The 55149-nt window shown below is 62.9% G+C and carries 56 protein-coding genes and 1 tRNA gene (1 of these 57 only partly in view); 36 read left to right on the top strand and 21 right to left on the bottom strand.

Annotated elements, in window-relative coordinates; genetic code table 11:
* The 7 genes from NFX52_RS02995 to NFX52_RS03025 form a co-directional block, all read right to left on the bottom strand.
* Nucleotides 1–437: Arm DNA-binding domain-containing protein (locus NFX52_RS02995; RefSeq protein ID WP_252635378.1), on the bottom strand; the 437-nt coding region annotated here is incomplete at its 3' end.
* Between the two features lie 156 nt (nucleotides 438–593).
* Nucleotides 594–3488, bottom strand: a complete 2895-nt coding sequence (locus NFX52_RS03000) for an ATP-binding protein (RefSeq protein WP_055394127.1) — start codon at nucleotides 3486–3488, stop codon at nucleotides 594–596.
* Complete coding sequence (locus tag NFX52_RS03005; protein WP_055394125.1) at nucleotides 3475–4167, bottom strand: DUF4194 domain-containing protein; 693 nt, start codon at nucleotides 4165–4167, stop codon at nucleotides 3475–3477. The genes NFX52_RS03000 and NFX52_RS03005 overlap by 14 nt, the downstream gene beginning before the upstream one ends.
* Nucleotides 4164–5630, bottom strand: coding sequence for a Wadjet anti-phage system protein JetA family protein (locus tag NFX52_RS03010; RefSeq protein WP_156358576.1), 1467 nt, complete (start codon nucleotides 5628–5630; stop codon nucleotides 4164–4166). Before NFX52_RS03010 ends, NFX52_RS03005 begins: the two co-directional genes overlap by 4 nt.
* Nucleotides 5612–6469, bottom strand: a complete 858-nt coding sequence (locus NFX52_RS03015; RefSeq protein ID WP_082437265.1) for a WYL domain-containing protein — start codon at nucleotides 6467–6469, stop codon at nucleotides 5612–5614. The genes NFX52_RS03010 and NFX52_RS03015 overlap by 19 nt, the downstream gene beginning before the upstream one ends.
* A gap of 488 nt (nucleotides 6470–6957) precedes the next feature.
* A complete protein-coding gene (locus NFX52_RS03020) occupies nucleotides 6958–7770 on the bottom strand; it encodes a GSU2403 family nucleotidyltransferase fold protein (RefSeq protein WP_055394119.1) in 813 nt (270 codons plus the stop codon).
* 5 nt (nucleotides 7771–7775) lie between these two features.
* A complete protein-coding gene (locus NFX52_RS03025) occupies nucleotides 7776–8882 on the bottom strand; it encodes a hypothetical protein (RefSeq protein ID WP_055394117.1) in 1107 nt (368 codons plus the stop codon).
* Between the two features lie 211 nt (nucleotides 8883–9093).
* Here NFX52_RS03025 and NFX52_RS03030 point away from each other — a divergent pair, with 211 nt between their 5' ends.
* From NFX52_RS03030 to NFX52_RS03155, 27 genes are all read left to right on the top strand, one after another.
* Complete coding sequence (locus NFX52_RS03030) at nucleotides 9094–9333, top strand: hypothetical protein (RefSeq protein ID WP_055394114.1); 240 nt, start codon at nucleotides 9094–9096, stop codon at nucleotides 9331–9333.
* Nucleotides 9334–9667: 334 nt separating this feature from the next.
* Nucleotides 9668–9919 carry a helix-turn-helix transcriptional regulator gene (locus tag NFX52_RS31055; protein WP_082437272.1) on the top strand — a complete coding sequence of 84 codons (252 nt, stop codon included), beginning with the start codon at nucleotides 9668–9670 and terminating at the stop codon, nucleotides 9917–9919.
* A gap of 1346 nt (nucleotides 9920–11265) precedes the next feature.
* Complete coding sequence (locus tag NFX52_RS03035; protein ID WP_082437264.1) at nucleotides 11266–11526, top strand: hypothetical protein; 261 nt, start codon at nucleotides 11266–11268, stop codon at nucleotides 11524–11526.
* Between the two features lie 149 nt (nucleotides 11527–11675).
* The gene (locus NFX52_RS03040; RefSeq protein ID WP_055394110.1) at nucleotides 11676–11987 is read left to right on the top strand and encodes a hypothetical protein; all 312 of its coding nucleotides are present in this window, start codon (nucleotides 11676–11678) and stop codon (nucleotides 11985–11987) included.
* A 165-nt stretch (nucleotides 11988–12152) separates the two neighbouring features.
* Nucleotides 12153–12356, top strand: coding sequence for a hypothetical protein (locus tag NFX52_RS03045; protein WP_055394108.1), 204 nt, complete (start codon nucleotides 12153–12155; stop codon nucleotides 12354–12356).
* A 40-nt stretch (nucleotides 12357–12396) separates the two neighbouring features.
* Nucleotides 12397–12672 carry a hypothetical protein gene (locus NFX52_RS03050; RefSeq protein ID WP_055394106.1) on the top strand — a complete coding sequence of 92 codons (276 nt, stop codon included), beginning with the start codon at nucleotides 12397–12399 and terminating at the stop codon, nucleotides 12670–12672.
* A gap of 159 nt (nucleotides 12673–12831) precedes the next feature.
* Nucleotides 12832–13299: a Spy/CpxP family protein refolding chaperone gene (locus tag NFX52_RS03055; RefSeq protein ID WP_055394104.1), complete on the top strand. Its 468-nt coding sequence runs from the start codon at nucleotides 12832–12834 to the stop codon at nucleotides 13297–13299.
* Between the two features lie 17 nt (nucleotides 13300–13316).
* A complete protein-coding gene (locus NFX52_RS03060; protein WP_055394234.1) occupies nucleotides 13317–13643 on the top strand; it encodes a hypothetical protein in 327 nt (108 codons plus the stop codon).
* 17 nt (nucleotides 13644–13660) lie between these two features.
* Nucleotides 13661–14389: a response regulator transcription factor gene (locus tag NFX52_RS03065; RefSeq protein WP_055394102.1), complete on the top strand. Its 729-nt coding sequence runs from the start codon at nucleotides 13661–13663 to the stop codon at nucleotides 14387–14389.
* A complete protein-coding gene (locus tag NFX52_RS03070) occupies nucleotides 14386–15798 on the top strand; it encodes a HAMP domain-containing sensor histidine kinase (protein ID WP_055394100.1) in 1413 nt (470 codons plus the stop codon). The genes NFX52_RS03065 and NFX52_RS03070 overlap by 4 nt, the downstream gene beginning before the upstream one ends.
* Nucleotides 15799–16193: 395 nt before the next feature.
* Entirely contained in the window at nucleotides 16194–17159 is a 966-nt protein-coding gene (locus NFX52_RS03075; RefSeq protein WP_055394098.1) for an ABC transporter substrate-binding protein, read from the top strand.
* Between the two features lie 22 nt (nucleotides 17160–17181).
* Entirely contained in the window at nucleotides 17182–18018 is an 837-nt protein-coding gene (locus NFX52_RS03080; RefSeq protein WP_055394096.1) for an ABC transporter permease, read from the top strand.
* Entirely contained in the window at nucleotides 18015–18794 is a 780-nt protein-coding gene (locus NFX52_RS03085; protein ID WP_055394094.1) for an ABC transporter ATP-binding protein, read from the top strand. Before NFX52_RS03080 ends, NFX52_RS03085 begins: the two co-directional genes overlap by 4 nt.
* A 22-nt stretch (nucleotides 18795–18816) precedes the next feature.
* On the top strand, nucleotides 18817–19629 hold the full coding sequence (gene hutC, locus NFX52_RS03090; RefSeq protein ID WP_207401889.1) for a histidine utilization transcriptional repressor HutC: 813 nt from the start codon (nucleotides 18817–18819) through the stop codon (nucleotides 19627–19629).
* Between the two features lie 67 nt (nucleotides 19630–19696).
* Complete coding sequence (gene hutH, locus NFX52_RS03095) at nucleotides 19697–21238, top strand: histidine ammonia-lyase (protein ID WP_252635379.1); 1542 nt, start codon at nucleotides 19697–19699, stop codon at nucleotides 21236–21238.
* A gap of 39 nt (nucleotides 21239–21277) precedes the next feature.
* Nucleotides 21278–23002 carry a urocanate hydratase gene (hutU, locus tag NFX52_RS03100; RefSeq protein ID WP_055394089.1) on the top strand — a complete coding sequence of 575 codons (1725 nt, stop codon included), beginning with the start codon at nucleotides 21278–21280 and terminating at the stop codon, nucleotides 23000–23002.
* A 75-nt stretch (nucleotides 23003–23077) separates the two neighbouring features.
* Nucleotides 23078–23854, top strand: a complete 777-nt coding sequence (locus tag NFX52_RS03105) for an IclR family transcriptional regulator (protein WP_055394087.1) — start codon at nucleotides 23078–23080, stop codon at nucleotides 23852–23854.
* Nucleotides 23855–23886: 32 nt separating this feature from the next.
* A complete protein-coding gene (locus NFX52_RS03110) occupies nucleotides 23887–24636 on the top strand; it encodes a glutamine ABC transporter substrate-binding protein (RefSeq protein WP_055394085.1) in 750 nt (249 codons plus the stop codon).
* A 29-nt stretch (nucleotides 24637–24665) separates the two neighbouring features.
* Nucleotides 24666–25334 (top strand): amino acid ABC transporter permease, encoded by a 669-nt coding sequence (locus NFX52_RS03115; RefSeq protein ID WP_010465675.1) that lies wholly within the window; start codon nucleotides 24666–24668, stop codon nucleotides 25332–25334.
* Complete coding sequence (locus tag NFX52_RS03120; protein ID WP_055394082.1) at nucleotides 25331–26125, top strand: amino acid ABC transporter ATP-binding protein; 795 nt, start codon at nucleotides 25331–25333, stop codon at nucleotides 26123–26125. The genes NFX52_RS03115 and NFX52_RS03120 overlap by 4 nt, the downstream gene beginning before the upstream one ends.
* 68 nt (nucleotides 26126–26193) lie before the next feature.
* On the top strand, nucleotides 26194–27084 hold the full coding sequence (locus tag NFX52_RS03125; protein WP_055394080.1) for a phytanoyl-CoA dioxygenase family protein: 891 nt from the start codon (nucleotides 26194–26196) through the stop codon (nucleotides 27082–27084).
* 39 nt (nucleotides 27085–27123) lie between these two features.
* Nucleotides 27124–27732 (top strand): HutD/Ves family protein, encoded by a 609-nt coding sequence (locus NFX52_RS03130; RefSeq protein ID WP_055394078.1) that lies wholly within the window; start codon nucleotides 27124–27126, stop codon nucleotides 27730–27732.
* Between the two features lie 89 nt (nucleotides 27733–27821).
* A complete protein-coding gene (gene hutI / locus NFX52_RS03135) occupies nucleotides 27822–29105 on the top strand; it encodes an imidazolonepropionase (protein WP_055394076.1) in 1284 nt (427 codons plus the stop codon).
* The gene (locus tag NFX52_RS03140; protein WP_055394074.1) at nucleotides 29102–29941 is read left to right on the top strand and encodes an alpha/beta fold hydrolase; all 840 of its coding nucleotides are present in this window, start codon (nucleotides 29102–29104) and stop codon (nucleotides 29939–29941) included. Before hutI ends, NFX52_RS03140 begins: the two co-directional genes overlap by 4 nt.
* Before the next feature lie 3 nt (nucleotides 29942–29944).
* Nucleotides 29945–31327 (top strand): formimidoylglutamate deiminase, encoded by a 1383-nt coding sequence (locus tag NFX52_RS03145; protein WP_055394072.1) that lies wholly within the window; start codon nucleotides 29945–29947, stop codon nucleotides 31325–31327.
* 21 nt (nucleotides 31328–31348) lie between these two features.
* On the top strand, nucleotides 31349–32167 hold the full coding sequence (gene hutG, locus NFX52_RS03150) for an N-formylglutamate deformylase (protein WP_055394070.1): 819 nt from the start codon (nucleotides 31349–31351) through the stop codon (nucleotides 32165–32167).
* Between the two features lie 130 nt (nucleotides 32168–32297).
* Complete coding sequence (locus NFX52_RS03155) at nucleotides 32298–32507, top strand: hypothetical protein (RefSeq protein ID WP_055394068.1); 210 nt, start codon at nucleotides 32298–32300, stop codon at nucleotides 32505–32507.
* 60 nt (nucleotides 32508–32567) lie between these two features.
* On the opposite strand, the gene asd is transcribed toward NFX52_RS03155, so the two are convergent.
* From asd to NFX52_RS03190, 7 genes are all read right to left on the bottom strand, one after another.
* Complete coding sequence (asd, locus tag NFX52_RS03160) at nucleotides 32568–33419, bottom strand: archaetidylserine decarboxylase (RefSeq protein WP_055394066.1); 852 nt, start codon at nucleotides 33417–33419, stop codon at nucleotides 32568–32570.
* A gap of 62 nt (nucleotides 33420–33481) precedes the next feature.
* On the bottom strand, nucleotides 33482–34195 hold the full coding sequence (locus NFX52_RS03165; RefSeq protein WP_055394064.1) for an ABC transporter ATP-binding protein: 714 nt from the start codon (nucleotides 34193–34195) through the stop codon (nucleotides 33482–33484).
* 1 nt (nucleotide 34196) lies between these two features.
* Nucleotides 34197–34970, bottom strand: a complete 774-nt coding sequence (locus tag NFX52_RS03170) for an ABC transporter ATP-binding protein (protein WP_055394062.1) — start codon at nucleotides 34968–34970, stop codon at nucleotides 34197–34199.
* Nucleotides 34963–35961: a branched-chain amino acid ABC transporter permease gene (locus NFX52_RS03175; RefSeq protein WP_055394060.1), complete on the bottom strand. Its 999-nt coding sequence runs from the start codon at nucleotides 35959–35961 to the stop codon at nucleotides 34963–34965. The genes NFX52_RS03170 and NFX52_RS03175 overlap by 8 nt, the downstream gene beginning before the upstream one ends.
* A gap of 73 nt (nucleotides 35962–36034) precedes the next feature.
* Entirely contained in the window at nucleotides 36035–36898 is an 864-nt protein-coding gene (locus NFX52_RS03180; protein ID WP_055394231.1) for a branched-chain amino acid ABC transporter permease, read from the bottom strand.
* 21 nt (nucleotides 36899–36919) lie between these two features.
* Nucleotides 36920–37561 (bottom strand): LysE family translocator, encoded by a 642-nt coding sequence (locus NFX52_RS03185; protein WP_055394059.1) that lies wholly within the window; start codon nucleotides 37559–37561, stop codon nucleotides 36920–36922.
* A gap of 155 nt (nucleotides 37562–37716) precedes the next feature.
* On the bottom strand, nucleotides 37717–38904 hold the full coding sequence (locus tag NFX52_RS03190; protein ID WP_055394056.1) for an ABC transporter substrate-binding protein: 1188 nt from the start codon (nucleotides 38902–38904) through the stop codon (nucleotides 37717–37719).
* A gap of 482 nt (nucleotides 38905–39386) precedes the next feature.
* Here NFX52_RS03190 and NFX52_RS03195 point away from each other — a divergent pair, with 482 nt between their 5' ends.
* From NFX52_RS03195 to NFX52_RS03210, 4 genes are all read left to right on the top strand, one after another.
* Nucleotides 39387–40619 carry an HPP family protein gene (locus NFX52_RS03195; RefSeq protein WP_435301285.1) on the top strand — a complete coding sequence of 411 codons (1233 nt, stop codon included), beginning with the start codon at nucleotides 39387–39389 and terminating at the stop codon, nucleotides 40617–40619.
* A gap of 226 nt (nucleotides 40620–40845) precedes the next feature.
* On the top strand, nucleotides 40846–41097 hold the full coding sequence (infA, locus tag NFX52_RS03200) for a translation initiation factor IF-1 (RefSeq protein WP_010465645.1): 252 nt from the start codon (nucleotides 40846–40848) through the stop codon (nucleotides 41095–41097).
* A 206-nt stretch (nucleotides 41098–41303) separates the two neighbouring features.
* Nucleotides 41304–41380: transfer RNA gene (locus tag NFX52_RS03205), tRNA-Pro, on the top strand.
* Nucleotides 41381–41551: 171 nt separating this feature from the next.
* Nucleotides 41552–42346: an acetyltransferase domain-containing protein gene (locus NFX52_RS03210; RefSeq protein ID WP_055394053.1), complete on the top strand. Its 795-nt coding sequence runs from the start codon at nucleotides 41552–41554 to the stop codon at nucleotides 42344–42346.
* Nucleotides 42347–42497: 151 nt separating this feature from the next.
* Here NFX52_RS03210 and NFX52_RS03215 read toward each other — a convergent pair whose 3' ends face one another.
* The 6 genes from NFX52_RS03215 to NFX52_RS03240 form a co-directional block, all read right to left on the bottom strand.
* The gene (locus NFX52_RS03215; RefSeq protein WP_055394051.1) at nucleotides 42498–43283 is read right to left on the bottom strand and encodes a peptidylprolyl isomerase; all 786 of its coding nucleotides are present in this window, start codon (nucleotides 43281–43283) and stop codon (nucleotides 42498–42500) included.
* A gap of 67 nt (nucleotides 43284–43350) precedes the next feature.
* Nucleotides 43351–43611, bottom strand: coding sequence for a BolA family protein (locus NFX52_RS03220; RefSeq protein ID WP_055394049.1), 261 nt, complete (start codon nucleotides 43609–43611; stop codon nucleotides 43351–43353).
* 13 nt (nucleotides 43612–43624) lie between these two features.
* Complete coding sequence (locus NFX52_RS03225) at nucleotides 43625–44173, bottom strand: septation protein A (protein ID WP_055394047.1); 549 nt, start codon at nucleotides 44171–44173, stop codon at nucleotides 43625–43627.
* Nucleotides 44174–44198: 25 nt separating this feature from the next.
* The gene (gene msrB, locus NFX52_RS03230) at nucleotides 44199–44612 is read right to left on the bottom strand and encodes a peptide-methionine (R)-S-oxide reductase MsrB (protein WP_055394045.1); all 414 of its coding nucleotides are present in this window, start codon (nucleotides 44610–44612) and stop codon (nucleotides 44199–44201) included.
* Nucleotides 44609–46093: a protein adenylyltransferase SelO gene (locus NFX52_RS03235; protein WP_207401888.1), complete on the bottom strand. Its 1485-nt coding sequence runs from the start codon at nucleotides 46091–46093 to the stop codon at nucleotides 44609–44611. The genes msrB and NFX52_RS03235 overlap by 4 nt, the downstream gene beginning before the upstream one ends.
* 62 nt (nucleotides 46094–46155) lie before the next feature.
* The gene (locus NFX52_RS03240; RefSeq protein WP_207401887.1) at nucleotides 46156–47205 is read right to left on the bottom strand and encodes an AraC family transcriptional regulator; all 1050 of its coding nucleotides are present in this window, start codon (nucleotides 47203–47205) and stop codon (nucleotides 46156–46158) included.
* 194 nt (nucleotides 47206–47399) lie between these two features.
* Here NFX52_RS03240 and NFX52_RS03245 point away from each other — a divergent pair, with 194 nt between their 5' ends.
* Nucleotides 47400–49106, top strand: coding sequence for a carboxylesterase/lipase family protein (locus NFX52_RS03245; protein ID WP_055394039.1), 1707 nt, complete (start codon nucleotides 47400–47402; stop codon nucleotides 49104–49106).
* 31 nt (nucleotides 49107–49137) lie between these two features.
* On the opposite strand, the gene NFX52_RS03250 is transcribed toward NFX52_RS03245, so the two are convergent.
* A complete protein-coding gene (locus tag NFX52_RS03250; RefSeq protein WP_055394037.1) occupies nucleotides 49138–49824 on the bottom strand; it encodes a Crp/Fnr family transcriptional regulator in 687 nt (228 codons plus the stop codon).
* Nucleotides 49825–50040: 216 nt separating this feature from the next.
* On the opposite strand from NFX52_RS03250, the gene NFX52_RS03255 reads away from it, so the two are divergent.
* The 4 genes from NFX52_RS03255 to NFX52_RS03270 form a co-directional block, all read left to right on the top strand.
* Nucleotides 50041–51684 carry a 3-(methylthio)propionyl-CoA ligase gene (locus tag NFX52_RS03255; protein ID WP_252635382.1) on the top strand — a complete coding sequence of 548 codons (1644 nt, stop codon included), beginning with the start codon at nucleotides 50041–50043 and terminating at the stop codon, nucleotides 51682–51684.
* 187 nt (nucleotides 51685–51871) lie between these two features.
* Entirely contained in the window at nucleotides 51872–53104 is a 1233-nt protein-coding gene (locus NFX52_RS03260) for a branched-chain amino acid ABC transporter substrate-binding protein (protein WP_055394034.1), read from the top strand.
* A gap of 68 nt (nucleotides 53105–53172) precedes the next feature.
* On the top strand, nucleotides 53173–54126 hold the full coding sequence (locus NFX52_RS03265) for a branched-chain amino acid ABC transporter permease (protein WP_055394032.1): 954 nt from the start codon (nucleotides 53173–53175) through the stop codon (nucleotides 54124–54126).
* 4 nt (nucleotides 54127–54130) lie between these two features.
* Nucleotides 54131–55149: the 5' portion of a branched-chain amino acid ABC transporter permease gene (locus NFX52_RS03270; RefSeq protein WP_055394030.1), read on the top strand. 310 nt of this gene lie beyond the right edge of the window; the window shows 1019 of its 1329 coding nt (coding positions 1–1019); it begins with the start codon at nucleotides 54131–54133; its stop codon lies off the right edge, out of view.

Genomic DNA, 55149 nt, shown 5'->3' on the forward strand with positions numbered 1-55149 from the left:
ATCTCGGATACCGCCAGCGCACCGAGCACCGGGGAGGCATAGGTGGCGAGCGTGTTGGTCCATTGTTCGGCATGCTTGGCGTTCTTCCAGCCCGCACGGTGGCTGGCGATGTAGCGCGCAGCCGCCGTGTCGAACACCAGCACGTCTGCCCGGCTCTGGCGCGCCTGGGCGGCGTGTTTGATGTCCAGGGGGTCCTTGCCATCGGCCAACAGGCGCCTTTGCGCCAAGGCGCGTTCGCGCGCGTCGGCCAGACCGAAGGTGACCAGACTGCCAAGGCCCATCTCGCGTTCGCGCCCGGCAAAGCGGTAGCGAAAGATCCAGCTCTTGGCACCGCTGGGCTTGACGCAGAGGTACAGACCTGCGCCGTCGGCGTGGTAGCCGGGCTGTTTGAGACGCTGCACTTTCAGTGCGGTGAGTCGATTGATGCCTAGACCCATGGTGGAGCAACGTCAATAGATAGTTGCCTTAACTTTCATCTGCGGGGGACTGGCAATATTGTCCCACGAGCTGTCCCCCGCAGTAAGTCCAAATTGACTGAAATTTCTTGAAATGACGTGGGACGGATAGAATCCTAAATATCTGTTTTTAAACAACTATTTAGAAACGAACTGGGATGTTGTGGGACGTTGAGTTAGGCGGACTCCGGCATCTCCAAACAGACTGCCGTCGGCGCCGAAGTCGGCGATGTTCTCGATGAACTTCTTCAGTGGCATGAGGTCTGGGCGCACCTTGGCCTGGAACTGGTACCGCTCCCCATTGGTGAAGGCGGGGGAGGCTTTTAGCGCAGCATTCAAGCGCTTGAAGGTCGTGGTCTGGTACTTGAGGTTGGCGTGGAGGGCCAATGCCACGTCCTGGCGGAAGGTGTTCTGCGAGGCAAGGTAAGCTTCCTGCGCCTGGGCCTTGTACTGGGGTAGCTCCGTGTTCTGCAGCCTGCTGACTTGCTGCTCCATCCATTCCTTGGCTTTGCGCCAGTCGGACGTCACCTCATCGCTGATAGCTTCGCGGTGCTCCGTGAGGAAGGTCCCAAGCAGCGTTTGGGCCGGGCCCAGATGCCGCGTCATGGCGGTGTTACAGCGTCTGGACTGGGTTTCGCACTGGTTGGCCATGGCTTGGTAGTCGTCGCCATATTGCTCCAGCAGCGCGTCCCAGCGATCGGAAGCATATTCCGGGTCATAGTCGGCATGGCTGCGGCAGGTTTCGTGCACCGTGTGCTTGCCCTGGAGCTCCTGCAGCTTGGCTGCGCATTCCCTGGTCAATCTCTCCAGTTCTGTCTCGGCCCGCACAACGGCATCACGGGCTTTGCGGGAATCTGTGTCCAGCTGAGGCTTGCGCGCCTGCAGTTCCCGTAGTTTGGCGGACAGGGCCTGGTACTCGGCACTGGTGCTTCCAGCGATACGTTTCTCTGCGAGTTCTCTCTCGGTGAGCGCTTCGCCCAGCTGGCGGGCAGATCCAAGTAGGAGGCGCAGGGTCTCAGGGGACGACAAGCTTTGCACCGCCAGGCGGATCCGATCAATGTCGCCCTGGCGCCCTTGAAGGTCAGCAACCTGTTGGTTCAGTTTGCGGGATTCGGCCCTGAGTCCGTCGACCTGGCCTTTGGCGCCGGCGCCGATCTGCAGGTCCGCCTCTGGCACCAGGCGTAGCCGCTCAAAGTCTCCGGGCCCCACCAGCATGCCGTCCAGGGTCAGGGTTCGCTCGCCCCGCAGCGCCTCTTGGGCGGAATTCGCGCGTTTGAGGTTGCCCAGCTTGCCACGTAGGTAGGCCACGGCCACCTGGTTGCTGCCCTGTATCAGGCTGGCCGCCGTGTCGGCGGCCGGCTGGCCCTGCCCAGGCCGGGCTCGGTCGGAGCGCACGATCTTGACGCCGTAGATACTGCGTTTGCCCTGCAAGGACTGGTAGATGCCAAAGGCTCTTTCCTCCTCCTGCGAGTCCCGCAGCAGAATGGCCTCCACGTTCTTGGCCAGATAAGCTTCGATCGCTGGCTGCCATTTGGGATCGGTCACCTTCACCAGGTCACAGACGGGGGTGGGGTGCAATCCGTGGTCCGCGAACTCATGCATCAGTAAAGCCGTCGGGGTACTGACCTGCGCGCGGTTGGTATTGGCGCGCTCCATGCCCAGGCCGATGGTATTGAGACGCTCTTTGGCGATCCGTAGCTGCTCCTTGATGACGTCGTGCTCCTCAGTCAGGTGTGCACCAGCGGCCTTTAGCGTTTCTCCAAGGTCCCGGATGATCTGGCCCAGCGCATCCTGGTCGACTTGGTTCTGCTCCCATGAGAACGCACCAAGCTGCTGTGCGGCCTGCGCAAGCGCGGGTTGCCACTGGGCCAGCAAGTCGTTGGAACTGGCGTTTTGGAGCAGCTGTCGGAAGCTACGCAGTTCCGCCTTCAGCTCTTGTTCCTGGCGGGCGGTTTTTATCTGCGCCTGCGCCAGATCCTGCTGAGCGCCCGCGTTCTCGGCATGGTCCGCATGGGCTTGCTGCAGGCCTGACAGTTGAGCCACTTCGCGGGTCCAGGCCTCCAGCACCTGATCGGCTTTAGTGCTGGCCTTGGTGCACTCTTCGAACACGCCCTCTTGGTCAAACTTTTGCCCCGTCAGCATTTCGTGGGCCGCGTTGCTGAGCTCGTACGCCGCGGAGGCCTGTAGTCCCGTCCACGTGGCGGATTTGCGCGCCTCGGCCAGTGCAGCTTCAAAGTTCTTACTGACCTCCTGGCCTTGCTTGATTTTGATCTCGACGCCCTCGACCAATAGGTTGATCCGCTTGAAGGTCTCCACCAGCTGCTTGAATCGGGCGATATTGGTGGGGCGGTCCTCCAGCACATCATTGCGAACAATCTGATCCACCGACTTGGAGAAGCTCATGCGCAGTGCGAAGCGGAAGGCGCGCGCAAACGCGTCGTAGGACGCAGGGCCCGCCTTGCCACGCAGCATAAACAGCACTTGCTTGACGTAGCTGGCGCCATCGTCAAACAGCGGTTCTTCACCAGTGACCTTGGATTGCTCCAGCAACCGATGGCGGAAACTGCTCCAGGGCAGGGGCATGGTGGCACCGTCCACCGTCTGCAGGTGCTCTGACATGCTGAGCTCTACGCCGCGAATGACATAGCGGCCCAACACCTTCTCCGCCTCGTTGCTCAGCGAAGCCTCAATGCACACACCCATGGAGACCGGCTCATTGGTCTCGGTGTCCCGCCAGACCAGTGTGATGTAAGTGGTGGCCTGCGGCCGCGCGCACTGTTCAATGGTGTCTCCGTACTGGCCAAGGCAATAAGAACGCAGGGTGCGGCTTTGCTGGTGCGATTTGTTGTCGGCCTGTGCATTGAAGTGCATCTGATTCTTGTTGGCGCCCATCATGGCGATCTGCACCGCATCGAGCGCTGAGCTCTTGCCGCTGCCGTTGCGGCCAAATAGACCAGTGATTTCTTCCAGACGGAATTCCTGCTGCTCGTACAACAGGAACTGCACCAGTTTGACGCTCTCAAGCCGTTTCATTGTTCATTCCCTGGTTGTCTTCGATCGCCACTGGCTCGCCAGCTGCCCCCTCCACATGCGCCTCATCCTTGGCTACTCCCCACTGCGCCAGCCGAATCAAGGCCGTCTCACCCAGCACGTCGACGATGGCCGGGCGGATGGCCACACCGCCGGCTGACTGCTCCTGCAGGGGCGTCAGGTGGCCGCTGTCATCGTCTTCCAGACGCCGGGCGATGCCCCAACGCTTGGCAGATCGCAGCAGGGTGTCGAGCTCGCCGCGGGTGGGCAGGTCACGCCCGGTCATAAGGTGGAACTTCTCTTGCAGCTCGATGTAGTCGCACAGGACCTCGCCGTCTTCGGTAAGTCCGCCGGCGCGCACGCCTTCGTCGTACAAGCCGCGCAGCACCAAGGCAAACAGTGTCTGAGCCACGGTCGCGGTACCGGCCTTGGCGTGCCGCGGGAGGGCGGTGACATAGCGCAGCTGCCGGTTGATCGACAGTGACACACCCAGCGGCGCCAGCACTTTGGAGAACTCGCGCTCGTAGAGGTCCAGGATTCCATACGTCACCCGGCTGCTGCGGTCGGAGTGGTAGATCACCTGCTCAGCCACCAGTCGGTAGGCGGCGGTCTCGAAGTCTTCGACGGTATAGACACCATCTAGCCTGCTGGCCAGATCTTCCCAGTCCCGTGGGTTGCTCATTTGGTCTCCCTGTTCTTGGCCTGGCGCTTACGCCAACTCAGTGTGAATGGCTTGCCGCTCAAGTACGGGTGCTCGGCGGCTTCGTCGCTGGTGTAGCGAAGCTCCATGCCTGGGGCCGATGCCCGGCCTTCCATCTCCAGCCTGGGGATCCGCGAGTTGGTGGCCATGGCCACGCTGGTCAAGACCTGAAAGGCTCGCAAGTCCTCAATGGACCCGCAAGGCAGGGCGTCGCTGCCGGCAGCGGCCGTTTCCTGCAGCACTTTTTCAGCATAGGCGCGCAGTTTCATGGGCGTGATGGATCGGCGCTCCTGGGCGCGGCGCACCAGGTTGCCGATCGCGCGCGTGCGGTCGGAGATGATCACTTGGCGCAAAGGTGTGGGCGCCAGCCGCGGCACCTCCTTGCGTGGCTGGGCCAGACGGGCACCGCCCATCAGGGCATCCGGCGGGAACACGGGGGCGACATCGATGTCGGGATTGGCAATTAACCGGTCCATGGTCTGCCGCAGCAGGTTGTCGATGGGGCGGATCGCGCGCAGCTTGTATTCCAGGAAGGCCAGCGCGCGCCGGTTGGCGACCCGGATCTCTTCGTCCAGTCGCTCCAGGTACTCCTCGATCCGGTCCAGCTCGTACAGGCGCTGTAGGTCCCGCTGGAATGCGGCCTGGCCCTTCTTGTCATCCCCACTGGAGAGTCGGTTCACATACCAGTCCAGCAAGCGGCTGCGCTGCTCGGGCTGCGTGTCGATTTCGGTGACGGCGTCCAGGATCTGCTGGCGCTTGGACAAGGGGTGCTCCCGGGTACGCAGTTCCTGGTAGTCCCCAATGAAGACCTCCTGGACGTAGGAGGTGAAGAAGGACCGCACGTATTGGGCGGTGGTGGGCTCGGCGCCGATGGCGGCCATCAGGTCGCGCACATTGGTGCTGGTGTTGCGGATGTAGACCAATAGGTTGCGGCATTGCTCGGCCGCCTCGCGCAGCAGGTCGCCACTGGCTTCGCCCTTGTGCACCTGGGCCACGGCAGCATCTATCGCGCGGATCTTGCCGGAAACGAACACCGGGCCCGTCTCCGCAAAGTTGATCAGCTGGGTCAGCAACTGGCCCACGGCCGGCGCCATGTTGACGGTCTTCTCAATGCCGTACCTCTCCAAGCGGAACCATCCTGCATCGACCAGGCGATTGAAGATGCCAATGGCCCGGATGTTCAGTGGCGTGTCGGGCTGATCGCCAGACTCGGGCTGCCATTCGTCTGCGTATTTGAGGTGGTCCTCGATTTCCTGGATGACATCGCGCTGCAGGAAACCGTAGCCGGGCGGCAGTGGCGCGTCGGGGCCGAAACGCCGGCGGTGCAGGTGGCACAGAAGTGCCCAGTAGCCGTGGCGGTTTTGCGAGGCTAGGGGCCCGAAGAGGCGCTCCGGGATGCGCTGGAACAGCGCCATGGAGGCGGGGGTTACGCTGGGAACAGCCATTTGCGCACCTCCGCGACGTTCTCCACCGCCAGTTGGTACTCAGGCGGCAATTCCTTGGCCACATCCAGGGCCAGCCGCAGTTCCTGGACCAGGTAGGGCAACAGGGCGCCGCGGCAGCTGTGCACGCGCGCCGCAGTCCCCTCGAAATACTCGCTGCGGACCAGGTCCTGCTGGCCAGGTGTCAGCTTGGGGTGCGCCTGGATGCGCACCTTCACCACAGCGTTCCACTTTGTGTCTTCTGCGACTGTGGATTCGGCCTTTTGGTCCAGCATGGAAAGCTTCGCGATACGCCCCAGCACGAAGTCCCGGAAGTCACCGGTCTCCAGGCAGTAGCCACGCATGTGCCAGCGCCGGCCGGCCTGCACCAGGCTGTGCGGCTCTACGGTACGCGAGTGTGGCTCGGGTGTACGCATGGACCGGTAGTCCAGGCTCAGGCGCGTGCCCTGCTCGATTGCCAGGCGGATGCGGGAGAAGGTATTGGGGTTGACCTGGGAGAAGCCCCACGGAGCAACGGTGACGGGTCCAGCACCTGGGGCGAGGTCAGCATGGATGTCCGCTTCTGCAAGGTAGGCAGCCAGGGTGAGGTCTGATGTGCCAGCCTTGAGATCGGCCTGGGCCTTCTTGTAGGCACCAGGGGTGACAAAGTAGGATTTGCTTCTACTGTCCCACTCAAACCAGTCAGGGGTTTCTTCTCGAACTTCTCGAAGAAGCTGACTCACTCGAATGCCGCTCAGTCCGAGGATGTCCATGAGTCGACCTCGGCTCAGCCGCCCTTCCCATAGAGCCATGCGACGCATGACCTTGTAGCGGTTTTTCTCGAAAAGATTGGCTAGGCTCATCAGGTTGGTTTCATGGTGTATAAATATATATCATGTAGAAATATATACCATCTAAAGATGGTGCGCTACCGGGATGGCTTCCGCCACTCGCTCCGGGTAGAAGGGATACTTTTCGACGCGTGGCCAGGCTGGTCTATGTTGAGTGGACACCGAGGATGTGCTGCAGCCGTCAACCCTGTCATCCTCGAAAGACAGGTGAACGAGGCGGTTGATGCTCAGGGCCGTAAGGTCACCGGGGGCACGCAGCCCGGACTCAACTTCGCAGTGATTGCAGTCCTTCATCCGCCACTGAATCGCCGGTCGATTCACCACCGAACTCACGCTGTCAATTGAACACCAGTCGTCAGCTTGTTTTTCCCTGCACGGATGGCCGATGCACATGGCCCAAGAGCAACACCCAGAGGCCCTGTACTAACCATTGCTGAACACGTTCAGTTGATGGTTTGCGCGGCCGTAATCGTGTTGAGACGGTGCGTGCATTGAACAACCTACGATCGCAACATGCGCTCGAAGGCGTAGCTGCACGTTGCCTGGATTTGTTCAGGGGGTAGGTCGCGATCAGCAGGAATACGTGCGGCGTCGCGGACCATGTCGTTGACTTCAGCGAATGTCTGCGTGCTGATCTTTCGCACGTCATCGGCCAGACCACCAAGCGCCGGTGCAACTCGCGCCTTCCAGTGCACATTGAATTCGTCCAACAGCGCACCGAAGAGTTCGATCGTGTCGTAGATGTACAGCACGTCCTGGGCTCGTTTGTTCGCCGGTCGATATTGCTGAATCAGGAACTTCTGGACCATGAAGCACAAGGGGTGGGCTACCTGGACATCAATTCGCTCCGGCAGCGGAACGCCCTCTTGCTGTCCCAGACTGATGATCCAGGGATCGACCAGAAGGACGTCCAGGTGGCGGATCTTCTGAGCCGAGATCCCAGCCTTCGTCATGGTTGCATCCGCTTCTCCGCTTCGTTTGCGGCCGCTTCCCGCCAAAGGTGTCAGGAACTCGGCATAGAAGCCGCCGGCCTCGTCGCCAAGCGTGTAGTGGGCCGCCGGTGGTCGATGGTCGCCGCTCAACTCTTCCTGGAAGCCATGCTGCAGAAGCGATTGCTTGATGTCTCCCTCAATGGGCTCCTTGTTTGCAAAGGCGAGGTCTGTGTCACGAGTGAAAACAGGCTGATAGTCAGGTCGGTTGGCCCTTGGATCCAGTCGATGGAGACGATGGCCCCAACCGCCGATGAAGATCAGCTGCTGGCGCCAAGCTGCCAGGGCTTGAACCAGTTTCGCGAAAGCTTCTAGATCGTTCATCAGACTCAGTTACCGACGAGTGGCAGGAGGTATTTCTTGTAGATCAGATCAGCTTGTTCAGATCCCCTTGTTGGGTGGTTCATCACGTCCAACCATACTTGGAGGATGTCCGTGACCAGGATTCCGTCGTGATTGACGGCTCCCCTGAATGTGGATTGTGGAAAAGATGCCTGCCGCAAGATCAAGTCTGGTCGATCAGATGGATACGCCATCAACCCTGGCCAGTCCGATGCCCCCACTTTGGGCAGCTTGGGAACATAGATATACGGAGGCACACCGCTGACGTGCCCGATGCCCAGCTCATTGGCAGCGGAAAAAAGTCCCAGACAAGCGTTTTTGGAATGGTGGCTTAGCAAGCCTCGAATTTGCTGAGCAGCAGGGGCTCGTAGAAGAAAGCGGCATGGCATCTCCGGACACGCGCGCATCGCGGCGGCGCCCCAACGGCGGAAAAGCTCTTCGCGACGAACGAGCTTCAGATGAGGCGATGAGTCGCTCAGATATCCTTCGTTGCGCAGTTGCTGCAGGAATCGGGAAGCGCTCATGGCGGACACCTGCGCAGCTTCGGCCAGGTCGGAGCCGTTCTTGAACTGCCTTTTGGGGGCGTTCAACAAGCCGTTCGGCAATTCCCACGCCAGGAGGAGTTTCAGCATCCACTGGTTGAGGTCCGAGAACAGGTTGATGGCTTGCGATGGGCGGCGGGCTGAGAGGCGGCTTGGCTCCTCTGGCAATCGGTTCAGCTGCTGGAATACCTCATCACTGAAATATTGTTCGCCGCGTCCCGAGATTATTCCGACAGACACATCTTTCGCGAACTTCTGCGCAAACACTTCCACATGCTTAGCCAAAGACAGAGATGCTTCCGGCACGAAGATGATTGCGAGGGGAAGAGCATTGCCGGACTGCTCGGCTGCAGCTTTGGCTTGGAGAATCGCCATAGAGAGAACCGGCAGCACGCGGTCTGGGCGACCTTCGGATAGTGCCTTGATTTCGACGATGAATCGGTGCTTTCCGTGCCGAATGAGCAAGTCGGCGCTGAGCGAGTCTTCATGCTGCATCTCCACAGACCAACCGTTGGACTGGAAGAAATTGGCAACGTACTGCTCGGCATGCACGTGCTTGTTGGGGGAAAGAGGTGCTCGCATATGGTGGGTTTTAACATGGCCATTTTATTTAACATGTCCATGTTGTCAACCGTGGCCATGTTATTCATCAGCTAATTGTGCTGATCAGCTCATCGGGGCTGGTTTTCTCGTCAGCGCAAAAAATGGACCGGGCAGTTCGCTGATCATTTTTGACCAAGCATGGCTTGGGCACCATCGAGTGATGAGCATCAACCGGCACTATGAGATGCAAGGTATCCAGCGAACGCACTTCAATAGCACTGTGCAGAAGGTCGGCTATGCCTCGACCGCCGAGCCGATCATCGAAGAAATCCTTGCCCGGACTGCGGCCATCGCCGAAGTGCAAGCCGAATTGCCACAGGACTTCTCACCGCGTGTTCTTGACGCCATCCTGGGCGGGCTTGAGCAGGCGGCACGAACACTCGGTTGGATGCCGCCGTAAGCGGTAGAAGAGTGGGGCATGTCCGAGTGCGCTTGGATGTCGTGTCTCAATCGGTTGTGCATCCGAACGGGTGTGGGAGGCTGGAGTTGCTCCGCTTCGGGATCACGGAGAAATCCAACCGGATGAACAGCCATAGGAGTATTTGCCCTGGTGCGCTGGGCTGCGCTTGAATGGATGGAATGTGTCGGATGTCCCTGGCACTCTACGGAGTCGGCGACGGGTGTCGCAGGATCGGAAAGGGAGCCATATGAGACCAGCCGCACAGAATCGCACGGAGCGCGGGAGTCAACGGGAGGCTGTCGATAGAGAAATCACCGACCGCGCTGCCCAGTTGATGAGGCAGGCGTTGTCGCTGCTGGAGAATGGTGAGCCGATACGAAGGCTGCCTTTGGAAGATGGAGGCGACGAAGACCGCCTGTTGCGGTTGCCAGAGGTGCTGCGCTTGACGGGGATGTGCCGCTCGGCCCTTTACGACCAAATGGCGCGAGGGCAGTTTCCGGGGTCTATCAAGATCGGGGAGCGTGCGACCTCATGGTCAGCCAAGGCAGTACGAAACTGGATAGCGCAGCGTGTGGATGGTTTGTAGCCGATGGGGCAATGTAGAGCTCGCTGACGATGTGGTGAAGGCGTCTTGGGCTGCCCAAATTGATTGGTCATGAGGCCGCCTCTATCGAAAACTTTTCACGCGGCAGCTTATGGAGAACAAGGTGGGGGAACAAACGGGGGAACAAGTCAAAAAATAAAAAAGTGAAATCCAGCATCTATGCGGGTTTCCAGATTTCATTCAATTGACGCCAGCCCATAACCCCATCCAAGGGCGTCCACACTAATCCAGTGGACGCCCTTTTTCTTTGGTGAATCAACGACTTAACGTCCGTGGCCGTCCAGAGTCGGCCATGCCCAGCCAGGGTAAAGTGGGGGGTACAAATGGGGGTACAACCAGATAAATCTGGTGAAATCGGTGTTTTGTACCCCCACTTCCCTCTGTAGAAGGAGGTCGCCATAGGGGAATCTGTACCCCCACCGCTTACCTTCATCCACTGTTTTGTACCCCCATGCGCCACCACCATAACGTCCAAGGGTGTTCGCTGACTTCCAGCGAACACCTTTTTCATTGGTAAAACAGGTACTTATGGTGCATGGACATGCGCTGTAATTTGCTGGTGGCCACAGCTAAACCGGGGAACGGATGGGGAAAAAACCTGAAAAGTCACCGACTGCGCCCAGTTGTTCCCCCGTTTCCTTCGGGGGCTATTGCATCCATGCATTCCAAGACTCTTTCCAGAAACTGTTGCACCGAAAGATTCTTGTTTGCTTCCTCGGGGTTGGTGTGCTGACCGTCGATGCCCTGGGAAATATTGGCAATTGGGTGCGATAGATTGGTCGGCAGGTGCTGTTTGCCTGCGGCGAGAGCCGCGAGGTTCGAAAAAAATAACCCGCACGAGGCGGGCTAAATCATTGCATCACTCGCACAGGGGAGGGGCGAACCGCCAGATTTGACGGTAGGTGCATCCTAAGTCCGGTTCCGATTGGTGTGCGATGGGCCGGTCAGTAAATCGTGAAATATGTCCGGTTTACACGGGCCTCCGACGTGTCAGCAGGGTTTGAAGGTTTTAGCGCGACGAACAAAACTCCCCTGGCGGCCGCCCGTCTTGTTGTACGGCTTGTTCTGCCAGCGAAGGAACGCCTAGCCCGGGCCGCTGCGCTAGGTTTTGTTCGCCGCTCTTGGCTGCAGTGCCGCTTGTTCCATACATCGCAATCGCAGCGTTGTGAAGATGGGTTTGGGGTCTACGGACCGTATCTCCAAGCGGCGTGGGTTGTCATTGGACGACGCAGCCTGACTAGATCGCGAGGTTGTAGCTTCGTGTATCAATTCTTGAGCCTCAGGGGCGCACGCCGCACAATGCACGCTCGTTCACGCCGGAGGCCACCATGCCAATGGAGTACTTGAGGGCGCTGGAGCGCGACGCGCTTCCCCTGATTGAATCGGATGTCTTCAACATCGACAAACTGCGCATCCTGCGCGCGGCTGGAATGGTGGAGGTGCAGCTTCCGCCCGTCGATTCACCCCATCAGAAAGCCCAGGTGCTGTATGTCACTGGCCTAGGTTGTGCGACCCTGCGAGCCTGTGGAGCCAGCGTCAAGACACACCACCGGGAATCGCATTGCGATCTGGAGTCTTCCTACGACTGAGGGGCCTGGTGTGGGGATTCCCGGCAAAACTCCAGGCACCGGGAGAAATCGTCCTACAGAGTGTTGCGCTGCACCAGAAGTGCCATAGTCGCAGGCCAAAAATACGATGAAGCATCTGTATTGCTGGCACGGCCAGACGAAAGGTGCATATGAGCAGTTGGTACAAATTGGCGCTTGGCAACGACGATGAGGCCTTTGAGCCTGCCTTGCGAATCCAGCAGATGTTCATGTCGAAGTTCTTGATGTGCCCTCCAGGTTCTGGCAGGGCACTTTTTTCTTGCTACGACAAGGCGAACGACAACCTCTGGCTGTACTTTTCCCCGGCAGCGCAGGACATCGCATTGCGTGTGTATGCACAGCCGTGTGATTCCCCGACAGCACTGGATTGCATTGGTCTGCTGGCCGGTGAAGGCGATGCGCTCGGCATGGGGGAGTCTCCTTTGCTGAAAAAGGCGGCGTAGTCCTCTTCCGGACAAGGGCACTTGCAAACCTGGCCCCTTGGTTTTACGCACTTGGCGTGTATGCGCTGTCCCACATTCATGTTCTTTGGGCTCTGACATGCGCTCGTGCACGGGCATGTGCCAATCTTTTTACCGGCCGTTATCGGACTGGCCTGAGGAGTAAAAATGTTGTCCTACGATCCCACGCTTTCTCACCACCTGGAAGCTTGCCCGGAAGCTCCCTTTCTGCAGATGGGCCAGCCCGCAGACAGGCTCTTGCAACGCCAGCAAACCGACAACCTGCCTCTGGGCCGCAGCGATAGTCACGGCCTGGAGCGGGAGTTGCAGTTTGCCGATCTGGACTGTCAAGAGCCGCAGGCGATGGGCTGATGACTTTTCGCCTGCAAATGGGTGGTTGCGGAGCAAAGCGATGTCGGTGCTGACACTGCACATCCGCCCGGAAGGTGCCCAGCAGTATCTGGCAAGGGTGTTCGACGGAAAAATTCTGGTCGGTGTTCCGACCTTGCACCCCGGCATCAAGGAGGCGATAGAGGCGTATGGCTTGGGCCAAGGCTTCGCGGGGGTGATTGCCTTCCATATCTGGTATGGCGGCTGGAGCGTCGGCACCATACCACTCGACCGGATGCAGACTGAGGCTGCCGAGTTGGCAAATCGCCTTGTTGTGCTTTCCGCCGTGGTCCGTTAAGTGCACTCGTAGCTATGTTGCAGGCCGCAGGCTGGTGGGTGGACTGGCAGGGTGGGTGAAACAAAATGAAATAAACCGAAACTGCGTCGAGACCCCATTGGCGGGGTCTGTCGGCACCATCAGGGTCATGTTCAACACCGTCCATGAAAGGACTGCACCATGAAACCCTGGATCAAGAAAACCCTGATGGGCATCTTCGGCGCCTCCATTGCCGTGGGCGGCTTGACGGCATGCTCCAGCAGCCACCATCACCGCGGCCCGATGAGCCCCGAGAAGATGACCGAGGTGCGTGGCAAAGTGGTGGAGCGCGTCAGTAGCAAGCTGGACCTGAACGAGGCGCAAAAGCTCAAGCTCAATGTGCTGGCCGACAAGATGGAAGCCCAGCGCGCAGCTTTCATCGGCAAGACTGCGGACCCGCGCACCGAAATGCAGGCGATTGTGGCGGGCGCCAAGTTTGACCGCGCGCGGGCGCAGACCTTGCTGGATGAGAAAACCCGCGCGGTGCAGGCCAACAGCCCCGAAGTCATCAGCGCACTGGCCGATTTCTACGACAGCCTGAACCCCGACCAGCAGCAGAAAGTGCGCGAGATGATGCAGAGGCGCAAGGGCTGGATGGCGCGCGGCTGATGGCAGGGGGCGTTCACATGTCTCCTACGCTGGAACCCATCCACCGCCTGGCACAGGGCGTGCGCAAACATGGGCCTGCGCTGCTGGCGGGCATGCCCGACCCCCACGACGAGTTGATGTCGCTGGTCTGGGGGCCGCGTTTTGACCGCGAACATGCGCTGGGCTTGGTCGCTCGCCAGCCTGCAGCCGCAGCGCAGACCCTGCCGGCGCTGCTGGCCGCCGCCGACCACTTTGACACGCTGCATTCCGGCGCCCAGGGCCGCCTGCGCAAACTCATCGTGCGACACCGCGCATTGCGTGTGGTGGACAGCGCTCGGGGGCCCGCCCACGGAGCGGATGCCTGACGGTGTGAGAATTGCGCATGCACCGCATCCTGCTTATTGACGACGACGCACAGCTGGGCCCGCCACTGGCCACCTACTTCCAACGGTTCGAGCTGGAGTTGATCCATGCCCTCAAACCGAGCGACGGGCTCGCCCAGCTGGCGACAGGCGGATTTGATGCCGCCATCCTGGATGTAATGCTGCCCGAAATGGACGGGTTTGAGCTGTGCCGCACCATTCGCAAGCAGGGCGATCTGCCCATCGTGATGCTGACCGCCCGGGGCGAGGTGATGGACCGGGTGGTGGGGCTGGAGCTGGGAGCCGATGACTACCTGCCCAAGCCCTTTGAGCCGCGTGAATTGGTGGCTCGGCTGCAGACCGTGCTGCGCCGCCGCCGGGCCAGCGCGCCCGGGAACGGGGCGGGTGCCACGTTGGAGTTTGAAGGCCTGAGCATTGATGCAGCCCGCCGCAGCGTGTTGCGCCAGGGGGTGGCGTTGGAGCTGACGGGCACCGAATTCGACCTGCTGCACCTGTTGGCCCGGGAGCCTGGCAAGGTGTTCAGCCGCGACGACATCCTCAACCAGCTGCGCGGGCATGAGGCCGAGCTGTATACGCGCGCGGTCGATATTGTGGTCAGCCGCCTGCGCAAGAAGCTGGAGCCGCTGGACTGCATCAAGACGCTGCGCAACGCAGGCTATTCGCTGGCACTGCGCAGGGCGGCCAGTGCTCCGCCTGGCGCCCCTTCTTCGACATCGACCTGGCCATGAAGCCCTCCGATTCACAGCTCGGGCACGATCCCGCCTGCCCATGGCACCGACGTGCGCGCGATGCCGTCGGGTATTCGCTGCGCATCCGCCTGGTGCTGGTGTTCATGGCACTGGCCGTGACCGTGGCCGTGGTCTTCATGGGTGGCATGCAGAAGGTGGTTGCCCTGGGCTGGAAGGAGGCCGCACGTCCGCTGCTGATGGACTATGTGGACCGCCTCACGGCTGAGATTGGCAGCCCGCCCAGCATCGAGCGGGCTCAGGCCATTGCCGACCGGCTTCCGGTGACGCTGCGCATCGACGGGCCGCAGATCCACTGGGATTCGCACCCCGATCGGCCGCGCCCGGACTGGATGAGTGACAAGGTCCAGCGCCAGGACCACTGGAGCCGCGATGACACCGGCTACCGCCTTCTGCAGCGCACCACGGCCGATGGCCACCACATCGAATTCGGGCTGAACGCGCTATCGTGGGACAAGCGCCCGCGCATCGCCTGGGGCACGCTCACGGTGTTGCTGTTGCTCACAGCGCTGGCCTTTGTGTATGTGCGCCACCTGTTGCGGCCCCTGGACGACATCCGGCATGGTGCGCGGCGCTTTGGCAATGGCGACTTTGGCGAACCTATTCCGGTGCGCCACGCGCACCGGCCCGATGAGCTGGGACAGCTGGCGGGCACCATCAACACCATGGGCGAAGACATCCACCAGATGCTGGAGGCCAAGCGGGCGCTGCTGCTGGCCATGAGCCACGAGCTGCGCAGCCCGCTCACGAGGGCGCGCCTGAACACCGAGCTGTTGCCCGAATCGCCCGATGTGCTGGCCCAGCGCGCAGCCCTGATGCGCGACCTGGGTGAAATGGCACGGCTCATTACCGACTTGCTCGAAAGCGAGCGCCTGGCCGGGCGTCATGCGGCCCTGCACCGCGAGCCCACTGACCTGGCCGAGCTGGCGCGTGAGGTGGTGGCGGAACTGGAAGTGCGCCACCCTGGGGCAACAGCGATCACGCTGCTGGTGCCCGGCACTTTGCCCACCTGCATGCTCGACCGGTCCCGTGTGCGCCTGCTGATGCGCAATCTGCTGGACAACAGCCTGCGCCACAACGACCCCGCAGCCCAGCCGCCGCAGATCGAACTGCGAATGAACGAAGGCGTGGTGGAGATCGAAGTGCGGGACCACGGCCCCGGCGTGCCGCCTGCGCATCTGCCGCATCTGGCCCAGGCGTTCTACCGCCCCGACACGGCGCGCCAGCGCACCACAGGGGGGGTAGGGCTGGGGCTGTACCTGTGCCGCCTGGTCACGCATGCCCACGGCGGCACCCTGCTGGTGCGCAATGCGGAACCGGGCCTGAGAGTCACGGCGCGCTTGCCGTGTCCTGACGGTGCGGCACAGGCAACTGCTGGCGCGCCAGGCTGAGCGCGGCGCAGTCCACGCCGATATCTGGCGCACACGGTTGGTGCGCTTGTGGCCTGCATCGAGATGGCGCAACGGGTGCTGCTCCAACCCGCCCTGGTAGCCCTGTGCTTTGCGGTAGGTGTCAAAATAATGCCTGAAATGGCTGCTAGCGCTTTATGGGTAAGCGCTAATAGCTATTATTTTAATAGTGAAATTGCCAGGCCCATGGAGACCCAAGCCGCCAAGCCAGATCAGCTGGCCCCGATCTTGCTCAACCCTGGCACTACCTCCGCACATGGTGAGGGCCTAGCGTTTACCCTGTATATACAGGTATGCTCCGGCTGTCATCATGGCAACCGGCACGCAGGCGTCCCGGCTGGGTGGGCCAACGAACTTTCTTCACACAGGAGCAGATGATGACTCGATCGGTTGCGAAATGGACGTCGCTGGCAGCGGCAACGGCATGCGTGATGGCACTGGCCGCACCGGCCCGGGCGCAGGACACCAAGATTGTGCTGGGCATGTCCGGCTGGACGGGCTTTGCGCCGCTCACCCTCGCCGACAAGGCCGGCATCTTCAAGAAGAACGGCCTTGATGTGGAGATCAAGATGATCCCGCAGAAGGACCGCCACCTGGCCCTGGCCTCCAAGTCCATCCAGTGCGCTGCCACTACGGTCGAGACGCATGTGGCCTGGAACGCCAACGGCGTGCCCATCGTGCAGATCTTCCAGATGGACAAGTCCTACGGCGCCGACGGCATTGCGGTGCGTGGCGATATCAAGAGCTTTGCAGATCTCAAAGGCAAGACCATCGGCGTGGATGCGCCCGGCACCGCGCCTTACTTCGGCCTGGCCTGGATGCTGAGCAAGAACGGCATGAGCCTCAAGGACGTGAAGACCACCACGCTGTCGCCCCAGGCGGCCGCGCAGGCCTTCGTGGCGGGCCAGAACGACGCCGCCATGACTTATGAGCCCTACCTGTCCACCGTGCGCGACAACCCCGCCTCGGGCAAGATTTTGGCCACCACGCTCGACTACCCCATGGTGATGGACACCGTGGGCTGCGACCCCACCTGGCTCAAAGCCAACGGCAAGGCCGCGCAGGCGCTCGCCAACTCGTACTTCCAGGCGCTCGACATGATCAAGGCCGACCCGACCAAGTCCAACGAGATCATGGGCGCTGCGGTCAAGCAGACGGGCGAGCAGTTCGCCAAGTCGTCGTCCTTCCTGCGCTGGCAGGACAAGGCTGCCAACCAGAAGTTCTTTGCGGGCGAGCTGCAGACCTTCATGAAGGACGCCACGGCCATCCTGCTGGAGGCCGGCATCATCCGCAAGGCGAATGAAGACCTGGCGGTCACCTTCGACGCGAGCTTCATCAAGTAAGAAACGGGAAGAAGAACGCGCCATGTCTGCCGTGCAACCCCTGTCCGCCACCGAGCCGCACGCCCCTGTGCGCCGGCGTTCGCTCGCTCCGCTGGAACCTGTGAGTGCCCGCGCCCGCTGGATGCTGGGCTTCGGTTTTTTCGTGTTGTTCGTGCTGGTGTGGGCGTTCTTCACGCTGGGCGGCTACGTGTCGCCCACCTTCCTGGCCAGTCCCGTGACCATGGCCAAGGAAGGCTGGCTGCTGTTCAGCGAATACGGCTTTCACAAAGACATCGGCATGACGGTGTGGCGCGTGTTCGGCGGCTTCATCCTGGCAGCAGTGGTGGCCGTGCCGCTGGGCATCGCGATGGGCGCGTACAAGGGCATTGAAGCCTTCTTCGAGCCCTTCGTCTCGTTCTGCCGCTACCTGCCTGCGTCGGCCTTCATTCCGCTGTTGATCCTGTGGGCCGGCATTGGCGAGACGCAGAAGATCCTCGTCATCTTCATCGGCTCGGTCTTCCAGATCACGCTGATGGTGGCCGTGACCGTGGGCGGCGCGCGGCGCGACCTGGTGGAGGCTGCCTACACCCTGGGTGCGGGCCACAAGGGCATCGTCACGCGGGTGCTCATCCCCGGTGCCGCCCCCGACATTGCGGAAACCCTGCGCCTGGTGCTGGGCTGGGCCTGGACGTATGTGATCGTGGCCGAGTTGATCGGATCGTCGAGCGGCATCGGCCACATGATCACCGACAGCCAGTCGCTGCTCAACACCGGCCAGATCATCTTCGGCATCATCGTCATCGGCCTTATCGGGCTGGTGTCCGACTTCGCCTTCAAGGCCCTCAACCACCGTCTGTTTGCCTGGAGTTTTGTGCGATGAGCCGCGTTTCCATACAAGCTGTTTCCCGCATCTTCGAGACCGCCAAGGGCCAGCGTACGCAGGCCCTGCTGCCGGTCGACTTTGAAGTGCAGGACAACGATTTCGTCACCATCCTCGGCCCCTCGGGCTGCGGCAAATCCACGCTGCTGCGCATCGTGGCAGGGCTGGACCACGCCACCAGCGGCCGCGTGCTGCTGGATGGCGCGCCCGTCGAAGGCCCCGGCGCCGAGCGCGGCATGGTCTTCCAGAGCTACACGCTGTTCCCCTGGCTCACCATCGAGCAGAACATCCGCTTCGGCCTGCGCGAGCGCGGCATGGCCGAGGCGCAGCAGAAAGAGCGTGCCGACTATTTTCTAGCCAAGGTCGGCCTGCGCGGCTTCGAGCAGCATTTTCCCAAGCAGTTGTCGGGCGGCATGCAGCAGCGCACCGCCATTGCCCGCGCGCTGGCCAACGACCCCAAGATTTTGCTGATGGACGAGCCCTTCGGCGCGCTGGACAACCAGACCCGCGTGCTCATGCAAGAGCTGCTGCTCGGCATCTGGGAGGCCGAACGCAAGACCGTGCTCTTCGTCACCCACGACATCGACGAGGCCATCTTCATGGCCAACCGCGTTGCCGTGTTCAGTGCCCGGCCCGGCCGCATCAAGACCGAGCTGGCGGTGGACCTGCCCCACCCGCGCCATTACACGATCAAGACCAGCCCCGAGTTCATGGACCTCAAGGCGCGCCTGACGGAGGAGATCCGCGCCGAATCCATGGCGGCGGATCTGCATTGAGCCTGACTGACTGCTTCCTACCATGAGCGCCCGTCCTTCCCGCCGCACCGCCGCCACTGCACCCCGCAGTGCCACGCCCGCCAAGGCCGTGGCCGCCGTGGCTGCGCCCGCGCAGGCCATGGCGCTGTACGAGCAGGTCAAGGACCACATCTCGCGCAAGATCCAGGAAGGCATCTGGCGCGCGGGCGACCGCCTGCCGTCCGAGAACGAGCTGGTCACCCAGTTCGGCATCTCGCGCATGACGGTGAACCGCGCGCTGCGTGAGCTGGTAGAGCAGGGCCGCATCGTGCGCGTGGCGGGCGTGGGCAGCTTTGTGGCCGAAGACAAGCCGCAGTCCACGCTGCTGCAGATCGCCAACCTGGCCAGTGAGATTCGCCAGCGTGGTCATGACTACCGCTGCGACGTGTTGGCGGTGGAGCGCATCTCGGCCACGCTGGAGGTGGCTGCGGCACTGGACCTGCGCACGGGCGAGTCGGTCTTCCACTCGCTGTGCGTCCACCGCGAGGATGGCCTGCCTGTGCAGCTGGAAGACCGCCACGTGAACCCCCGCCAGGTGCCCCAGTTCGCCGCGCAGGACTTCACGCAACTGCAACCCTCCGAATACCTGGTGCGCAACGTGCCCTTCGACCAGATCGAGCACGTGGTCGACGCTGTCATGCCCACCGCAGAGCAGGCCACGCTGCTGGAAATGTCGCCGCAGGAGCCCTGCCTGCTGCTCACCCGCCGCACCTGGTCGCGCGGCGTGCCGATCACCGTGGTGCGCTGCCTGCACCCCGCCACCCGCTACCGTTTGGGCAGCCGCTTCCGAGCCGACGGCAACCCCGTCGCTGGTTGATGGTTGTTCGTCAAAAGCCCCAGAATTTTTTCCGCTTGTACCTACTTGTATATACAGGATCAACGCCATGACAAAAACGACTGCCTCGTCCCTGTCCCTGCACCCCGGCCACGTGTCCCTGGCTCAGCTGCGCAGCATCTACGCCGCGCCCGTGCAACTGTCGCTGGACCCATCCGCGCGTGCCCTCATGCAGGCGTCGCTGGCCACGGTGCAGCGCATCGTGGACGAAGACCAGGTGGTCTACGGCATCAACACCGGCTTTGGCAAGCTCGCCAGCACCAAGATCGCCCATGAACGCCTGGCCGAGTTGCAGCGCAACCTGGTGCTGTCGCACAGCGTGGGAACGGGCGATGCGGTGGCGGACAATGTGGTGCGCCTCATCCTTGCGACCAAGGCCATCAGCCTGGCGCGTGGTCATTCGGGCATCCGGCCTGAAATCGTGGACGCGTTGCTGGCCATGGCCAATGCCAATGTGCTGCCTGTTATTCCGGCCAAGGGCTCGGTGGGTGCTTCGGGCGACCTGGCGCCGCTCGCCCACCTGGCCTGCGTGCTGATCGGCGAAGGGCAGGCCAAGGTGGATGGCAAGGTGGTGCCGGGTGCCGAGGCCATGCGTTCTATTGGTTTGCAGCCGTTTGTGCTGGGCCCCAAGGAAGGACTGGCGCTGCTCAACGGCACGCAGGTGTCCACATCGCTCGCGCTGGCGGGGCTGTTTGGCGCCGAGAGCGTTTTCGCTGCCGCGCTGGTCGCAGGCTGCCTGTCGCTCGAAGCCATTAAGGGCTCGGTCAAACCCTTTGATGCGCGCATCCATGAAGCGCGCGGCCAGGCCGGGCAGATCGCCGTGGCCGCTGCCGTGCGCGCGCTGCTCGACGGCAGTGCCATCGACCCCTCGCACCCCCACTGTGGCCGCGTGCAGGACCCATACTCCATCCGCTGCGTGCCGCAGGTGATGGGCGCGTGCCTCGATAACCTGCACCACGCTGCGCGCGTCCTGACCATCGAGGCCAATGCAGCGTCGGATAACCCCCTGGTCTTTGACAACGGGGATGTGATCTCTGGCGGCAACTTCCACGCCGAGCCCGTAGCCTTTGTGGCCGACATCATTGCGCTGGCCGTGGCCGAGATCGGGGCCATCTCCGAACGCCGCCTGTCGCTGCTGCTGGACCCGGGCCTCTCGGGCCTGCCTGCATTCCTGATCCGCGACAGCGGCGTGAACTCCGGCTTCATGATCGCCCAGGTCACCGCCGCAGCGCTGGCGGCCGAGAATCAGTGTCTGGCCAACCCCAGCAGCGTGACCAGTTTGCCCACCTCGGCCAACCAGGAGGACCATGTCTCCATGGCCACCTACGGCGCACGCCGACTGGGCGACATGGTGCGCAACGCGGCCGTGATGGTGGGCATCGAGGCCATGGCCGCTGCGCAGGGCATGGAGTTCGACCGCAGCTTGAAATCCTCCCCGCTCGTCGAAGCACAGTTCGCCGCCATCCGCGAGCGTGTGGCCTACCTGGAGCAAGACCGCTACCTTGCCACCGACATCGAAGCCATGCGCGCATGGGCCCAGCAATCTGCATGGCCTGAAGCGCTCACGCAGTGCCTGCCCAGCTTCGCCTGATTTTTTCCACGCACACCCACTGATTCACAGGAGCACACCATGAACGCCAACGACGCCATCATCGCCGCCGCCTCCAACACCGACCCCCGCCACGACGCCAGCCGCGTGATCCGCGCGCCGCGCGGCACAGAACTCACGTGCAAGAGCTGGCTCACCGAAGCGGCCTACCGCATGATCCAGAACAACCTGGACGCCGAAGTGGCCGAGCGCCCGCAGGACCTGGTGGTGTACGGCGGCATTGGCCGTGCTGCACGCAACTGGGAGTGTTATGACCAGATCCTCGCTTCGCTCAAGGACCTGAACGACGACGAGACCCTGCTCATCCAGTCCGGCAAGCCCGTGGGCGTGTTCAAGACCCACGCCAACGCGCCGCGTGTGCTGCTGGCCAACTCCAACCTCGTGCCCAAGTGGGCTAACTGGGAGCACTTCAGCGAACTGGACCAGAAGGGCCTGTTCATGTACGGCCAGATGACCGCCGGCAGCTGGATCTACATCGGCACGCAAGGCATCGTGCAGGGCACGTACGAGACCTTTGCCGAGGCGGGCCGCAAGCACTACGGCGGCTCGCTCGAAGGCAAGTGGATCCTGACCGCAGGCCTGGGCGGCATGGGTGGTGCACAGCCGCTGGCCGCCACCTTTGCGGGCGCGGTGTCGCTCAACATTGAATGCCAGCAAAGCAGCATCGACTTCCGCCTGCGCACGCGCTACGTGGACAAGCAGGCGCGCGACATCGACCATGCGTTTGAGCTGATCCAGCAGCACACCGCAGCCAAAGAGGCCGTGTCGATTGCGCTGCTGGGCAATGCCGCAGAAATTCTGCCCGAGCTGGTGCGCCGCGCCAAGGCCGGTGGCTTGAAGCCCGACCTGGTGACCGATCAAACGTCGGCCCACGACCTCGTCAACGGCTACCTGCCCGCAGGCTGGACGGTGGCCCAGTGGCGCGCCGCGCAGCAGGACGTGACACAGCACGAGGTGCTGAAGAAGGCCGCTGCCAAGTCCTGCGCCGTGCACGTGCAGGCCATGCTCGACTTCCAGTCGATGGGCATCCCCACGGTGGACTACGGCAACAACATCCGCCAGGTGGCATTCGACGAAGGCGTGGCCAACGCGTTCGACTTCCCCGGCTTCGTCCCCGCGTACATCCGCCCGCTGTTCTGCGAAGGCAAGGGCCCGTTCCGTTGGGTGGCCCTGTCGGGTGACCCGGAAGACATCCGCAAAACCGACGCCAAGATCAAGGAGCTGTTCCCCGAGAACAAGCACGTGCACCGCTGGCTCGACATGGCGGGCGAGCGCATCGCCTTCCAGGGCCTGCCCGCTCGCATCTGCTGGCTGGGCCTGGGCGAGCGCCACATCGCAGGCCTGGCCTTCAACGAGATGGTGAAGAACGGTGAGCTGAAGGCGCCCATCGTCATCGGCCGCGACCACTTGGACACTGGCAGCGTGGCCAGCCCCAACCGTGAGACCGAAGGAATGAAGGACGGCACCGACGCCGTGAGCGACTGGCCGTTGCTCAATGCGCTGCTCAACACCGCAGGTGGCGCCACCTGGGTCAGCCTGCACCACGGCGGTGGTGTGGGCATGGGCTACTCGCAGCACTCGGGCATGGTCATCGTGGCCGATGGCACTGATGACGCAGCCGAGCGCCTGGCGCGTGTGCTGGTCAACGACTGCGGCAGCGGCGTGATGCGCCATGCCGACGCGGGCTACGAGCTGGCCGTGGAAACCGCCAAGAAGCAGGGGCTGAAGCTGCCCATGGTGAAGTGAAGGGGCGAGGGAGGGAATGACAGGAATGTGAAAAAAGGGAACTGCATTCCCATTCGTTGGGAATGTCGGGTTTGAATGCCGCTGCAATCCTTTGATACTGAGTCCATGCCCACCCGTGGACCAACCTCCGTTGCCGCCGCCGACCGTGTTCTGCACGTGCTGGCGGTGCTGGCGCAACATGGGCAGCCCATGTCGGCGGCCGAGTTGATGGAGGCCACGGGCCTGGCGCGCAGCACGCTGTACCGCCAGTTGGCGCGGCTCAAGCAGTGGGGCTTTGTGCTGGAGAGCAGCGGGCACTACGCGCCCGGGCCGCTGAGCCTGCAACTGGCCCTGGGCTTTGACATGGCGTCGCACTTGGTGCACCACGCGCGGCCGGACATGCAGGCCCTGGCCCGGCAGTCCCATGAAAGCGTGGGGCTGGTGGTGGCCGTGAATGACAGCGTGGTGTGCCTGGACATGGTGGACAGCACGCAGGCCCTGCGCTGCTCGTTTGAAAAAGGGCGCAGCGTGCCGCTACGCGCAGGCGCGTCTGCCAAGTGCCTGCTCGCCCATGTGGCCCCGGCCACGCGCAATGCCATTCTGGATCTGCACTACGGCGCAGACACCCCTGAGCGCAAGGCTGCGCAGACGGAGCTGGAAGGTATTGCCAAGGCAGGTTACGCCGTCAGCTCCGGCGAAGTGGATGCCGGTGTCTGGGGCGTCAGCGTGCCCGTGTTCGGTTCTCCCCGGCAAGCGGCAGGGGCCATCACCCTGATGGCCCCCATCTTGCGGGCGCAAGGGCAGGAGGCCGCGCTTACCGGCATGGCCGTCGTCGCCGCAGCGCGCATCTCCCGCCAGCTCACTTCTCCCTGATTTCCCCCACCCCTCCCCAAGGAGCTTTCCCCATGAACCTTCGTCGCAACCTTCTTCTGGCCAGCCTGGCCGCCGCAGCCTTCTGCACCACGGGTGCACAGGCCCAGGACAACGTCCTGCGTGTGGGCACCGATGCCACGTTCCCACCCATGGAGTTTGTCGAGAACGGCAAACGCACGGGCTTCGACATCGAGCTGGTGGAGGCCATTGCCAAGACCATGGGCAAGCAGGTCGAGTGGGTGGACATCGACTTCAAGGGCCTGATTCCGGGCCTGATCTCCAAGCGTTTTGATATGGCGGTCTCGGCCATCTACATCACCGACGAGCGCAAGAAGGTGGTGGACTTCACCGATTCCTACTACGCCGGCGGCCTGGTGGTGATGGTGAAGGCCGACAACAAGGCCATCAACAAGCTGGCCGATCTGGATGGCAAGAAGGTCAGCGTGCAGGTGGGCACCAAGTCGGTGTCGTACCTGACCGAAAAATTCCCCAAGGTGCAGCGCGTTGAAGTCGAGAAGAACCAGGAGATGTTCAACCTGGTGGATATCGGCCGCGCCGACGCTGCTGTGACCGGCAAGCCCGCCGCGTTCCAGTATGTGCGCACCCGTCCTGGCCTGCGTGTGCTCGACGAGCAGCTCACCACCGAAGAGTACGGTATGGCCCTGCGCAAGGACACGCCCGAGCTGACGAAGGCCGTCAACGGCGCCATCGCCAAGCTCAAGGCCGATGGCACCTATGCGGCCATCGTCAAGAAGTGGTTCAGCAACAGCGCTGCCAAGTAAACAGCAGCCTAACGTTGCCGAACTGAGCCATGGAACTCGATTTTTCTCCTGTCTGGGCCGGGTTGCCCCAGTTGCTGGCGGGTGCGCTGGTCACTGTGGAAATCACGGCCGCCTCGCTGCTGCTGGGCTGCGTCATGGGCCTGCTGGTGGGCATTGGCCGCCTGAACCCCAAGCGCCGCGTGGTCTACGCCCTGTGCACCGCCTACGTGGCCGCGATACGCGGCACGCCGCTGCTGGTGCAGCTGTTCATCCTGTTCTTTGGCCTGCCTCAGTTTGGCATCCTCCTGCCTGCCTTCGTGTGTGGCGTGATCGGCCTGGGCATCTACTCGGGCGCCTATGTGTCCGAGGTGGTGCGCGGCGCCATCCAGTCCATCGACAAGGGGCAGATGGAGGCGGCGCGCTCCATCGGCATGTCCTCGGGCCTGGCCATGCGCACGGTGGTTCTGCCGCAGGCCGTTGTACGCATGATTCCGCCGCTTGGCAATGAGTTCATCGCGCTGATCAAGAACTCGGCGCTGGTGTCGCTGCTCACTATCCACGACCTGATGCACGAAGGGCAGAAGATCATCAGTGTGTCGTACCGCTCGCTGGAGGTGTACCTGGCGATTGCGGTGGTGTATTTCATCCTCACGGGTGTCACTTCGTTGGTGCTGCGCCGCATGGAGCTGCGCCTGCGTGCCGGGGGGATGGTGCAATGAAGAATAATTCTGTGACGACTGGAGCAAGCCAATCCGCCGAGCCCATCGTGCGCATTCGCGGACTGCGCAAGTCGTTTGGCAACCACGTGGTGCTGAACGGCATCGACTTTGACGTGCTGCCGTCGCAGGTGGTGGTGGTCATCGGGCCCAGCGGCTCGGGCAAGAGCACCTTTTTGCGCTGCTGCAACGGGCTGGAGCAGCCCGAAGGCGGAACGGTCGAGATTTGTGGCCGCACACTGGTGCAAGACGGGCGCATGCTGCCCGACCATGACCTGAACGCCCTGCGCGAAGAGGTGGGCATGGTGTTCCAGTCGTTCAACCTGTTTCCGCATCTGTCGGTGCTCGACAACGTCACGCTGGGCCCGCGCAAGCTGCGTGGCCTCTCGCGCAAGGACGCCGAGGAACGTGCCCAGGCCCTGCTGGCCAAAGTGGGCCTGGCGCACAAAGCCACGGCCATGCCCGCCAGCCTGTCGGGCGGACAGAAGCAGCGTGTGGCCATTGCCCGCGCGCTGGCCATGGAGCCGCGCGTGATGCTGTTCGACGAGCCCACCTCAGCGCTGGACCCCGAGCTGGTGGGCGAGGTGCTGCAGGTCATGAAGCTGCTGGCCAGCGAAGGCATGACCATGATGGTGGTCACGCACGAAATGGACTTTGCACGCGAGGTGGGCGATGTGGTGGTGGTGATGGACGGCGGCGGCATCATCGAGGCCGGTGAACCTGCCACCATCTTCACCAACCCGACGCAGGAGCGCACGCGCTCTTTCCTGCAAGCCGTGCTCACGCGCGCCTGAGGCCTGAGGCCTGAGGCTGGGAGCGGCGTGGTGCACCATGGTCAATAACAATCAAGGAGACAACCCCGATGCCCCAGCCTTCATCTGCCTTGGACACACCCTTGCCAGCACGCTTTCAGCAGCGCTTGCAGGAGCGCCTGACCGCAGACGACATTGCGCGTTTTGACCGCGACGGCGCCATCTGCATCAAGCAGTTGCTCACGCGCGATGAGGTGGCACTGCTGCGCGATGGCATCGATGCCAACCTGGCCGCGCCCAGCCCGCGCGCCAAAGTGGCCAGCCGGCCGGATGACCCGGGCCGCTTCTTCGAGGACTTCTGCAACTGGCAGGACATCCCGCAGTTTGGCCGCTTTGTGCGCGAGACACCGCTGGCGCTGGCTGCGCAGCGCCTGATGCAGTCGCGCACCGTGCGGCTGTACCACGACCATGTGCTGGTGAAGGAGCCGGGAACCCGCCAGCGCACGCCCTGGCACCAGGACCAGCCTTACTACAACATCGACGGCACGCAGAACATCAGCATGTGGATACCGGTGGACCCGGTGTCGCGTGCGGCCACGCTGGAGTTTGTGGCGGGTTCACACAAGGGCCCATGGCTCATGCCGCGCACCTTCATGGACAACCAGGCGAAGTGGTTCCCCGAAGGCAGCCTGCAGGACCTGCCCAACGTTGAGGCCGACCGCGATTCCTTCCCTATCGTGGGCTGGGAAATCGAGCCCGGTGACGTGGTGTGTTTCCACATGCTCACGCTGCATGCCGCCGGTGGGGTGGAGGGCAGCAACCGCCGCCGTGTGTTCTCGGTGCGCTTTCTGGGCGACGACACGCGCCATGCGCCCCGGCCGTGGAAGACCTCGCCCGAGTTTCCGGGCCTGGCCGACGAGTTGCCCGCTGGCGCGGAGATGGACCATCCGCTGTTCCCGCTGCTGGTGACGGGCGCGGGGCAGACTGCCGCATCATCCTGATTGATGAACACGACGACAACGACAACAACACCGATGGCAATGCATTTTTTTGACCTGGCCACCACGCCCAGCATGCCCTGGAAAAACGGCGGCGGCAGCACGCAGGAGCTGGCCTGCTGGCCCCCCGGCGCGGACATGAACAGCTTTGAGTGGCGCGTGAGCCTGGCCACGGTGGACCGGCCCGGTCCGTTCTCGGTCTTCCCGGCCATCGACCGGCAGATCATGCTGCTGGGCGGCGATGGCCTGCACCTGCGCAGCACTGGCTGGGAGCACCTGCTGGAGCAGCGCTGGCAGCCGTTTGCGTTTTCGGGTGACGACGCAGTGGATGGCGCCATGCTGGGCGGCACGTCCAAGGACTTCAACCTCATGCAGCGGCGGGGCCTGTGGCAGGGCCCGCTGCAGGTGGTGAGCGATGCGCAGTCTCCCGACAGCACGCCTGCGGGCCTGTGCCTGGTGCTGCAGGGCGATTGGCAGTGGGTGGCGCCGGGCGCCGGGCCGCGTGCGCTGGCTACAGGACAGGGCTTTTGGTGGGCAGGCGAGGGCGGTGCAACGCCGGGCCGACTGGAGCCGCTGCATGCGGGGGCCGACGCCGATGCGCCCGCACTGGTCTGGATCGCCTTGCAGCGCGGTGCAGTCCCAAAAATTTGAATAAAAATGGCCGCCACCGCATGATAGATAAGCGCTGGTAGCTATTATTTGTATAGCATACAACACGGAGCCCACGGGTGGGCAGGCAGATGCAAAACAAGGACAACCCCAGTCACCCCAATGGATGGGCCGCCAGCCAGAACGCCGATGGCGTGTGGCAGAACCTGAAACCCGCGCCCGGCCTGTGGGTGGCCGATGTGCCCGTGCCCGAGGGCCAGCCCGCCTGCGTGGTGGTGCAGCAAGGCCAGATGGCCTGGGTGGGGCCCGAGGCGCAGTTGCCTGCCTCCTACCAGGCATTGCCGCGCCATAATGCGCGGGGCGCGCTCGCCACCCCCGGGCTGGTGGACTGCCACACGCACCTGGTCTATGGTGGCCAGCGTGCCAACGAGTTCGCCATGCGCCTGGCCGGTGCCACCTATGAAGAAGTGGCCAAGGCGGGTGGTGGCATTGTGTCGTCGGTGAAGGCCACGCGCGTTGCCACCGAAGACGAACTCTTTGACCAGGCTGCGCCGCGCCTGCAGGCCCTGATGGCCGAAGGCGTATGCGCCGTCGAGATCAAGTCCGGCTACGGCCTGGCCTTGGAGCACGAACGCAAGCAATTGCGCGTGGCCCGCCGTCTGGGCGAGGCGTTTGGCGTGACGGTGCGCACCACCTTTTTGGGCGCACACGCGCTGCCGCCCGAGTACGCAGGCCGTAGCCAAGCCTATGTCGATCTAGTCTGCAAGGAGATGCTGCCCGCGCTGGCCGCCGAGGGCCTGGTGGATGCGGTGGATGTGTTCTGCGAACGCATCGCCTTCACGCTGGCCGAGACAAGCCAAGTCTTCCAGGCTGCGCAAAAGCTGGGCATCCCCGTCAAACTGCACGCCGAGCAGCTGTCGGACATGGGCGGAGCGGCGCTGGCCGCGCGTTACGGTGCACTGTCGTGCGACCACATCGAGCACCTGTCGGCCGATGGCATCGCCGCCATGAAGGCCGCTGGCACCGTGGCCGTGCTGCTGCCCGGTGCCTACTACACGCTGCGTGACACGCATTTACCGCCCATCGCGCAGCTGCGCGCAGCGGGCGTGCCCATGGCCGTCTCCACCGACCACAACCCGGGCACCTCGCCCGCGCTGAGCCTGCTGCTGATGGTCAACATGGCCTGCACCTTGTTCCGTCTGACGGTGCCCGAGGCGCTGGCAGGCATCACCACCCACGCCGCACACGCGCTGGGCTTGCAAGATTCCCACGGCCTCATCGCATCTGGCAGGCCCGCCAATTTTGTGCTGTGGCCTGTGGGCGAGGCGGCCGAGCTGGCCTACTGGCTGGGCCAAAAGCCCGACTGCACCATCGTGCGACAAGGGCGTATTGCAAGGGCAAGGAGTGAGGCATGAGCATGGCTGTGTCGGAACTGCGCTTGGGCCCCATGCCCGGGCGCCAGCAAGGGCAGGGGGCGCCCGTGCTGCTGGTGCACGGTGCGTTGGCCGATGCGCGGATGTGGTCGGCCCACCAGATCCATCTGGCTGCGCGCTGGAACACACTGGCCGTCACGCTGCGCTACTTTGGTACGGAGGCTTGGCCCGACGATGGCCCGCCCTTTGGGCTGGCCACGCATCTGGACGACCTCGTGCAGGCCATCGACGCATGGGGCCAGGGCCCGGTGCATCTGGTGGCCTGGTCGTATTCAGCACATGCCGCTTTGTACATGGCGCGGCACCACGCCACGCGGCTGCGCAGCGTGTTCGTGTACGAGCCAGGCTTTCCTACCTATCTGCAGGAGCCGGAAGCGCTGGCACGCTTTCAGGCCGATGCACAGCTCATGTACGGCCCGTTGGCCGAGGCCGTGTTGCGGAGTGATTTGGCCGCTGCTACCCGCATCCTCATGGATGCCTCGGGCCAGTCGCCGGGGTACTTTGACCGCCAGCCTGCAGAGCGGCGCGCCGTGCAACTGGACAACGCGCACACGCTGCCGCGCATCATGTCGCAGACGCCGCCGCTGCCGCTGTCTGCCACCGACCTGGCGGCCATCACGCTGCCTGTGTGTATTGCCCAGGGCGGTGACACACGCCCCGTCTTTGGCGAAGTCGCCAGCGCTGCGGCGCGTGCCGTGCCGCAGGCGCGCCATCTGGTGGTGCCTCAGGCCACCCATATGTGGCCTGACGAGGCGCCGCAGGCTTTTTGCGAAGCACTGGAAGCCTTCTGGCGCAGCGCCTACCCTTCTGGAGCGTGATCAATGAATGAGCTGTTTGCCCCGAACGCCCTGCTGCCCACCGGCTGGGCGCGCAATGTACTGCTGCAATGGGATGAGGCTGGGCGCCTTTGCACCGTCGCACCGGATGCCGTTGTGCCACAGGGCACTCCCGTGGCCCCAGGGCCTGTGCTGCCTGGTATGCCCAACCTGCATTCGCACGCCTTCCAGCGCGCGTTTGCGGGCCTCACCGAGTACAGGGGGGAAAGTCAGGACAGCTTCTGGAGCTGGCGCAACCTGATGTACCGCTTTGCCGCACGCATCACGCCCGAGTCTCTGGAGGCCATCGCCACCTGGCTGTATGTGGAGATGCTGGAGGCAGGCTACACGTCGGTGTGCGAGTTCCATTACGTGCACCACGACCAGGATGGCACACCGTATGCCGACGATGCCACGCTGTCGCAGGCATTGCTGCGCGCAGCGCGCAACGCGGGCATGGGCATCACGCTGCTGCCGGTGCTGTACCAGACCAGCGGGTTTGGCGCCAAGCCGCCGCGTGCAGACCAGGCCCGGTTCATCCGCAGCACGGATAACATGCTCTCATTATTGGAGCGGATCACGCCCGCTGCACAGGCGCAAGGGGCTGTTTTGGGTCTTGCACCGCACTCGCTGCGTGCGGTGCCGCCCGACAGCCTGGCCGCTGCTGTGCAGGGCCTCACGGCGCTCAGCCCCGAGGCCCCTATCCACATCCACATTGCTGAGCAGACGCAGGAGGTGGATGACTGCATTGCCTGGAGCGGCCAGCGCCCTGTGCAGTGGCTGCTGGAGCACGCGCCGGTGGATGAGCGCTGGTGCCTGGTGCATGCCACGCACATGACGCCGCAGGAATACGCCGATGCTGCCCGCACGGGTGCTGTGGCTGGCATCTGCCCCACCACGGAAGCCAACCTGGGCGACGGCATCTTCGACATGCCGCTGTGGCTGCAGCACGGCGGCCGTTGGGGCGTGGGCTCTGACAGCCATGCCTGCGTGAACGCGGCCGAGGAACTGCTGATGCTCGAATACGGCCAGCGCCTGTCGCTGCGCCAGCGCAATGTGCTGGCCAATGCAGCGCAGCCCGAGGTTGCGACGGCCATGACCTTGCAGGCCGTTGCAGGCGGGTCGCAGGCCGCAGGGCGCGCCATTGGCGGCATCGCGGTGGGGCAGCAGGCCGACCTGGTGGCGCTCGATGCGCAGCATGTGGCGCTGCGCGATCTGCCCGCGCACAGCATGCTGTCGGCCCATGTGTTTGGCAGCCACCGCACCTCCGCCATTGACAGTGTGTGGGTGGCGGGCCAGCGGCGCATCGCTGCTGGACGGCACGCACTGCACGGTGATGCTGCCCATGCGTTTGTGACCGCGCGTTCCGCCACCATCGCGCCAGATTGAACCCATACCTTTGGATTTGTGATGACTGATACCTCTCCACCACCTTATGTTCTCTACCCCGGTACCGCACCGCTGCTGGTGTCCATGCCCCACGCGGGCACCTATGTGCCCCCGGCGCTGGCGGCCCGCTTTACCGACGAGGCCCGCCAGGTGCCCGATACCGACTGGCACATGGAGCGGCTGTATGGCTTTGCCAAAGACTTGGGTGCCTCTGTTCTTGTGGCCACGCATTCGCGGTATGTGGTCGATCTGAACCGCCCGCCCGACGGCACCAGCCTGTACCCCGGCCAGAGCGTCACCGGCCTGTGCCCGGTCGATACCTTTGATGACACGCCCATCTACGCCCAAGGGGGTGTGCCGGATGATGCTGAGGTGGCGGCGCGGCGCGATGCGGTGTGGGTGCCATACCATGCACAACTGCGTGCCGAGCTGGACCGCATCAGGGCCCGGCATGGCGTGGCGGTGCTGTGGGATGCGCATTCCATCCGCTCTGTGCTGCCGCGCTTTTTTGAGGGCAAGCTGCCCGACCTGAACCTGGGCACGGCCAATGGCGAAAGCTGCAACCCCGCCCTGGCGCAAGAACTGCTGTCGATTGCACAACAAGCCACTGGCTACACCGCCGTACTCAACGGCCGTTTCAAGGGCGGGCACATCACACGCCACTACGGCCAGCCAGAGCAAGGCGTGCATGCCATCCAGCTGGAAATGACACAGTGCAGCTACATGCAGGAGGCCTTGCCATTTGACTATCTGCCGGAGGTTGCGGCGCGCGTCCAGCCCCATCTGCAGCGCATGTTGACTGCGGCGCTGGCCTTCGCCACGTCAGCATCAAAGGCTTGAGCTTGCTCAAGCTTGTGAGCTAACCCTCTCACTGTTGATGGGGGTTCGGTGCTACCATGGTTCAGCGGTCGGCACCAGGCCGCTGAGGGGGTTCCCTGTTGACCCACTCAAGCGGAAGGAGCCGCACCCCATGGATCCAACCGCCTATTACTACATGCCCCATTTCAAGCCTGGCGCTTCCGTCCAGTGGAAGCAGCAGCGCGAAACGGTCAGCCATGTGGTCATCCGCCGCAATGCGCTGATGATCTACTTGGTGGGCAATGACACTGCGGTGCACCCCGACACCCTGCAACTGGCCCCCACCGCGTTTCAGCTGACGCGTGTCCCGGACCGGATCTGACGGGCTGGTGCACAGGGCAGGGTGCTTACCACCCTTTGCCTGTCGCAAGGCTGCGGTCGCTCAGACCGCCCCGCGCTGTGCCATGGCCTCGCCCAGCTGAATCGCCCGCATCGGAGCCCACTGCGGGTTGAATTGCAATGGCCCCTGGGGAAACAACATCACCACCGTGGAGCCGAGCAGGAAGCGGCCCATTTCTTCACCCTGCTGCAGGCTGACCTGGCCTTTGGCGTAGTCCCACTGCCGCAGCGTGCCCGTGCGTGGCGGGTTGACCTGCCCGTGCCACACGGTGGCCATGCTGCCCACGATGGTGGCGCCCACCAGCACCAGCACAAAGGGCCCCTGGGCCGACTCAAAAAAGCACACCACGCGTTCATTGCGCGCGAACAGGCCGGGCACACCTCGTGCCGTGGTCGGGTTCACCGAAAACAGATCGCCCGGCACATGCACCATGCGCGTCAGCTCGCCCGCGCAGGGCATGTGGATGCGGTGGTAGTCGCGCGGGCTCAGGTACAGCGTGGCGAAGTGGCCGTTGTCAAAACGGGCTGCTGCTTCCGCATCGCCGCCCACCAAGGCGGTTGTGGAGTAGGTGTGCCCCTTGGCCTGGAAAATCTGGTCCTTCGCGATGGGGCCAAACTGGCTGATGGCGCCATCCACGGGGCAGATCAGGTCTGCCGCCGCCAGCGGGCGGGCCCCGGGTTTCAACGCACGCGTGAAGAAGTCGTTGAACGATGCGTAGCTGGTGATGTCGGGGTTGGCGGCCTCGGCCATGTTGACGTTGTAGCGGGCCACAAAGCGGCGGATCACCGAGGTGGTCAGTCCGCCCAACTGGGCCGACGCAAATTTGCCAGCCAGGGTGGTCAGTGCCTGCTTGGGCAGGAGGTATTGCGGCAGAACTGCCAGGCGATCGGACACGGGCGAACCCCTCGAAGACGAAAGCGGACGATTCTATCGGCGGGGCGCCATCGGCCGCATTCTCATACCCCGAGGTACTGGTCCAGCAGTTGCGGCTGCGCGTGCAATGCGTCGGAGCTGCCCTCGAACACCACCTGGCCCTTGACCAGGATGATGTTGCGGTCGGTGATCTGCGTGACGTGTTTCCAGTTTTTGTCCACGATGACGCTGCTGATGCCGCTGTCCTTGATCAGGCTGCAGATGCGCCAGATCTCGCGGGCGATCAGCGGGGCCAGGCCTTCGGTGGCCTCGTCGAGGATGAGCACATCCGGGTTGGTCATCAGCGCGCGGCCAATGGTCAGCATCTGCTGCTCGCCCCCGCTGAGCTGCTGGCCGCCGTGGCCGAGGCGCTCCTTCAGGCGCGGGAAGGTCTCCAGCACACGCTCGTAGGTCCAGTCGCGCTGGCCGCGTGTGCCGGCGCGCGCGGCCATCTGCAGGTTCTCGACCACGCTCAGGTTGCCAAAGATGCCACGGCCTTCCGGCACGTACGCGATGCCCAGGCGCGCCACCTCATAGGGTGGCTTGCCCGTCATATCGCGGCCCGCCACGGCCACGCTGCCAGAGCGGGGCTTGATCAGGCCCATCAGGGACTTGAGCAGGGTGCTCTTGCCCATGCCGTTGCGGCCCATGAGGCCGATGGTTTCGCCCTGGCCCACGGTGAAATCAATGCCGTGCAGGATGTGGCTGCTGCCGTAGAAGGTGTGGATGCCCTTGGCATCGATCCATGGAGTGGTCATCTCAGTGGTCCTCTCCGAGGTAGGCCGCCTGCACGGTGGCATCGGCGCGCACCTCGGGCGGTGTGCCATGCGCAATCACCTCGCCGTTGACCATCACCGTGAGACGGTCAGCCAGCGCAAACACGGCATCCATATCGTGCTCCACCAGCATGATGGCGTGGGCGGGTTTGAGGCGCTGCAGCAGCTCGACCATGCGTTCCGCTTCGGCCACGCCCATGCCCGCCAGGGGCTCGTCGAGCAGCAGCACCTGGGGCTCCGTGGCCAAGGTCATGGCGATCTCCAACTGGCGCTGCTCGCCGTGGCTCATGGCGCCGGCAATCGCCATGCGCCGGTCTTTCAAGCCAGAAAGCTCAATAGCGCTTTCCAGGCGGGCGTTGGTAGCGCTGTTTTTGATAGTGTTTGCACGTGTGTCCTGCCACCAGCGCAGCGGGTTCCAGGGCTGCTGCGCATCGCGCGACTGCGCGGCCAGGCGCACGTTTTCATGCACTGTGAGCGGCAAAAAGATGTTGGTTTTTTGGTAGCTGCGCCCCAGGCCCTGGCGCGAGATGCGTTCGGGCGCCCAGCCGGTCACATCGGTGCTGCCAAGTTGCACTTGGCCCGCGCTCGGTGGAAGGTCGCCCGAGAGCAGGTTGGTCAGTGTGGACTTGCCCGCGCCGTTGGGGCCGATCACGGCATGGATCTGACCACGCCACAGGTCCAACGATACGCCGTTGACAGCGGCCAGGCCTCCGAAGCGTTTGGTGAGCTGGCGGGCCGAGAGCAGAGCATCAGCCATGGTGAGAATCCTCCTGCGCCTTGGCGGCCCGGCGCTGCCCCAGCATGCCCAGCAGCCCACGCGGCGCTGCCACCACCACCAGCACGATAAAACCGCCCATCAGCAGCTGCCAGTGTTTGGTGATGTCCTTGAACACATGCAGGAGATACTCAAAGGCAAAGGCGCCCACGATGGCCCCGGCAAAATTGCCCATGCCACCCAGGATGATCATCATGATGGCGTGGGCGCTCATGTGAAAGCCCATCAGCTCCGGGTTCACATAGCCTGTCTGCGCGCCCCACAGGTAGCCTGCCAGCCCGGCAAGCGCACCTGCCACGGTGAACGCGGTGAGTTTGTAGCCGCGCGTGCCAAAACCCATGGCGCGCATGCGATGTTCGTTGATGCGAATGCCCGACAGGGCTCGGCCCAGCGGGCTCCAGAGCAGGCGGCGCAGCAGCACGTAAACCAAGATCACCAGCGCCAGCGTGAAGTAGTAGAAGGTCTTTCGGCCTTCAAGGTCGAACGGCAGCCAGCCAAAGATGGAGGCGTCGGGCCGGAAATTGATGTACAGCCCGTCCGATCCGCCCAGCACCTTGTTGTCGAAGAACAGATAGAACACCATCTGTGCGAACGCCATGGTGACCATGATGAAGTAGATGCCGTGCGTGCGCACCACGAAGAAGCCGATGACCAGCGCCACCAGCCCGGCACCCGCCACCGCCAGGGGCAGCGACCACCAGAGGCTCACCGGCGTATCGGCGGGTGTGAGAAAGGCGAGGGCATAGCCCGCCACCCCAAAGTAGGCGGCGTGGCCCAGCGACACCAGGCCAGTCACGCCCTGCAGCAGATCCAGGCTCATTGCGAAGATGGCCATGATCATCATGCGTGTGACCATCTGCACGTAGAAATCACTGCCGACGACCGGGAACAGCAGCAGCGCAGCCAGCCCCAGTGCCAGCGCGAATTGCACGCTGCGCGGCAACACTTCGATATGGGCGCGGGGGGTGCTCATAGGGGGGCGCCGGGCTGTGAAGCTTGTATGGCGTGGGAAGAGCGCGAAGTGACAGTGGCAAGCATCGGGGTCATCATTGTTTGAACAGGCCTTCGGGTTTCCACAGCAGCACGGCCGCCATCAGCATGTAGACCAGCATTCCGGCCATCGATGGCAGCAACACCTTGCCAAAGGTGTCCACCAGCCCCACAAGCAGGGCCGAGATCAGGGCGCCACGCACGGAACCTATGCCGCCGATCACCACCACCACAAAACACATGATGAGAACGGACGAGCCCATGTTGGGATAGACGCTGGATACCGGCGCGGCCACCATGCCCGCGACGGCCGCCAGGCCCACGCCCAGCGCAAAGACGATGGCGTGGATCAGCTTGATGTTCACCCCCAGCGATTCGGCCATGTCGCGGTTGAAGGCGCCTGCGCGGATCTTCATGCCCAGCCGCGTTTTGGAGATCAGCAGGTACAGGCCCAGCGCCAGCGCCATGCAGACGCCGGAGATGAACAGCCGGTAGACCGGGTAGGAAAGGGTGTCGGTGAGCGGAATGGACCAGTCCAGCATCGCTGGAATCGGGACGCCGTGCACGTCGTCCCCCCAGAGGATGGAGCGCAGTTCCTCAAAGATGTAGATGAGGCCGAAGGTCAGCAGCACCTGGTCCAGGTGGTCGCGGTGGTAGAAGTGGCGAAACAGCAGCCACTCCAGCGCCAGGCCAAACAACACGGCCAGCCCGGCGCCCCCCAGGATGGCCAGCGTGAGGCTGCCAAAGTGGCCCGACAGCGAATAGCCCAGGTAAGCCCCCAGCATGTAAAAGCTGCCGTGCGCCAGATTCACCACCCCCATGATTCCGAAAATCAGCGTGAGGCCGGCGGCCAGCATGAACAGCAGCAGCCCGTACTGCACGCTGTTGAGCAACTGGATCAGGAAAGTGGCGAAGTCCATGGTGGGCAAACAGACAGGGGATCAGGTAGCGCGGCGTGTCGCCAGCAAAAGGGTGCCCATCAACGTGAACAGGCCGCCCGAAATGCGGTTGAACCAGCGCATGCGTGCGCCAGAGCGCAAAACGGGTGCCAGCCGTGCTACACCCAGTGCACACAGCGTGAGAACCGTGAATTCAAAAGCCACAAAGGTGCTTGCCAGCACGGCAAACTGCGGTGCCCATGCGGCGGTCGGGTCCAGAAACTGGGGGAAGAACGCCGTGAAGAACAGCAGGGCCTTGGGGTTGCTGCCGCCCACGATCAGACCCTGGATGTAGAGCTTGCGCGCAGGCACCACGGCCTTGGTCTGCGTGCTGTTTGCGGGCATCTCGTCGAACACCGTTGTCTGGCTGCGAAACGTCTTGATGCCAAGCCAGATCAGATACGCCGCGCCGGCAGCCTTGAGCACCCAGAAGGCGGTTTCCGATGCCGCCAGCAATGCGCCAAGGCCCAGGGCCGAAAGCAACATGGTGCCCAGCACTGCCGTCACGCTGCCTGCAGCAGCGGCGAGGGCCTTGCGCGGGCCGTGCTGCAGAGAATTGGTCATGCACATGAGCATCGTCGGGCCGGGCGAAAGAACCAGCAGGGCCACTGCGGCAAGGTAGAGCAGGTAGGTACTGAGCGACATAGGATTGGGTGGAAGGCAAGGTGGCCGCAAAGTCCGGGCGCACAGCAGACAGGCCTGCCATGGCGGCAGTCCATCAATGTATTGTGTCAAAGCTGCGGGGCGGACCGGACCCGAAGTCCAGCACGCGCCGTGCCCCGGGCAGTGGGGTGAGCGCGTCAGCCCATGCGGCAGCCGGCACCGCTGTCGGCCAGGGCCTTGGCGGCAATGCCAATCACCTTGTTTTCCTTGTTCTCGACGCGGCGCAGGTAGATGTCCTGCACGGGGTTGTGTGCCTTGCTCATCGTCCACTTGCCGCGCGGGCTGTCGATGGTGGCGCTTTCCATCGCCTTGATGATGGCAGCCTTGGCGGACAGGTCGCCCTTGACGGCGTTGGCGCCCTGCACCAGCAGAAGGCCGGTGTCGTAGCCCTGTACCGCGTACACATCGGGCTGGCTGCGGAAGGCCTTGGCGTATTCCAGGCGGAATTGCTTGTTGCGCGGTGTGTCCAGCGAGTCGCTGTAGTGCATGGTCGTGATGATGCCTTCGGCAGCGGGGCCGGCAGCGTCCAGCACGCCTTCGGTGAGGAAGCCCGAGCCGTACAGCGGAATCTTGTCCTTGAGGCCTGCGGCCGCATAGTCCTTGATGAACTTGGCAGCACCGCCGCCCGCGAAGAAGCAGGCCACGGCGTCGGGCTTGAGAGCGGCGATTTCGGTCAGCAGCGCCTGGAATTCCACGTTGGGGAAGGGCAGACCCAGTTCCTTCACGATGGTGCCGCCGGCTGCAGTGTAGCTTTGCTTGAAGCCTTCGAAGGCTTCGTCCCCTGCCGCGTATTTCCAGGTGATCCACACAGCCTTCTTGTGGCCCTTTTCGACCATGGCTTTGCCCAGGGCCAGCGTGGGCTGGGAATTGCTGAACGAAGTACGGAAAACGTTGGGGGCACACAGTGCGCGCGTGGCGGCATGCACGCCGGCGTTGGGAATCAGGTTGAGAACCCCCGTATCGCGCGCCACCTTCTGAATGCCCATCTGCACACCTGAATGCACGGTGCCAATCAGCACATCCACCTTGTCGCGCTGCACCAGCTTGCTCGCGTTCTCGACACCCTTGCTGGGCTCGGACTCGTCGTCCACCTTGAACCATTCGATCTCGCGACCGCCGAGCTTGCCACCCTGCTGGTCTATGGCCAGGCGCACGCCGTTTTCGATGGCGACCCCCAGTTGTGCAAAGGTACCGGTGTAGGGCAGCATGAAGCCCACGCGCACCTTGCCGCTTTGCGCACGCACGATGGAGGGCAGCAACAGCCCTGTAGATGCGGCGCCCACGAGGGCGGCGCTACGGCTGATGACGAGGCGGCGGGTGGTCATTGGACTTGTCTCCTTTGTTTAGGCTTAAAGTAATTTACTGCAAGCATTCGGTGGTGAATACCTATGGGTTACCCGTACCGTTGGGCAAGGGGCTCCCGCATTGCGAGGTGCCCGAGGACTGCAACCGGGCCCGGCGGCAGAGGCTCGCCGATGATGGGTTTACCAAGGGCTGCTTGACGGACATAGAACCAAGTTCATGAATTAAAGTGCAGTTTTGTGCTTTTTGTGCAGTATAGATCGTGTGATTTTTGCTGTGGGCAGCTATTTGAGCCTCCGGTATCAGTAGTTTCGAGCATAGGCACGGTTCTGAAAGCCCTGACGGGTTGTTTGGCCGCGAGTGTGGGGGCTCTCTGGATGGGAGTGCTTCAATGCCCTGCAAAATGGAGGCATGGGTAACTCTGGAGGCCGGTGTTGCCTGCTCTTGAAGGGGCTGCGCCCCGTCTCGCCGGAAGGCGGGCAAACCGCATGTTTCCGATTGCTTCATGCCCCTTTCATCAGCCCCATCTTCATCGTCCACTTCCCAATCCATGCGGGTGCGTCTAGCCCGGTGGTTGCGCCATTTCTGGCCCGCACCGTTAGGTATCGACGGACGCGAAAGGCTTCGCTTCATTGTGGGCGCCGTGATCGGTGTACTGCTGACGGGATTACTCAGCCGCTGGTGGGCAGGGGGAAGCAGCGCAGGTCCCTGGATGGTGGCATCGCTGGGGGCGAGTGCGGTCCTGGTGTTTGGCATGCCGTCCAGTCCACTGGCCCAGCCCTGGCCGGTCCTGGGAGGAAGTACTTTGTCTGCGCTGGTGGGCGCAGTTTGCTCCGCGTTCATCCCAGACCCGGCACTTGCAGGGGCGGTTGCGGTGGGGTTGGCTATTGCGCTGATGGTGCCCCTGCGTTGCCTGCATCCACCGGGCGGAGCAATGGCGCTGTATGTCGTGCTGACCGCGGGGGGCGGGTGGCATCTGGCCGCATTTCCCATCCTGTTCAATGTGATCGTTCTCTTGGTCTCGGCCGTGGTCTACAACGGCCTGACAGGGCGCCGGTACCCCCATCCTCAGTGGATGGCGGCCCGAACCGATATTGCTCAGGGCGCTTTTACCGCCTCGGATGTGGATGCAGCGTTGGCACACTACAACCAGGTGCTGGACGTGAGCCGTGCCGATCTGGAAGGGCTGTTGCACTTGGCGGGCCGTGCAGCCTTCCAGCGGACGCTGGGGGAGGTTCGCTGTTCGGACATCATGTCAAGGCCACCGTTTGCGGTGGAGGCGGGGATTTCCCTTAAAGACGCCTGGGCGTTGATGCGTGCCCAGCAGATCAAGGCGCTGCCCGTGGTGGATGCTCAACGCCTGGTGGTAGGTATCGTGACGGTGGCGGACTTCATGCGGCTGGCCAACCTGGATATGCATGAAGGTTTGGGGCAGCGTTTACGGATGCTGGTCATGGGGCGTACGGGGCAGCCCCAGAATGTGGGCGAAATCATGTCGCACCCGGTCCAGGTGGCCCACGTGGGGCAGCACGCCATGGATCTCGTCCTTCTGTTTTCCCAGGGCGGGCACCACCATATTCCCATTGTGGAGAGCGAGGGCCGTCTGGTAGGGGTGATCACACAGACGGACCTTGTGCGGACGTTGGCAGCAGCTGTGCAAGGGCGCGACGAGGGAGGCTCTGCGGGTGCCACCTCGGTGCGCGGGCGTGCGCCGACCGAAGAGCAAGCTGCCCCATAGGCAAGACGCGGTACATCGCGGTACAATTGACAGGCTTTGCACAGTGCTTATGCCTGTCCATTGAAGCCGTCTCCCCCGGCCCTCTGCCTGATCTGCGCCCCGGGTGCAGCGACTCCCACCGCCCGCAATGCACCGTGTGTCGAGCACCGACCACGCCGTAGCTGCCGTGGTGGATGCACAAGCGTCAGGTGCCGATCACAGAATATTTGTTTTGAAAAGATAGAACATGGCCAAAGAAGAACTCATTGAAATGCAAGGCTCCGTGACGGAAGTCCTTCCCGACTCGCGCTTTCGCGTGACGCTGGACAACGGTCACCAACTGATCGCCTACACGGGCGGCAAGATGCGCAAGCACCACATCCGCATTCTGGCGGGTGACAAGGTGTCGTTGGAAATGTCGCCCTACGATTTGTCCAAAGGACGCATCACGTTCCGCCATCTGGCCGGTCGCGGTCCCGGCCCTTCGGGCAATCGTTGATATTCGGCCCCGGGGAGACACGGACTGGCGCTTGCTTGTTCCGGCTCTTGGGGCAAACGGTTTCTTGTGTTCCTTCATCTGCGCACTGTTTCTCCCAGAGGCGGTGCTTTCCCGGTTCAGGTCTTCGCACCGTGCTTTTAAAAAAATCACAAAAAGCACGCGTTGAACCAAAAACAGGGAAATTGCCGGGTTAGAATACGAGCTGTCGGAGCGTAGCGCAGCCTGGTAGCGCATCTGCTTTGGGAGCAGAGGGTCGCGAGTTCGAATCCCGCCGCTCCGACCAATGTTTGAAGGCCTTGCAGCACATGCTGCAAGGCCTTTTTTCTTGCCCGCATTCTTTTTGCTTGTTGGAATGTATGGTTCGACCCGCGTGGCAAGACGGAGTTGGATTTGCGTACCATCTGGCCCATAGGGCGGGCAAGTGTCCGCACCGACACCTTCCGCTGGTATTGCCATGAACCGTGCGCTTCCCTTGCCGCCTGCCCCGTTCTCCTCGCTCCAGCCGTCACCACGTTATGACAGCGTAGATGCATTGCGCGGCCTGGCAATGGTGTGGATGACGGTCTTCCACTTTTGCTTTGACCTGAGCCATCTGGGCTTCTGGCCGCAGAATTTCCGCGCCGACCCATTCTGGACCTCGCAGCGGACGGTGATCGTGAGCTTGTTCCTGTTCTGCGCCGGGCTGGGGCAGGCCATTGCGCTGCACCAGGGGCAGGGGTGGGCTCGGTTTGGTCGGCGGTGGTTGCAGATCGCTGGCTGCGCGCTGCTGGTGTCTGCGGGGTCGTTCGTGATGTTTCCCCACAGCTTCATCCATTTTGGCGTGCTGCACGGTATGGCTGTGATGCTGCTCATTGCCCGGTGTACCGCAGGGTGGGATAGGTGGCTGTGGTTTGCCGGGTTGGTGGCTGTGGCGTTGCCATCGGTAGCGCACCAGCTTTTGGTGGGTGCATGGGCTGAAGCTGCGCCCTGGTTCAATGGGCGCGCGCTCAACTGGCTGGGTCTGGTGTCGCGCAAGCCTTTTACCGAAGACTACGTACCCGTGCTGCCGTGGTTGGGGGTGTTTTGGTGGGGGCTGGCTGCCGGCCAATGGGCCATGGCTGCGGGTCGGGGCCACTGGCTGGGGTGGCGGGTTCCCCAAGGCTTGCAGCCGCTGGCACTGCTGGGGCGGTGGAGCCTGAGCTATTACATGGTGCACCAGCCGGTCATGATTGGGCTGCTGATGGCGGTAGCCTGGATAACGAGGGGTTAGTGGGCCGGGGACCGCTCTGGGGTCTGCACCCATAGGCCCCGCTGCCGCTCCGGTCACCGTGGGGCGGTTTTCCACCCGCCCATAAAAAAACGCGGCCTGGGCCGCGTTTTTTGAGTGCATTGCCAAAGCAGATGCGCAGTTGCCTTGCCAGTTACTCGACCTTGGCCTTGGCGCGCAGGTCTTCCTGGAACTTGGCCAGCTTTTGCTGTTGCAGCTGCTGGGCCACCTGGGGCTTCACTTCTTCCAGCTTGGGCAGTTCTGCTTGGCGCACGTCGTCCAGGCGGATAACGTGCCAGCCGAACTGGCTCTTCACGGGAGCGTCGGTCATCTTGCCCTTTTGGAGCTTGACCAGTGCTTCCGTGAATTCGCTCACGTAGCTCGAAGGATTGGCCCAATCCAGGTCGCCACCCTTGGCGCCAGAACCTGGGTCCTTGGACTGCTTCTTGGCGATGTCTTCAAACTTGGCGCCCTTCTTGATGGAGGCGATGATGGCCTTGGCATCCGCTTCCTTTTCCACCAGGATGTGGCTGGCCTTGTATTCCTTGCCGCTGTTGGCTGCCACGAACTTGTCGTACTCAGCCTGGATCTCGGCGTCGGTCACCGGGTTCTTTTTCTGGTAGTCGGCGAACAGTTCGCGGATCAGAATGGTCTGGCGGGCCAGATCCATTTGTGCCTTGTAGTCTGCCGAGCCTTCCAGGCCGCGCTTTTGCGCTTCCTGCATGAAGATTTCGCGGGTGATGACTTCTTCCTTGATCTGGCCTTCGATGTCAGGCGTTACAGGACGGCCCGAGCGTTCCACCTGCTGCTTGAGGGCTTCAACGCGCTCTTTTGGCACGGCCTTGCCATTGACGATGGCGACATTCTGGGCGGAAACGGGCAGGGCCAACGTGCCCAGCACGGCAGCGGCCACGAGGCCGGACAGGAGCTGTTTCTTCATGCGGAATCCAAAAAATGAGAGGTTGTTTGCCAGCTGAGTTCCGGCAACAGAGGATATGGGGGCCGGTTCAGAGAACTTCAATGGCGAGGGCGTGAACGCCTTGGTCAATAAATTCTTGCAGCGCATCATACACAAGGCGATGCTGCGCAACGCGGGGCTTGCCTGTAAACAAAGGTGACGAAATGCGCACCCGAAAATGGGTGCCAAAGCCGGTGCCGTTGGCGCCCGCGTGCCCTGCATGGGCGGCACTTTCATCAAGCACTTCCAGGGCGGTGGGTGTAAGACGGTCCGCCAGGGTCTGGTGCATTTGCTGAGCGAGGGAGGTCATGGCAGGTTGTCCTTCAGGCAGCAGGCTCGTCGCCTTCGTCGCCCTTGATGTGGGGCGCCACATAGATGCCCTGGCCCACCAGGAAGACCAGAGGGAAGGCGTAGCCCCAGAGCTTGAAATCCACCCAGGCCTCGGTGCTGAAGTTGACCACGACATACGCGTTGATGGCCGACATGAAGGCGCAGTACACGATCCAGGCAACGTTCAGCCGGTGCCACACGCTCTCTGGCAGCGTCAGCTGGCTGCCCAGCAGCATCTTGAGGAAGTTCTTCTTCATGGCCCACACCGCTACCGCGAGGGCGATGGACATGGCGCCGTACAGCACCGTGGGCTTCCACTTGATGAAGCGGTCGTCCTGCAGCACCAGCGTGAGCGTGCCGAACAGCAGGATCAGCACCAGGGTGACCTTGTGCATGGTCTGCAGGCGCCGGTCGATGGCGTAGATCAGCGCCATTTGAGCGACCGTGGCACCCATCAGCACCGCAGTGCCCACATAGATGCCATAGAACTTGTAGGCCCCGAAGAACAGCAGGATGGGGAAGAAGTCGATCAGAATTTTCATGGGGTCAGGGGGCGGGTCTCGGGGCTCAGTCCTTGCCGGATTCGAAATCCAGCGAGGCCGAGTTCATGCAGTAGCGCAGGCCGGTGGGGGTGGGGCCATCTTCAAAGACATGGCCCAGGTGGGCCCCGCATTGTGCACACACGGTCTCCGTGCGGACCATGCCATGGCTGCGGTCCACGATCTCGGTGATGGCGCCGGGGATGGCTTGCGAGAAGCTGGGCCAGCCGCAGCCTGCGTCGAACTTGGTGACGGAATCGAACAGTTTCGCACCGCAGCAGATGCAGTGGTAGCTGCCATCGGCCCAATGGGCTTCGTATTTGCCGGTGAATGGCCGCTCGGTGGCGGCGTGGCGCGTCACCTGCAACGCGACGGGCTCGGCGCCCTTGTCCTTGAGGATGGCTTGCCATTCGGCATCGGATTTCTGAACGGGGTAGGTCATGATGAACAGCTGATCTCGATGGAAGAGGCCCAGTCGGGCGGGAAGGCTGCGTAGGCGTCGTGCCCGGGGTGCTCGTCAAAGGGGTGCTCCAGCAGCCGCTGCAGGGTTTGGAGTTCGCTGAAGTCGCCAAGTTTCGCGGCACGTATGGCCTGCTCGCCCAGGTGGTTGCGCAAAACGAACTTGGGATTGGTTTTTAGCATCAAATTAGCCGCTAGCGCTTTATTATCAAGCGCCAATAGCTCTGAATATGATAGCAACCAGTTGTTAAAGGCGGTACGGTCGGCGAACAGGTCGCGCACCGGCTCAAAATCGTCCTGTTGCACCGCGTGCGACAGGCGGCGCCAGAAGATGGTGTGGTCCACGGCGTTCTGGGCCAGCAGTACCAAGATGCCGTCGATCAGTTCTGCATCTTTCTCGCGTGCCTGGGCCAGCCCCAGTTTGCTGCGCATGCGGGCCATGAACGCTTCCGGGAACACGGTCTTGTAGGACTCCAGGGCCCCCTTCGCCAGTTCCTGGTCGCCGATCAGTGGCAGCAAGGCCTGCGCCAGGCAGAACAGGTTCCAGTACGCCACATTGGGCTGGCGGTTGTAGGCATAGCGGCCCTGGTTGTCGCTGTGGTTGCACACATGGCCGGGCACAAAGGCGTCCAGAAACTGGAAAGGACCGTAGTCAATGGTCAGCCCCAGGATGCTCATGTTGTCGGTGTTCATCACCCCATGGCAAAAGCCCACTGCCTGCCACTGTGCCATCAGGTGTGCGGTGCGTTCGCTCACGTCCTGCAGCAGGGCGGCATACGCGTTGCCGCCGAAGTCGCGGGTGTCCCGGCATTCGGGGTAGTAGCGGGCGATAACGTAGTCGGCCAGGGTCTTGAGCTGTGCTTGCAGGTCGTTGGCTGCAAAGTGCTCGAAATGGCCAAAACGCACAAAGCTGGGGGCCACCCGCGTCACTACGGAGGCCGTCTCAACCTCTTCACGGCGCACGGGTGCGGGCGAACCGGTGATGCACAGTGCGCGCGATGTCGGAATGCCCAGGCCATGCATGGCCTCGCTGCACAGGAATTCACGGATGCTGGAGCGCAGCACAGCGCGCCCGTCGCCCATGCGGGAGTAGGGGGTGCGGCCAGCGCCCTTGAGCTGGATTTCGAGGCCCGCCGCAGTTTCTCCCAGCAAGATGGCGCGGCCATCACCCAGTTGGCCGGCCCACACGCCGAACTGGTGGCCGCTGTAGACGCTGGCCAGGGGCCGAGAGCCTGCAAGCAGCGTATTGCCGGTGAAGGCTTGCAGGGCTTCGTCCCGCTGCAGCCAGTCAGCGTCAAGGCCGATCAGCTGTGCAACGGCAGTGCTGGTGCCCACCCAGTGGGGGGCGGGCAGCGGAGTGGGGCGCAGTTCGGTGAAAAAGTCCGGTCCCAGGGCGGCAAATCCGTGCTTCCAGGCCAGGCCGATATCGGCGGTGGGGGTCACGCTTTCGGCGGGCAGGTTCATGGGTGGATTGTCTCGCACCCCGGATGCCCCGGCGCTTGCAGGGCCTTGGACCACGGCCCGGCCTATGCGGCCTGGGTAGAGCCTTGGCCTTCGGCCTCGGGGTACAGCACCTGCGCGCGGTACTGGCCCGGCGGGAGGCCAAACCAGCGCTTGCAGGCCCGAAACAGGTTGCTCTGGTCGGCAAAGCCCAGCAGGTCGGCCACCTCGGCCAGGCTTCGGCGCTCGTCGCTGAGGTACTGGCGTGCCAGTTCACAGCGGGTGTCGTCCAGCAACTGCTGGTAACTGACGGATTCGGCCTGCAGGCGCCGCTGCAGCGTGCGGTCCGTCAGGTGCAGGCGCGCGGCCACGTCTTCGCGGCGGGGCTCGCCCCGGTGCAGGATGCGGGCTACCTCGGTGCGCACGCGTGTGCTGGTGAGAGACTGGCCCAGGTGGTCCAGTTCGGTCTCTACCAGCCGCTCGTGCAGGGCCCACAGGCTGGGGTTGTGTGTGGGGATGTCGGCCCGCAGATCGGCCTCGGCCAGCAAAAACCGGTTGGCTGCCTGCCCGAAGCGGGGCAGCATGCCAAACGCCACATGGTAGGGCGCCTCACCGGTAGCGGCGGGTTGTGGCGTGGTCAGCTCCACAGCCAGAGGGCGAAGCTCCCGGCGTGTGAGCCAGCAGCACAGCGTGAACAGTGTGAGCAGGGCGTATTCGACACGCTGGCGCGGAATGGGGCGGGTGGCGCCGATGTGCGCGATGGAGATCCAGTAGCCGCGTGCATCGTGGTCCAGCGCGAAGGTGGTGCAGTCCGAGATCACCGCCATGTGGCGCGTGAGGTGCTGAAAACCCACCAGCAGGTTGGGGCCGGACGCCAGCGCGTAGCCCACCACATCCACATTGCCGTAGCGCGCCGTGAGCTGCGGGCACAGCCCCAGCGCCACCTTGCCCGAACGTGCCACCGCCAGCTCCCACAGGCGGCTGATCTTGTCCACATCAACACGGGTTTGTGGCAGTTGCAGCGCCGCCAGATCGATGCCCGCTTCGGCGCATAACTCGGCAGCAGGCAAGCCTTCGGCGGCCATCATGTCGGTGATGCCGCGCACCCAGGCGGCAGAGCTTGTGCGGGGAGTCATGGGGTGGCGAGTAGAAGAAATGGCGGATCAGGGTTTACGCGCGGTGGTGGCCTGAAGTCAGTGTTTTGGCAAGGTTGCGATAGTAGCCAAACGCCACCCGGTTCCCACAATCGCCTCCGAGGTTGTGCCCTGCCCGTAGTGTGACTGCAGACAGAGGCCCGACCCATTCCTGAAAACCCCCAAGGAGACAAGACATGGTCGATTCGCGCTGGCGTTTGCAATGGTTGGGAGCGGTGTTTTCGGCCGCAGCAATGGTGGGCTGCGGCGGTGGTTCCGGCTCTGCGCCCGAGGTGCGCGAGACGGTGTACGGCACCTTGCGCGGTGTGGACGACAGTGCGGTGACCGGCACCTACGCGTGGAAAGGTGTTCCTTTTGCCAAGCCACCCGTGGGCGAGCTGCGCTGGCAACCGCCCGCAGCCCCAGCCGCCTGGTCCGGAGAGCGTGACGCCACACGTTTTGGCAGTGCCTGCCTGCAAATGGGCCGCATCTACGGCCCCGGTGCCAACAACCGGTTTGACAACACGATTGGCGAGACTCTGGGCACGCCGGTAGGCAGCGAGGACTGCCTGACCCTCAATATCTGGCGCCCAGCCACCTCGCAAGACAAGCTGCCTGTGCTGCTGTTCCTGCATGGCGGGAGTGCCATCTCGGGCTACACGGCCGATCCCGTCTACGACGGCGCTTCGCTGGCACGGTCTGCCAACGCCGTGGTGGTCACGGCCAACTACCGGCTCGACGTTCTGGGCTACTTCCAGATGCCGCCACTGCACGCCGGTACGCAGCCCTACACCGGCAACTACGCGCTGCTCGACAACGTGCAGGCACTTCGCTTCATCCAGAACAATATTGCCAGCTTTGGCGGCAATGCTGGCAATGTCACGCTGATGGGGCAGTCCGCGGGCGCCATCAACGCGCTGGCGCTGCTGGTCGCGCCCCAGGCCGCGGGGTTGTTCCACAAGCTCGTACCGGTCAGTGGCGGAATTTCGCTGGCGACGAACCTGCCGCCCGGTTCGATTCCCACGCTCAACCCGGCCTCCCGGTACACCGCGCAGGCGGGCATGCTGCTGGCGCATCTGGCGCTGGCTGATGGCCTGGCGCCTGCGCTTGCTGATGCACAGGCGCTCGTTGCGGGATGGCCCCCTGCGCAGGTAGCCAGCTACCTGCGTGGCAAGGACGCGCGGGTAGTGCTGCAGACGGTGCTCAAGAACGGTCTCACGGGCTCGGGCCCCATCCCTGATGGCGTGGTGGTGCCCGCAGATCCGATCGCCGAAATGGGCGCTAGCCGCTATCACAAGGTGCCCGTGCTGTCTGGCTACACGGGCGAGGAGGGCAAGCTGTTTGCGCCTTTCCTGGCGCTGCTGGGCGGCAAGCCGGGCATGAAGATCTCCGACGCCGAGCGCTTTGTGATGATGCAGAACTTCAACCCCGATGCTCCCACCACGCTCACGGCTGGCGACATCCTGGATGCCTCTTACCTGCCGGTCACGGCGCCCGGCACGGGCTACAACGCGCGCACCCGCCTGCTGGGCAGCGTGTTCATCGATCCGAGCCGCGACAACCTGCTCAATACCCTGCGCAGTCAGCAATCCACGGTATGGAGCTACCAGTTCAACTGGGCCCAGCAGCCCGCGCCCTGGAACGATGTGTACGGCGCGGCGCATGCGTTTGACCTGCCGTTCCTGTTCGGCAACTTTGGACCTTCGGTCTTTGCCAAGGCCACCAACAGCACGGCCAATCAGCCCGGCCGACTGGCGCTGTCGCGCGCGATGATGGACACCATGCGTGCCTTTGTGCACACGGGCAACCCGAACAACGCAACGGTCAACCAAAACTGGACGCCATGGCCCAGTCGGCTCGTGTTCGACGCCGACCAGAAGGCCATGCGCCTGAGCGTGCAGTGAGTGTGAACGTGCTTATGCACTCTGCAGTGCGTCAGCGTGCCGCAGTGGCGGCGAGGTATGCGTTCAGCGCCTCGTCGTCCACGATAGCCACACGGCCGAAGTCCAGCGACACGATGCCCCGGCCTTCCAGCACACGCAGTACCTTGTTCACCGTCTGGCGTGACAGGCCCACCAGTTGGCCGAGCTCTTCCTGCGTGAGGTTCAACCGCCGTGTGCTGCGCCAGAACAGGCGGCTCAGGTACAGCGCTACGCGGTGTTCGGGGGATTGCGTGCGCCCGGCCTCGATGATCGTCATGGCCTGGCCCAGGCGCATGTTTAGGTGCTGCACCAGAAACTGGTTGAAGCCCAGGCTGGTCTCGCGCAGCGTGGCAAACAGTGGCAGAGGCAGGCACAGCAGCGTGGTGGGCCGCAAGGCCACAACGTGGTACCGGCGGGGCTCGGGTTTCATGGCTGAGCCTTCGCCAAACCACTCGCCGTCAGGTACCCCGATGAACGCCGAGGCGCGGCCCTGGCTGGCGGGGCTTTGCAGCATCACCAAGCCTGACAACACTGCATGCCAGCCTTGTACCGCGCTGCCGGCCGGCATCATGACTGTTCCCTTGTCGGCGTGCTGCACGGACACCTCGTCGCGCAGCCTCTCCTGCAGGGCCACGGGGACACCTGCAAACCAGGGCTGGGCTTCGATGAATCGCTGTGCGGACGGCGCGGAGCTGAGCATGGGCGTGATTGTCGTTGTTCGGGGACCGTACGTTCAGGGTATTCCCTTGCCCTTTGTCAACGGGACGACAGGTGTTGGCAGGCACGCTGGACACGCGCACACTGAACCCCTGTTGGGGGTGTCGGTCTGGCGGGGCCGCTTGCCTGGGCGACACCGCCATGAGAACCCCCGCGCTACGATGATCGTTCCCTTCACTACAACATCCAAGGAGCACACATGCTGGGCCTGATGCAGAGCCAACCGTTGCTGATTTCGTCGCTGATCGAGTTCGCCGAGCGCCACCATGGCGACGCCGAAATCGTGTCCCGCCGGGTCGAGGGCGACATCCATCGCTACACCTACCGCGATCTGGCTGTCCGCGCACGCCGCCTGGCCAATGCGCTGGATGAAATGAAACTGCAGTTCAGCGACCGCGTAGCCACGCTGGCCTGGAACGGCTACCGCCACATGGAGATGTACTTTGGTGTGAGCGGCTCGGGCCGTGTGCTGCACACCGTGAACCCGCGCCTGCACCCCGACCAGATTGCGTGGATCATGAACCATGCCGAAGATCAGGTGCTGTGTTTTGATGTGACCTTTCTGCCCCTCGTGCAGGCCGTGCATGCCAGGTGCCCCACGGTGAAGAAGTGGGTGGCGCTGTGTGATGCCGACAAGCTGCCTGCGGATTCAGGCATCCCTGGCCTCACCAGTTACGAAGCCTGGCTCGGTGCGCAGTCGCCCGACTACGCCTGGCCCGAGTTTGACGAGAACTCCGCGTCGAGCATGTGCTACACGAGCGGCACCACGGGCAACCCCAAGGCCGCGCTGTACAGCCACCGTTCGACCACGCTGCATGCCTATGCGGCAGCGCTGCCTGATGTGATGTGCCTTTCCGCACGCGACTCCGTGCTGCCGGTGGTGCCCATGTTCCACGTCAATGCCTGGGGCATTCCTTACTCAGCGGCCCTCACGGGTTGCAAGCTGGTGTTCCCTGGTCCCGCCATGGATGGAAAGTCGATTTACGAACTGATCGAAGGCGAAAAGGTTACCTACGCAGCTGGCGTGCCCACCGTGTGGCAGATGATGCTCGGCCACATGAAGCCTGCGGGTCTGAAGTTCTCCACGCTGCGCCGCACTGTCATCGGTGGCTCGGCCTGCCCGCCCGCCATGATCCATGCCTTCAAGGAAGACTACGGCGTGGAGGTGCTGCACGCCTGGGGCACGACCGAGATGAGCCCGCTGGGCACGCTGTGCACCTTGAAGAACAAGCACCTGGCCATGTCCAAGGATGACCAGATGAAGATCCTGCAAAAGCAGGGCCGCGCGATCTACGGTGTGGACATGAAGATCGTAGGGGGCGATGGCAGCGAGTTGCCTTGGGATGGCAAGACCTATGGGGATTTGCTGGTCAAGGGGCCGTGGATCGTCGGCAGCTATTTCAAGGGCGAGGGCGGCAATCCGCTCGTCAAAGACGCGCAGGGCCGGGGCTGGTTCCCCACGGGCGATGTGGCCACCATCGACGCTGACGGCTTCATGCAGATCACCGACCGCAGCAAGGATGTGATCAAGTCCGGTGGCGAGTGGATCAGTTCCATCGACATCGAGAACATTGCGATGGCCCACCCCGCAATTGCCATGGCGGCCTGTGTGGGTATGCCCCACCCCAAGTGGGACGAGCGCCCCATCGTGGCCGTGGTCAAGCGGCCGGGCACCGAGGTGACGCGCGAAGAGCTGCTGGCCTTCTACGAAGGCAAGACGGCCAAGTGGCAGATCCCCGATGACGTGGTGTTCGTTGATGCCATTCCATTGGGCGCCACCGGCAAGATGCTCAAGACCAAGCTGCGTGAGCAGCTCAAGGATTACAAGCTTCCAGGCCTGTGATCAGGGTGGGGCAGTGCACATGCGCGCATCGCTTGCGAACGCCATTTTTTGCATTGCCCCAGGCTGGTGCGCGCTCGGGGGAGTGCTGCGCCAGTCACGTGTGCGACGCTGGTAGGGGCAATCCCTGAGCATCGCTTTGTTGCAACGCGGTACGCTGCGTTGTGTCGATTTACAAGGAGACAAAAGCATGAAGTTCGCTATTAAGGCTGTAGCAGCCTCGGTAATCTTGGCAAGCGCTGGCGGGGCCTTCGCTCAAAAGGGCGAGACGGTGAAAATCGCCTGGCTCGACCCCCTGTCTGGCCTGATGGCGGCAGTGGGAACGAACCAGCTCAAGAGCTTCCAGTTCATCGCAGAAGAGTTCAACAAGAAGAACCCTGCAGGCGTCAAATTCGAAATCATCGGCATCGACAACAAACTCAGTCCCCAGGAAACCACCAGCGCCCTGCGCTCGGCCATGGACCAGGGTGCGCGCTACGTGGTGCAGGGCAACGGCTCCGGCCCCGCACTGGCGATCATGGATGCGCTGGAAAAGCACAACGCGCGCAACCCTGGCAAGGAAGTCCTGTTCCTGAACTACGCTGCCGTGGACCCAGACCTCACCAACAGCAAGTGCAGCTACTGGCACTTCCGCTTGGACGCTGACACCTCCATGAAGATGGAAGCCCTGACCACGTACATGAAGGACATGCCCGAGGTCAAGAAGGTCTACCTGATCAACCAGAACTACTCGCACGGCCACCAGGTCTCCAAGTTCGCCAAGGAAATGATGCAGCGCAAGCGCCCTGACGTGCAGTTCGTCGGCGACGATCTGCACCCGCTGGCTCAGGTGCGTGATTTCTCTCCCTACATTGCCAAGATCAAGCAATCGGGCGCCGACAGCGTGATCACCGGCAACTGGGGTTCTGATCTGGCGCTGCTGATCAAGGCCGCCAACGACGCGGGCCTGAACAACGTCAACTTCTACACCTACTACGGCTCGGTCACTGGCAGCCCCACCGCTATGGGCTCGGCCGCAGCAGGGCGCGTCTACATGGTGGCCTATGCCCACATGAACCTGCCCGGGCCGCTGAACCAGATCGTGGTGGACTACAAGAAGAAGTTCAACGACGACATGTACACGGGCGCGGTTTACCACGCATTCACGATGCTGTCCGAAGGTTTTACCAAGGCCAAGTCGACCGATCCGGTCAAGGTGGCTGCTGCGTTCGAGGGCATGAAGTTCAAGAGCTTCAATGGCGAAGTCGAGATGCGCAAGACCGATCACCAACTGCAGCAGGGCCTGTTCATCTCCAAGTGGGAGAAGGCTGGCGGCAAGTTCCCGATCGACTCTGAAAACACGGGTTACACCTTTGTGCCTGTGAAGTACTACGAGCCCTATGTGGCGAGCACGCCCACGTCGTGCCAGATGAAGCGCCCGTAAGCCTTGCGCAATCGCTTCGAGGCCCGACCACTCGGGCCTTTTTTTTACCCCTGCAGTGAAAAATTCCAATGAATCCTGAGTTTTTCGTGATCTCTTTGCTGAACGGCGTGAGCTACGGGCTCCTGCTGTTCATGCTGAGTTCCGGCCTCACGCTGATCTTCAGCATGATGGGCGTGCTCAACTTTGCACACACCAGCTTCTACATGCTGGGTGCCTACTTCGCGTTCACCATCTCTGGGGTGGTGGGCTTCTGGCCAGCGCTGGTGCTGGCACCCCTCGTCGTGTTTGCGCTGGGGGCCGCGTTCGAGCGCTATTGCCTGCGCCGGGTGCACAAGTTCGGCCACGTGCCCGAACTGCTGGTCACGTTCGGCCTGTCCTACCTCATTCTGGAAGTGGTGCAACTGGTCTGGGGCCGTTCCACGGTGCCTTATGGCCTGCCCGAGCAATTGCAGGGTCCGCTGTTTTCGCTCTATGGCACGCAATTTCCCAAGTCGCGCTCGTTTGTGATGCTCGTGGCCCTGCTGATGCTGGTGTCGGTGTGGCTGCTGCTCACACGCACGCGCATCGGTCTCGTCATCCAGGCCGCCCTCAAGTACCCCGAGATGGTCGAGGCGTTGGGCCACAACGTGCCGCGCGTCTTCATGCTGGTGTTTGGCGGTGGTGCCGCGCTGGCCGGCCTGGCGGGGGTGATCGGTGGCAACACCTATGTCACCGAGCCTGCGATGGCGGCCTCAGTGGGTTCCATCATCTTTGTCGTGGTGGTGGTGGGTGGCATGGGCTCGCTGGCAGGTGCCTTCCTGGCATCGCTGCTCATCGGTCTGGTGCAGACCTTTGCCGTGGCGCTGGACTACTCTCTGATCCATGTCTTCAAGGCCGTGGGCGTGGCGGTGACTGACCAAACCTTCGGCTACCCCTTGCTCAAGCTCACGATTTCCCAGGTCGCGCCCATCCTGCCCTACCTGTTCCTCGTGCTGATCCTGATCTTCCGCCCCAAGGGCTTGCTGGGCACGCGGGAGGACTGATGCCATGAATTCCACTACAACCACTACTGTCGCTTCCAGCGCCACGTCGCACTACCGGTTCAAGCCCTGGAACGTCGGGCGCCTCATCATCTGGACGTTGTTCGCGGTCATGCTCATCGTGGCGCCCATGCTGTTTCGCAGCAGCCTGGCGCTGACCATGCTCTCGCAGATCGGCTACCTGATCATCATCTGCCTGTCCTACAACATCCTGCTGGGGCAGGGCGGCATGCTGAGCTTTGGCCATGCGGTCTACACCGGCCTGGGTTCGTTCATCGCCATTCATGCAATGAACATGGCCACCAAGGGCTCTGTGCACATTCCGCTGGTTTTCATTCCACTGGTGGGCGGCCTGGCAGGGGCATTTTTTGCCATCCTGCTCGGTTTTGTCACTACCAAGAAGTCGGGCACCACCTTCGCAATGATCACGCTGGGTATTGGCGAACTGGTGGCCTCCATGGCGCTGATGTTCCCCGAGTTCTTCGGCGGAGAAGGCGGCATCACCACGGACCGGGTGTATGGCAAAGCCTTCTTTGGCATCACTTTCGGGCCTGCGATTCAGGTGTACTACCTGATTGCAGCGTACTGTTTTGTCTGCACTGCCGCCATGTTTGCATTCACCGGCACGCCGCTGGGCCGCATCCTGAACGCTGTGCGCGACAACCCCGAGCGCGTCGAGTTCATCGGCTACAACACTCAGCGTGTGCGCTACTTCGCATTCATCATCGCGGGCTTTTTTGCCGGTATCGGAGGTGGGCTGGCCACAATCAACTTCGAGATCATCACGGGAGCTGACAGCCTGAGCGTGATTCGCTCCGGCGGCTACCTGCTGTTCACATTCCTCGGGGGGGCAACGTTCTTCTTCGGCCCCATCATCGGCGCGGTGCTGTTGGTGCTGGCATCGGTGTTGCTGTCCGAACTGTCCAAGGCATGGTTGTTGTACCTGGGCCTGGTGTTCCTGTTCATGGTGATGTATGCGCCCGGAGGCATTGCCAGCCTGATCATGATGAACCTGCGGCTGGCCAA

Origin of the sequence: Acidovorax facilis, assembly GCF_023913775.1 — a bacterium.
In the GTDB taxonomy this organism is placed as follows: domain Bacteria; phylum Pseudomonadota; class Gammaproteobacteria; order Burkholderiales; family Burkholderiaceae_C; genus Acidovorax; species Acidovorax facilis.

Excerpts from the sequence above, each read along its gene's own strand:
- NFX52_RS03000 (WP_055394127.1), bottom strand. The coding sequence starts at position 3,488 with ATGAAACGGCTTGAGAGCGTCAAACTGGTGCAGTTCCTGTTGTACGAG.
- NFX52_RS03005 (WP_055394125.1), bottom strand. The coding sequence starts at position 4,167 with ATGAGCAACCCACGGGACTGGGAAGATCTGGCCAGCAGGCTAGATGGT.
- NFX52_RS03010 (WP_156358576.1), bottom strand. The coding sequence starts at position 5,630 with ATGGCTGTTCCCAGCGTAACCCCCGCCTCCATGGCGCTGTTCCAGCGC.
- NFX52_RS03015 (WP_082437265.1), bottom strand. The coding sequence starts at position 6,469 with ATGAGCCTAGCCAATCTTTTCGAGAAAAACCGCTACAAGGTCATGCGT.
- NFX52_RS03020 (WP_055394119.1), bottom strand. The coding sequence starts at position 7,770 with ATGAACGATCTAGAAGCTTTCGCGAAACTGGTTCAAGCCCTGGCAGCT.
- NFX52_RS03030 (WP_055394114.1), top strand. The coding sequence starts at position 9,094 with ATGAGCATCAACCGGCACTATGAGATGCAAGGTATCCAGCGAACGCAC.
- NFX52_RS31055 (WP_082437272.1), top strand. The coding sequence starts at position 9,668 with ATGAGGCAGGCGTTGTCGCTGCTGGAGAATGGTGAGCCGATACGAAGG.
- NFX52_RS03035 (WP_082437264.1), top strand. The coding sequence starts at position 11,266 with ATGCCAATGGAGTACTTGAGGGCGCTGGAGCGCGACGCGCTTCCCCTG.
- NFX52_RS03040 (WP_055394110.1), top strand. The coding sequence starts at position 11,676 with ATGAGCAGTTGGTACAAATTGGCGCTTGGCAACGACGATGAGGCCTTT.
- NFX52_RS03045 (WP_055394108.1), top strand. The coding sequence starts at position 12,153 with ATGTTGTCCTACGATCCCACGCTTTCTCACCACCTGGAAGCTTGCCCG.
- NFX52_RS03050 (WP_055394106.1), top strand. The coding sequence starts at position 12,397 with ATGTCGGTGCTGACACTGCACATCCGCCCGGAAGGTGCCCAGCAGTAT.
- NFX52_RS03055 (WP_055394104.1), top strand. The coding sequence starts at position 12,832 with ATGAAACCCTGGATCAAGAAAACCCTGATGGGCATCTTCGGCGCCTCC.
- NFX52_RS03060 (WP_055394234.1), top strand. The coding sequence starts at position 13,317 with ATGTCTCCTACGCTGGAACCCATCCACCGCCTGGCACAGGGCGTGCGC.
- NFX52_RS03065 (WP_055394102.1), top strand. The coding sequence starts at position 13,661 with ATGCACCGCATCCTGCTTATTGACGACGACGCACAGCTGGGCCCGCCA.
- NFX52_RS03070 (WP_055394100.1), top strand. The coding sequence starts at position 14,386 with ATGAAGCCCTCCGATTCACAGCTCGGGCACGATCCCGCCTGCCCATGG.
- NFX52_RS03075 (WP_055394098.1), top strand. The coding sequence starts at position 16,194 with ATGACTCGATCGGTTGCGAAATGGACGTCGCTGGCAGCGGCAACGGCA.
- NFX52_RS03080 (WP_055394096.1), top strand. The coding sequence starts at position 17,182 with ATGTCTGCCGTGCAACCCCTGTCCGCCACCGAGCCGCACGCCCCTGTG.
- NFX52_RS03085 (WP_055394094.1), top strand. The coding sequence starts at position 18,015 with ATGAGCCGCGTTTCCATACAAGCTGTTTCCCGCATCTTCGAGACCGCC.
- hutC (WP_207401889.1), top strand. The coding sequence starts at position 18,817 with ATGAGCGCCCGTCCTTCCCGCCGCACCGCCGCCACTGCACCCCGCAGT.
- hutH (WP_252635379.1), top strand. The coding sequence starts at position 19,697 with ATGACAAAAACGACTGCCTCGTCCCTGTCCCTGCACCCCGGCCACGTG.
- hutU (WP_055394089.1), top strand. The coding sequence starts at position 21,278 with ATGAACGCCAACGACGCCATCATCGCCGCCGCCTCCAACACCGACCCC.
- NFX52_RS03105 (WP_055394087.1), top strand. The coding sequence starts at position 23,078 with ATGCCGCTGCAATCCTTTGATACTGAGTCCATGCCCACCCGTGGACCA.
- NFX52_RS03110 (WP_055394085.1), top strand. The coding sequence starts at position 23,887 with ATGAACCTTCGTCGCAACCTTCTTCTGGCCAGCCTGGCCGCCGCAGCC.
- NFX52_RS03115 (WP_010465675.1), top strand. The coding sequence starts at position 24,666 with ATGGAACTCGATTTTTCTCCTGTCTGGGCCGGGTTGCCCCAGTTGCTG.
- NFX52_RS03120 (WP_055394082.1), top strand. The coding sequence starts at position 25,331 with ATGAAGAATAATTCTGTGACGACTGGAGCAAGCCAATCCGCCGAGCCC.
- NFX52_RS03125 (WP_055394080.1), top strand. The coding sequence starts at position 26,194 with ATGCCCCAGCCTTCATCTGCCTTGGACACACCCTTGCCAGCACGCTTT.
- NFX52_RS03130 (WP_055394078.1), top strand. The coding sequence starts at position 27,124 with ATGCATTTTTTTGACCTGGCCACCACGCCCAGCATGCCCTGGAAAAAC.
- hutI (WP_055394076.1), top strand. The coding sequence starts at position 27,822 with ATGCAAAACAAGGACAACCCCAGTCACCCCAATGGATGGGCCGCCAGC.
- NFX52_RS03140 (WP_055394074.1), top strand. The coding sequence starts at position 29,102 with ATGAGCATGGCTGTGTCGGAACTGCGCTTGGGCCCCATGCCCGGGCGC.
- NFX52_RS03145 (WP_055394072.1), top strand. The coding sequence starts at position 29,945 with ATGAATGAGCTGTTTGCCCCGAACGCCCTGCTGCCCACCGGCTGGGCG.
- hutG (WP_055394070.1), top strand. The coding sequence starts at position 31,349 with ATGACTGATACCTCTCCACCACCTTATGTTCTCTACCCCGGTACCGCA.
- NFX52_RS03155 (WP_055394068.1), top strand. The coding sequence starts at position 32,298 with ATGGATCCAACCGCCTATTACTACATGCCCCATTTCAAGCCTGGCGCT.
- NFX52_RS03165 (WP_055394064.1), bottom strand. The coding sequence starts at position 34,195 with ATGACCACTCCATGGATCGATGCCAAGGGCATCCACACCTTCTACGGC.
- NFX52_RS03170 (WP_055394062.1), bottom strand. The coding sequence starts at position 34,970 with ATGGCTGATGCTCTGCTCTCGGCCCGCCAGCTCACCAAACGCTTCGGA.
- NFX52_RS03175 (WP_055394060.1), bottom strand. The coding sequence starts at position 35,961 with ATGAGCACCCCCCGCGCCCATATCGAAGTGTTGCCGCGCAGCGTGCAA.
- NFX52_RS03180 (WP_055394231.1), bottom strand. The coding sequence starts at position 36,898 with ATGGACTTCGCCACTTTCCTGATCCAGTTGCTCAACAGCGTGCAGTAC.
- NFX52_RS03185 (WP_055394059.1), bottom strand. The coding sequence starts at position 37,561 with ATGTCGCTCAGTACCTACCTGCTCTACCTTGCCGCAGTGGCCCTGCTG.
- NFX52_RS03190 (WP_055394056.1), bottom strand. The coding sequence starts at position 38,904 with ATGACCACCCGCCGCCTCGTCATCAGCCGTAGCGCCGCCCTCGTGGGC.
- NFX52_RS03195 (WP_435301285.1), top strand. The coding sequence starts at position 39,387 with ATGCCCCTTTCATCAGCCCCATCTTCATCGTCCACTTCCCAATCCATG.
- infA (WP_010465645.1), top strand. The coding sequence starts at position 40,846 with ATGGCCAAAGAAGAACTCATTGAAATGCAAGGCTCCGTGACGGAAGTC.
- NFX52_RS03210 (WP_055394053.1), top strand. The coding sequence starts at position 41,552 with ATGAACCGTGCGCTTCCCTTGCCGCCTGCCCCGTTCTCCTCGCTCCAG.
- NFX52_RS03215 (WP_055394051.1), bottom strand. The coding sequence starts at position 43,283 with ATGAAGAAACAGCTCCTGTCCGGCCTCGTGGCCGCTGCCGTGCTGGGC.
- NFX52_RS03220 (WP_055394049.1), bottom strand. The coding sequence starts at position 43,611 with ATGACCTCCCTCGCTCAGCAAATGCACCAGACCCTGGCGGACCGTCTT.
- NFX52_RS03225 (WP_055394047.1), bottom strand. The coding sequence starts at position 44,173 with ATGAAAATTCTGATCGACTTCTTCCCCATCCTGCTGTTCTTCGGGGCC.
- msrB (WP_055394045.1), bottom strand. The coding sequence starts at position 44,612 with ATGACCTACCCCGTTCAGAAATCCGATGCCGAATGGCAAGCCATCCTC.
- NFX52_RS03235 (WP_207401888.1), bottom strand. The coding sequence starts at position 46,093 with ATGAACCTGCCCGCCGAAAGCGTGACCCCCACCGCCGATATCGGCCTG.
- NFX52_RS03240 (WP_207401887.1), bottom strand. The coding sequence starts at position 47,205 with ATGACTCCCCGCACAAGCTCTGCCGCCTGGGTGCGCGGCATCACCGAC.
- NFX52_RS03245 (WP_055394039.1), top strand. The coding sequence starts at position 47,400 with ATGGTCGATTCGCGCTGGCGTTTGCAATGGTTGGGAGCGGTGTTTTCG.
- NFX52_RS03250 (WP_055394037.1), bottom strand. The coding sequence starts at position 49,824 with ATGCTCAGCTCCGCGCCGTCCGCACAGCGATTCATCGAAGCCCAGCCC.
- NFX52_RS03255 (WP_252635382.1), top strand. The coding sequence starts at position 50,041 with ATGCTGGGCCTGATGCAGAGCCAACCGTTGCTGATTTCGTCGCTGATC.
- NFX52_RS03260 (WP_055394034.1), top strand. The coding sequence starts at position 51,872 with ATGAAGTTCGCTATTAAGGCTGTAGCAGCCTCGGTAATCTTGGCAAGC.
- NFX52_RS03265 (WP_055394032.1), top strand. The coding sequence starts at position 53,173 with ATGAATCCTGAGTTTTTCGTGATCTCTTTGCTGAACGGCGTGAGCTAC.